This window comes from Curtobacterium sp. MCPF17_047 (assembly GCF_003234045.1).
Classification (GTDB): domain Bacteria; phylum Actinomycetota; class Actinomycetes; order Actinomycetales; family Microbacteriaceae; genus Curtobacterium.
Genome location: NZ_QKSF01000008.1, coordinates 1 through 55,150, shown reverse-complemented (window position 1 = coordinate 55,150; position 55,150 = coordinate 1). Strand labels below are relative to the sequence as shown.

58 protein-coding genes (1 of these 58 cut by a window edge) are annotated in these 55,150 nt (G+C 70.9%); 38 read left to right on the top strand and 20 right to left on the bottom strand.

What is annotated here, in order from left to right; all coding sequences use genetic code 11:
• The 3 genes from DEJ33_RS17685 to DEJ33_RS09680 form a co-directional block, all read left to right on the top strand.
• Positions 1-507, top strand: partial view of a GrpB family protein gene (locus DEJ33_RS17685; protein ID WP_111194842.1) — the end only. It extends 1,203 nt beyond the left edge of the window; 507 of the gene's 1,710 nt are visible here — the last part of the coding sequence; the start codon falls outside the window, past its left edge; its stop codon occupies positions 505-507.
• A gap of 126 nt (positions 508-633) precedes the next feature.
• Positions 634-1,884: a Gfo/Idh/MocA family protein gene (locus DEJ33_RS09685; protein WP_111194841.1), complete on the top strand. Its 1,251-nt coding sequence runs from the start codon at positions 634-636 to the stop codon at positions 1,882-1,884.
• Positions 1,885-1,948: 64 nt separating this feature from the next.
• Entirely contained in the window at positions 1,949-3,004 is a 1,056-nt protein-coding gene (locus DEJ33_RS09680) for a LacI family DNA-binding transcriptional regulator (protein WP_146242585.1), read from the top strand.
• 21 nt (positions 3,005-3,025) lie between these two features.
• Here DEJ33_RS09680 and DEJ33_RS09675 read toward each other — a convergent pair whose 3' ends face one another.
• Positions 3,026-3,232, bottom strand: a complete 207-nt coding sequence (locus tag DEJ33_RS09675; protein WP_111194839.1) for a hypothetical protein — start codon at positions 3,230-3,232, stop codon at positions 3,026-3,028.
• A gap of 155 nt (positions 3,233-3,387) precedes the next feature.
• Here DEJ33_RS09675 and DEJ33_RS09670 point away from each other — a divergent pair, with 155 nt between their 5' ends.
• From DEJ33_RS09670 to DEJ33_RS09660, 3 genes are read left to right on the top strand one after another with little or no spacing between them, the layout of a single operon-like run.
• Positions 3,388-3,945 carry an RNA polymerase sigma factor gene (locus tag DEJ33_RS09670; RefSeq protein ID WP_111194895.1) on the top strand — a complete coding sequence of 186 codons (558 nt, stop codon included), beginning with the start codon at positions 3,388-3,390 and terminating at the stop codon, positions 3,943-3,945.
• On the top strand, positions 3,942-4,535 hold the full coding sequence (locus DEJ33_RS09665) for a hypothetical protein (RefSeq protein WP_146242584.1): 594 nt from the start codon (positions 3,942-3,944) through the stop codon (positions 4,533-4,535). The genes DEJ33_RS09670 and DEJ33_RS09665 overlap by 4 nt, the downstream gene beginning before the upstream one ends.
• A gap of 8 nt (positions 4,536-4,543) precedes the next feature.
• Positions 4,544-4,915: a hypothetical protein gene (locus tag DEJ33_RS09660; protein WP_111194838.1), complete on the top strand. Its 372-nt coding sequence runs from the start codon at positions 4,544-4,546 to the stop codon at positions 4,913-4,915.
• Between the two features lie 195 nt (positions 4,916-5,110).
• Here DEJ33_RS09660 and DEJ33_RS09655 read toward each other — a convergent pair whose 3' ends face one another.
• Complete coding sequence (locus DEJ33_RS09655; RefSeq protein WP_111194837.1) at positions 5,111-6,529, bottom strand: MDR family MFS transporter; 1,419 nt, start codon at positions 6,527-6,529, stop codon at positions 5,111-5,113.
• A gap of 120 nt (positions 6,530-6,649) precedes the next feature.
• Here DEJ33_RS09655 and DEJ33_RS09650 point away from each other — a divergent pair, with 120 nt between their 5' ends.
• From DEJ33_RS09650 to DEJ33_RS09635, 4 genes are all read left to right on the top strand, one after another.
• Positions 6,650-7,234, top strand: coding sequence for a TetR/AcrR family transcriptional regulator (locus tag DEJ33_RS09650; RefSeq protein ID WP_111076778.1), 585 nt, complete (start codon positions 6,650-6,652; stop codon positions 7,232-7,234).
• Between the two features lie 137 nt (positions 7,235-7,371).
• Positions 7,372-8,565 (top strand): Gfo/Idh/MocA family protein, encoded by a 1,194-nt coding sequence (locus tag DEJ33_RS09645; RefSeq protein WP_111194836.1) that lies wholly within the window; start codon positions 7,372-7,374, stop codon positions 8,563-8,565.
• Positions 8,566-8,600: 35 nt separating this feature from the next.
• Complete coding sequence (locus DEJ33_RS09640) at positions 8,601-9,293, top strand: ThuA domain-containing protein (RefSeq protein ID WP_111194835.1); 693 nt, start codon at positions 8,601-8,603, stop codon at positions 9,291-9,293.
• Positions 9,290-10,372: a Gfo/Idh/MocA family protein gene (locus tag DEJ33_RS09635; RefSeq protein WP_111194894.1), complete on the top strand. Its 1,083-nt coding sequence runs from the start codon at positions 9,290-9,292 to the stop codon at positions 10,370-10,372. Before DEJ33_RS09640 ends, DEJ33_RS09635 begins: the two co-directional genes overlap by 4 nt.
• A gap of 73 nt (positions 10,373-10,445) precedes the next feature.
• Here DEJ33_RS09635 and DEJ33_RS09630 read toward each other — a convergent pair whose 3' ends face one another.
• Entirely contained in the window at positions 10,446-10,931 is a 486-nt protein-coding gene (locus DEJ33_RS09630) for a hypothetical protein (protein ID WP_111076775.1), read from the bottom strand.
• A gap of 279 nt (positions 10,932-11,210) precedes the next feature.
• Here DEJ33_RS09630 and DEJ33_RS09625 point away from each other — a divergent pair, with 279 nt between their 5' ends.
• From DEJ33_RS09625 to DEJ33_RS09600, 6 genes are all read left to right on the top strand, one after another.
• Entirely contained in the window at positions 11,211-12,218 is a 1,008-nt protein-coding gene (locus DEJ33_RS09625) for a LacI family DNA-binding transcriptional regulator (RefSeq protein WP_111194834.1), read from the top strand.
• Between the two features lie 91 nt (positions 12,219-12,309).
• Positions 12,310-13,614: an ABC transporter substrate-binding protein gene (locus DEJ33_RS09620; protein WP_111194833.1), complete on the top strand. Its 1,305-nt coding sequence runs from the start codon at positions 12,310-12,312 to the stop codon at positions 13,612-13,614.
• Positions 13,615-13,833: 219 nt separating this feature from the next.
• Positions 13,834-14,736: a carbohydrate ABC transporter permease gene (locus DEJ33_RS09615; RefSeq protein WP_110891462.1), complete on the top strand. Its 903-nt coding sequence runs from the start codon at positions 13,834-13,836 to the stop codon at positions 14,734-14,736.
• On the top strand, positions 14,733-15,656 hold the full coding sequence (locus tag DEJ33_RS09610; RefSeq protein ID WP_111194832.1) for a carbohydrate ABC transporter permease: 924 nt from the start codon (positions 14,733-14,735) through the stop codon (positions 15,654-15,656). The genes DEJ33_RS09615 and DEJ33_RS09610 overlap by 4 nt, the downstream gene beginning before the upstream one ends.
• Positions 15,656-17,926 carry an alpha-xylosidase gene (yicI, locus tag DEJ33_RS09605; RefSeq protein ID WP_111194831.1) on the top strand — a complete coding sequence of 757 codons (2,271 nt, stop codon included), beginning with the start codon at positions 15,656-15,658 and terminating at the stop codon, positions 17,924-17,926. Before DEJ33_RS09610 ends, yicI begins: the two co-directional genes overlap by 1 nt.
• Positions 17,927-18,098: 172 nt before the next feature.
• Positions 18,099-19,286 (top strand): ROK family transcriptional regulator, encoded by a 1,188-nt coding sequence (locus tag DEJ33_RS09600; RefSeq protein WP_111194830.1) that lies wholly within the window; start codon positions 18,099-18,101, stop codon positions 19,284-19,286.
• Between the two features lie 33 nt (positions 19,287-19,319).
• On the opposite strand, the gene DEJ33_RS09595 is transcribed toward DEJ33_RS09600, so the two are convergent.
• The 3 genes from DEJ33_RS09595 to DEJ33_RS09585 all read right to left on the bottom strand — a co-directional run bounded on the left by DEJ33_RS09595 (position 19,320) and on the right by DEJ33_RS09585 (position 20,963).
• Positions 19,320-19,565, bottom strand: a complete 246-nt coding sequence (locus DEJ33_RS09595) for a hypothetical protein (protein ID WP_111194829.1) — start codon at positions 19,563-19,565, stop codon at positions 19,320-19,322.
• Positions 19,562-20,146: a hypothetical protein gene (locus DEJ33_RS16910; RefSeq protein ID WP_146242583.1), complete on the bottom strand. Its 585-nt coding sequence runs from the start codon at positions 20,144-20,146 to the stop codon at positions 19,562-19,564. Before DEJ33_RS16910 ends, DEJ33_RS09595 begins: the two co-directional genes overlap by 4 nt.
• Positions 20,147-20,462: 316 nt before the next feature.
• Positions 20,463-20,963, bottom strand: a complete 501-nt coding sequence (locus DEJ33_RS09585) for a MarR family winged helix-turn-helix transcriptional regulator (protein ID WP_111076769.1) — start codon at positions 20,961-20,963, stop codon at positions 20,463-20,465.
• A gap of 91 nt (positions 20,964-21,054) precedes the next feature.
• Between DEJ33_RS09585 and DEJ33_RS09580 the strand changes: the two genes are divergently transcribed.
• The gene (locus DEJ33_RS09580) at positions 21,055-21,984 is read left to right on the top strand and encodes an NADP-dependent oxidoreductase (RefSeq protein ID WP_111194827.1); all 930 of its coding nucleotides are present in this window, start codon (positions 21,055-21,057) and stop codon (positions 21,982-21,984) included.
• A gap of 51 nt (positions 21,985-22,035) precedes the next feature.
• Here DEJ33_RS09580 and DEJ33_RS09575 read toward each other — a convergent pair whose 3' ends face one another.
• Positions 22,036-22,803 carry a glycosyltransferase family 2 protein gene (locus tag DEJ33_RS09575; protein ID WP_111194826.1) on the bottom strand — a complete coding sequence of 256 codons (768 nt, stop codon included), beginning with the start codon at positions 22,801-22,803 and terminating at the stop codon, positions 22,036-22,038.
• Between the two features lie 190 nt (positions 22,804-22,993).
• Between DEJ33_RS09575 and DEJ33_RS09570 the strand changes: the two genes are divergently transcribed.
• The 7 genes from DEJ33_RS09570 to DEJ33_RS09540 all read left to right on the top strand — a co-directional run bounded on the left by DEJ33_RS09570 (position 22,994) and on the right by DEJ33_RS09540 (position 28,654).
• On the top strand, positions 22,994-23,854 hold the full coding sequence (locus DEJ33_RS09570) for a hypothetical protein (protein WP_111194825.1): 861 nt from the start codon (positions 22,994-22,996) through the stop codon (positions 23,852-23,854).
• A complete protein-coding gene (locus DEJ33_RS09565; protein ID WP_111076765.1) occupies positions 23,851-24,300 on the top strand; it encodes a phage holin family protein in 450 nt (149 codons plus the stop codon). Before DEJ33_RS09570 ends, DEJ33_RS09565 begins: the two co-directional genes overlap by 4 nt.
• Entirely contained in the window at positions 24,300-24,905 is a 606-nt protein-coding gene (locus DEJ33_RS09560; protein ID WP_258374548.1) for a DUF3618 domain-containing protein, read from the top strand. The genes DEJ33_RS09565 and DEJ33_RS09560 overlap by 1 nt, the downstream gene beginning before the upstream one ends.
• A 132-nt stretch (positions 24,906-25,037) precedes the next feature.
• Entirely contained in the window at positions 25,038-25,712 is a 675-nt protein-coding gene (locus DEJ33_RS09555; protein ID WP_111194824.1) for an HAD family hydrolase, read from the top strand.
• 49 nt (positions 25,713-25,761) lie between these two features.
• Positions 25,762-26,244 carry a GNAT family N-acetyltransferase gene (locus DEJ33_RS09550; RefSeq protein WP_258374547.1) on the top strand — a complete coding sequence of 161 codons (483 nt, stop codon included), beginning with the start codon at positions 25,762-25,764 and terminating at the stop codon, positions 26,242-26,244.
• 65 nt (positions 26,245-26,309) lie between these two features.
• Positions 26,310-26,933, top strand: a complete 624-nt coding sequence (locus DEJ33_RS09545; protein WP_181432837.1) for a TetR/AcrR family transcriptional regulator — start codon at positions 26,310-26,312, stop codon at positions 26,931-26,933.
• Positions 26,930-28,654 carry an MDR family MFS transporter gene (locus DEJ33_RS09540; RefSeq protein WP_111194823.1) on the top strand — a complete coding sequence of 575 codons (1,725 nt, stop codon included), beginning with the start codon at positions 26,930-26,932 and terminating at the stop codon, positions 28,652-28,654. The genes DEJ33_RS09545 and DEJ33_RS09540 overlap by 4 nt, the downstream gene beginning before the upstream one ends.
• Before the next feature lie 72 nt (positions 28,655-28,726).
• On the opposite strand, the gene DEJ33_RS09535 is transcribed toward DEJ33_RS09540, so the two are convergent.
• Positions 28,727-29,737, bottom strand: coding sequence for a LacI family DNA-binding transcriptional regulator (locus DEJ33_RS09535; RefSeq protein ID WP_258374546.1), 1,011 nt, complete (start codon positions 29,735-29,737; stop codon positions 28,727-28,729).
• Positions 29,738-29,983: 246 nt separating this feature from the next.
• On the opposite strand from DEJ33_RS09535, the gene DEJ33_RS09530 reads away from it, so the two are divergent.
• Genes DEJ33_RS09530 through DEJ33_RS09515 form a run of 4 tightly spaced genes read left to right on the top strand, consistent with a single transcriptional unit; the run spans position 29,984 to position 34,233 of the window.
• Positions 29,984-30,955, top strand: a complete 972-nt coding sequence (locus DEJ33_RS09530; protein ID WP_375334682.1) for a nucleoside hydrolase — start codon at positions 29,984-29,986, stop codon at positions 30,953-30,955.
• Positions 30,956-30,960: 5 nt separating this feature from the next.
• Positions 30,961-32,406 (top strand): MFS transporter, encoded by a 1,446-nt coding sequence (locus DEJ33_RS09525; RefSeq protein ID WP_111194822.1) that lies wholly within the window; start codon positions 30,961-30,963, stop codon positions 32,404-32,406.
• Complete coding sequence (locus DEJ33_RS09520; RefSeq protein WP_111076760.1) at positions 32,403-33,263, top strand: ribokinase; 861 nt, start codon at positions 32,403-32,405, stop codon at positions 33,261-33,263. Before DEJ33_RS09525 ends, DEJ33_RS09520 begins: the two co-directional genes overlap by 4 nt.
• Positions 33,264-33,297: 34 nt before the next feature.
• Positions 33,298-34,233 carry a Ppx/GppA family phosphatase gene (locus tag DEJ33_RS09515; RefSeq protein WP_111076759.1) on the top strand — a complete coding sequence of 312 codons (936 nt, stop codon included), beginning with the start codon at positions 33,298-33,300 and terminating at the stop codon, positions 34,231-34,233.
• Between the two features lie 116 nt (positions 34,234-34,349).
• On the opposite strand, the gene DEJ33_RS09510 is transcribed toward DEJ33_RS09515, so the two are convergent.
• Positions 34,350-34,511, bottom strand: coding sequence for an aureocin A53 family class IId bacteriocin (locus tag DEJ33_RS09510; protein ID WP_110904833.1), 162 nt, complete (start codon positions 34,509-34,511; stop codon positions 34,350-34,352).
• Between the two features lie 304 nt (positions 34,512-34,815).
• Between DEJ33_RS09510 and DEJ33_RS17240 the strand changes: the two genes are divergently transcribed.
• From DEJ33_RS17240 to DEJ33_RS09490, 5 genes are all read left to right on the top strand, one after another.
• The gene (locus DEJ33_RS17240) at positions 34,816-35,496 is read left to right on the top strand and encodes a hypothetical protein (protein ID WP_181421683.1); all 681 of its coding nucleotides are present in this window, start codon (positions 34,816-34,818) and stop codon (positions 35,494-35,496) included.
• Entirely contained in the window at positions 35,493-36,371 is an 879-nt protein-coding gene (locus DEJ33_RS09505) for an ATP-binding cassette domain-containing protein (protein ID WP_181432835.1), read from the top strand. The genes DEJ33_RS17240 and DEJ33_RS09505 overlap by 4 nt, the downstream gene beginning before the upstream one ends.
• Positions 36,343-36,840: a PH domain-containing protein gene (locus tag DEJ33_RS09500; protein WP_146242582.1), complete on the top strand. Its 498-nt coding sequence runs from the start codon at positions 36,343-36,345 to the stop codon at positions 36,838-36,840. The genes DEJ33_RS09505 and DEJ33_RS09500 overlap by 29 nt, the downstream gene beginning before the upstream one ends.
• A gap of 76 nt (positions 36,841-36,916) precedes the next feature.
• A complete protein-coding gene (locus DEJ33_RS09495) occupies positions 36,917-38,320 on the top strand; it encodes a PH domain-containing protein (RefSeq protein ID WP_220034471.1) in 1,404 nt (467 codons plus the stop codon).
• On the top strand, positions 38,317-38,577 hold the full coding sequence (locus DEJ33_RS09490; protein WP_111076755.1) for a hypothetical protein: 261 nt from the start codon (positions 38,317-38,319) through the stop codon (positions 38,575-38,577). Before DEJ33_RS09495 ends, DEJ33_RS09490 begins: the two co-directional genes overlap by 4 nt.
• A 534-nt stretch (positions 38,578-39,111) precedes the next feature.
• Here DEJ33_RS09490 and DEJ33_RS09480 read toward each other — a convergent pair.
• Positions 39,112-39,654, bottom strand: a complete 543-nt coding sequence (locus DEJ33_RS09480; protein ID WP_258378140.1) for an antibiotic biosynthesis monooxygenase — start codon at positions 39,652-39,654, stop codon at positions 39,112-39,114.
• Between the two features lie 207 nt (positions 39,655-39,861).
• Between DEJ33_RS09480 and DEJ33_RS09475 the strand changes: the two genes are divergently transcribed.
• Complete coding sequence (locus DEJ33_RS09475; RefSeq protein ID WP_111044529.1) at positions 39,862-40,374, top strand: DUF6328 family protein; 513 nt, start codon at positions 39,862-39,864, stop codon at positions 40,372-40,374.
• 31 nt (positions 40,375-40,405) lie between these two features.
• On the opposite strand, the gene DEJ33_RS09470 is transcribed toward DEJ33_RS09475, so the two are convergent.
• Positions 40,406-41,446 carry a Ku protein gene (locus DEJ33_RS09470; RefSeq protein ID WP_111076752.1) on the bottom strand — a complete coding sequence of 347 codons (1,041 nt, stop codon included), beginning with the start codon at positions 41,444-41,446 and terminating at the stop codon, positions 40,406-40,408.
• A 94-nt stretch (positions 41,447-41,540) separates the two neighbouring features.
• Between DEJ33_RS09470 and DEJ33_RS09465 the strand changes: the two genes are divergently transcribed.
• From DEJ33_RS09465 to DEJ33_RS09450, 4 genes are all read left to right on the top strand, one after another.
• The gene (locus DEJ33_RS09465; RefSeq protein WP_146242581.1) at positions 41,541-42,068 is read left to right on the top strand and encodes a hypothetical protein; all 528 of its coding nucleotides are present in this window, start codon (positions 41,541-41,543) and stop codon (positions 42,066-42,068) included.
• Positions 42,069-42,181: 113 nt separating this feature from the next.
• Complete coding sequence (locus tag DEJ33_RS09460) at positions 42,182-43,072, top strand: SDR family oxidoreductase (protein ID WP_111076750.1); 891 nt, start codon at positions 42,182-42,184, stop codon at positions 43,070-43,072.
• Complete coding sequence (locus DEJ33_RS09455; RefSeq protein ID WP_111194821.1) at positions 43,069-45,636, top strand: ATP-dependent DNA ligase; 2,568 nt, start codon at positions 43,069-43,071, stop codon at positions 45,634-45,636. Before DEJ33_RS09460 ends, DEJ33_RS09455 begins: the two co-directional genes overlap by 4 nt.
• Before the next feature lie 171 nt (positions 45,637-45,807).
• The gene (locus tag DEJ33_RS09450; RefSeq protein ID WP_111076748.1) at positions 45,808-46,005 is read left to right on the top strand and encodes a hypothetical protein; all 198 of its coding nucleotides are present in this window, start codon (positions 45,808-45,810) and stop codon (positions 46,003-46,005) included.
• A 33-nt stretch (positions 46,006-46,038) separates the two neighbouring features.
• On the opposite strand, the gene DEJ33_RS09445 is transcribed toward DEJ33_RS09450, so the two are convergent.
• The 9 genes from DEJ33_RS09445 to DEJ33_RS09405 form a co-directional block, all read right to left on the bottom strand.
• Positions 46,039-46,218: a hypothetical protein gene (locus DEJ33_RS09445; RefSeq protein ID WP_111076747.1), complete on the bottom strand. Its 180-nt coding sequence runs from the start codon at positions 46,216-46,218 to the stop codon at positions 46,039-46,041.
• 10 nt (positions 46,219-46,228) lie between these two features.
• On the bottom strand, positions 46,229-47,194 hold the full coding sequence (locus DEJ33_RS09440) for a sugar phosphate isomerase/epimerase (RefSeq protein WP_181432833.1): 966 nt from the start codon (positions 47,192-47,194) through the stop codon (positions 46,229-46,231).
• Between the two features lie 171 nt (positions 47,195-47,365).
• Complete coding sequence (locus tag DEJ33_RS09435) at positions 47,366-48,127, bottom strand: ABC transporter permease (protein ID WP_181432832.1); 762 nt, start codon at positions 48,125-48,127, stop codon at positions 47,366-47,368.
• Between the two features lie 20 nt (positions 48,128-48,147).
• Positions 48,148-48,891, bottom strand: a complete 744-nt coding sequence (locus DEJ33_RS09430; protein ID WP_181432831.1) for an ABC transporter permease — start codon at positions 48,889-48,891, stop codon at positions 48,148-48,150.
• Positions 48,888-49,811: an ABC transporter ATP-binding protein gene (locus DEJ33_RS09425; protein ID WP_258374545.1), complete on the bottom strand. Its 924-nt coding sequence runs from the start codon at positions 49,809-49,811 to the stop codon at positions 48,888-48,890. Before DEJ33_RS09425 ends, DEJ33_RS09430 begins: the two co-directional genes overlap by 4 nt.
• 25 nt (positions 49,812-49,836) lie before the next feature.
• On the bottom strand, positions 49,837-50,916 hold the full coding sequence (locus tag DEJ33_RS09420) for a hypothetical protein (RefSeq protein WP_146242580.1): 1,080 nt from the start codon (positions 50,914-50,916) through the stop codon (positions 49,837-49,839).
• A gap of 361 nt (positions 50,917-51,277) precedes the next feature.
• Positions 51,278-51,961, bottom strand: a complete 684-nt coding sequence (locus tag DEJ33_RS09415) for a fumarylacetoacetate hydrolase family protein (RefSeq protein ID WP_111076742.1) — start codon at positions 51,959-51,961, stop codon at positions 51,278-51,280.
• Complete coding sequence (locus DEJ33_RS09410) at positions 51,958-52,425, bottom strand: GtrA family protein (protein WP_111076741.1); 468 nt, start codon at positions 52,423-52,425, stop codon at positions 51,958-51,960. Before DEJ33_RS09410 ends, DEJ33_RS09415 begins: the two co-directional genes overlap by 4 nt.
• A 79-nt stretch (positions 52,426-52,504) precedes the next feature.
• Entirely contained in the window at positions 52,505-54,979 is a 2,475-nt protein-coding gene (locus DEJ33_RS09405) for a phosphoketolase (RefSeq protein WP_111076740.1), read from the bottom strand.
• Between the last annotated feature and the right edge of the window lie 171 nt (positions 54,980-55,150).

The following is a 55,150-nucleotide window of genomic DNA, read 5'->3' as shown; positions in this document are numbered from 1 at the left end:
GCGCTGCGCGTCGGCCTGCACGACCACGACCCGGGCTGGGCGGTGACGTTCGCGGAGCACCGTGAACGGATCCTCCGCGCGGTCGGACCGCTCGACGTGCGGGTCGAGCACATCGGGTCGACCTCGGTGCCGGGCCTCGCCGCCAAACCGATCGTCGACCTGGTCGTCGTCGTACCGGACGTCACCGACGAGTCCGCGTACCTCGAGCCGCTCCTGGGCGCCGGGTACGAGCTGCGGGTGCGTGAGCCGGGCCACCGCCTGGTACGGACGCCGGCGCGGGACGTGCACGTGCACGTCCACGAGCGAGGCGCGACGGCGGTCGACGACCACCTGCTGCTGCGTGAGCGGCTGCGGAGCGACCCGGACGACCGGGCGCTGTACGAGCAGACGAAGCGGGCCCTGCTCAGCGGGACGTGGGACGACATGAACGACTACGCGGACGCGAAGACCGACGTGATCCGCGCGGTGATGGAACGGGCGCGGGTCGCAGGGGTGTTACCCGGGTAAGGCTCGTCGCCGACCGGCTGGGCAGGGGACCGTGATGACAGTTGACACGAGTAAACCCGTGCCGCCACACTTGCTGGACGCTCCGTCGGACCCGGCGGTGTGCAACGACGCACAGGAGGACAGCACATGACGTTCACCCTCGGCATGGTCGGTGCCGGCCAGTTCTCGTCCCACTTCGCCGCCCTGTTCCAGCTGCACCCCGGCATCTCGGCCGTGTACGCCACCGACGTCATCGAGGGCCGCGCGCAGCGGCTGGTCGACGACCTCGGCCTCGCCGGCACGTACGACGACCTGGACTCGATGCTCGCCGATCCCGCCGTCGACGCCGTCGCCGTGTTCACGCAGCGCTGGACGCACGGGCCGATCGTCGCCCGCGCACTGCAGGCCGGCAAGCACGTGTACTCCGCGGTGCCGATGGCCGTGACGCAGGAGGAGATCGCCGAGGTCATCGACCTGGTCACCGCGACCGGGCTGACCTACATGATGGGCGAGACCAGCCAGTACAACCCGGCGACGGTCTTCGCGCGGCAGAAGGCCGAACAGGGTGCGTTCGGCCGGGTGTTCTACGCCGAGGGCGACTACCTGCACGACATGGACCTCGGGTTCTACGACGCGTACAGGTACAGCGGCGGCGACGACTGGAAGGCCACCGCCAGCTACCCGCCGATGTGGTACCCGACGCACGCGATCGGCGGGGTCCTCGGCGCCATGCCGCGGCACGCGACGAGCGTCAGCTGCATCGGCGTGCGTGACGACCGCGACGACGGGGTGTTCGACAAGCAGGTCAGCATGTTCGACAACGACTTCTCGAACATGACCGCCCTGTTCGAGCTCGACGGCGGGGGCTCGATGCGCATCAACGAGTTCCGTCGAGTCGGCTACCCGTCCCCGATCCGCGAGAGCCGGTTCCGCTGGTTCGGCACCGAGGGCAGCTTCGAGCAGCTCGCGGCGACCTCGGTCTGGCAGGACAAGGACGGCGTGCAGGACGTCTCGGACCTGCTCGCCTCGGAGCCCGCGATCGCCCTGGACGACCCGCTGCTGGCGGACATCGCGCCGTCCCTCCGTGAAGCCTTCAGCTCCGGGCACGCGAAGGTCCATGCGGCCGAGGCCGAGCGTCTCCCGTCCGAGTTCGACGTCGCCCCGGACGGTCACGAGGGCAGCCACCGCTTCCTGGTCGACGACTTCGTCCGCGCCGTCGACGGCGGCGCGCTGCCCACCGTCAACGCCTGGGTCGCGGCCCGGTACACGCTCCCCGGCCTCGTCGCGTTCCAGTCCGCGCTGCAGGACGGCGAGCGGCTGCCGATCCCGGACTTCGGCGACGCCCCGGTGCCCGTCGGGTCGCCGCTGCCGGTCCGGAGCGAGCTGTCCGGAGCATGACCGGTCGGGCGGCGTGGCCGCGTGTGCGCCGCCCTGGGCCGGCCTCGGTGCGGAGCCGCAGGGCATGACGAACGGGACGCCGGCCCCGCGGAAGGCGACACGACGTGACGTCGCCCGGCTCGCCGGGGTGAGCGACGCCGTCGTCAGCTACACGTTGAACGGCACGGCACCGGTGGCCGCCGCGACGGCGGAACGGGTGCGGGCCGCCGTCGAACAGCTCGGGTACCGACCGAACCAGGCGGCACGCGCCCTCCGCTCCGGCTCCGCGGACACCCTCGCCTTCCTCGTGCCCAGCAGCAGCGACCCCGTCTTCACGAACCCGTTCTTCGGCGAGTACGCGAGCACCCTGGAGGCCGCGGCCCGCGACCGCGGGTACGCCCTGTACACGACGGCCACGTCGTTCCGACCGGACGAGGTGCTCGCCCGGTTCCGCGAGTTCGCCGCGCGCCAGATCGACGGGGTGCTGGTGCTCGCGGGGGACACCCCGCTCGACAGCGCGGCGCTCGACGGCGTGGGGCTGCCGTGGATCGCCCTCAACGTGGCCAGCCGTGAGCGCGGGGTCGCGAGTCTCGGCACCGACCTCCGCGCGGGAGCGGTCGCGGCGACGACGCACCTGCTCGAGCACGGCTACGCATCGGTCGGGTTCGTGGGACAGGACGACCCGACCGAACCCCGGTACATCGGGTGGCTGCAGGCCTGTGCGGCGGCCGGAGTGCCGGCCGGGCCGTTCGTGGCGGCCGAGGTCACCCGTCCGGGCGGTCGGGCCGCCGGACACCGGATCGCCGACGACCGGGCCCGCGTCGGCTCCGGTGCGCACCACGGGGGCCACCGACCACGTGCCCTCTTCGTCGCGTCCGACCGGACCGCGGTCGGGGTGCTGCGGGCCTTCCACGAGCGCGGTGTCCGGGTGCCGCAGGACGTCGCGATCGCGTCCTTCGACGGCTCCTCGGAAGCCGAGTACGCCTGGCCGGGTCTGACGACCTTCCGGCAGCCGGTCGACGAGATGGCGCGGAGCGCGGTCACGCGACTGCTGGCGGCCGACCGCGACCACGCGCACGAACTGTTCCCCGGCGAACTCGTCCTCCGACGCTCGTGCGGATGTCCGGACGACACGGTCTGAGGCCGGGCCGAGAAGCGGGCGTCAGAGGAAGCCGAGGTCGCGGCCGTCCAGGGCGTCGTTCCAGGTGGTCCGACCCTGGGGCTCTTCGGCGACGTGCAGTCCGCCGTGCCCCTGCGGGAGCCCGCAGTGCCAGCTGTCGAAACGACCCGGGCAGCCCTCGTCGCGGTCCGGTCCCGCACGTCCGACAGGTGTCACGGCGCGGGGATCGGTGGTCGGTCGGTCGTGCATCGTCTGCTTCCTGTCGGGACGCCCCCTCCTTGGACGGACCGACCGGGCATTCCGTCACGAATCCGTTCCGTGCGGGCGAGTCCGGGGGCGACGGTGCATGCTCGGATGCGGCCGTCGACCGGACGGACGAACCCCTGGACCGTCGGAAGGTGAGGATGCGCGACGATGACCCGCTCGGCCGCGCCGAGGACTCGACGCTCGTCGTCCGCGCCGTGGACGGCGACGTACCGGCCTTCGCCGTCCTCGCCCGTCGTCACGGTCCGCTGATGCGCGTCTACGCCGAACAGATGCTCGGATCGAACGTCGAGTCCGACGACGTCGTGCAGGAGTCGTTCCTCACCGGGTGGCGCCGTCTGTCGGACCTCGACACCCCCGCCCGCTTCCGGCCGTGGATGATGCAGATCGTCACCCGGAAGGCGATCGACCGGCTCCGCCGACGCCGGCACCACGACGACGTCGACGAGATCGAACCTCCCGCGGACCCGTCTCAGAGCCCGGAGCGTATCGTCGAGGCGCGGCTGCAGCTCGACGCGATGTGGGCTGCGTTGGACCGGCTCCCTGCCGACCAGCGTCGCTGCTGGCTGTTGCGGGAGACGGCCGGGTACAGCTACCAGGAGATCAGCGAGGCGCTCGAGCTGCCGGTCTCGACGGTCCGAGGGCTCCTCGCTCGGGCACGGCAGTTCCTGCTCCGGGAGATGGAGGCGTGGCGATGAGCGACGACGACCAGACCCTGCCTGCCGACGTCCTGCCCGACGCCGACCTCGACGGCCACACCTTCGACGAGCTCGCGGAGTACCTGGACCGCGGGCGGACCCCCCGGGACCCGGACATCGAGTCGTCCGCCGCCTGCCGCCTCGCCCTGTCGAACATGCAGCGCCTCCGCGAGCTCTCGGTCGACGCCATGCAGCGTCGTGCCGACGCCGACCCCGACCGCGAGAACGCCTGGATCGACGGCCTGCTCACCACGATCCGGGCGGAGATCACGTCCGGACGTGACGTCCCCGTCAGTCATCCGGACCCGCGGCTGCGACTCGTGCTGACCGAGGCCGCGGTCCGCAACCTCATCCGCCGCGCCGGTGACAGCACCGGCGGGATCGTGATGGGACGGTGCACCCTGACCGGTGACGTCTCGACCCCGGGCACGCCGATCACCGTCGACCTGACCGCGGCCATCGCCTACGGCCAGGTCGCCGAGCAGACCGCCGACCGCCTCCGACGTCGTGTGGTGGACGTGCTCACCCGTCACACCGAACTCGTCATCGAGCAGATCGACGTCCGTTTCGACGACGTCTACGTCCCCTAGGAGCACCCGTGGCCGACGACCAGGAGCTGTCCCGCCGCTTGACCGACGTCGCGCGCGGGACCGACGGCGTGAGCCACGTGTTCCCGGCGCAGTCGATCGTGCGGGTCGCGGCGGACGAAGTGGCGGCGCAACTCGAACTCCGTCAGCCGGGGACCATGGTGGACGTCCACCGCGGCGGTGGGGCCGTCCGGATCGCCGCGGAGGTCGCGGTCGACGGTGCTCGACCCGCGACGGAGACCGTGCGCGAGGTCGGTGAACGCATCCGCTCCGTCGTGGACGCCGAGCCCGGCCCTCGCCCCGACACCATCACGGTGGTGGTCCGGCTGGTCGACGACACCGTCGGGCTCACCGCGGACGACGTCGCGGCCGGTACGGTCTGACCCGACCGCATCCCGACGACGTCCGCCATCGCCACCCGCGACTGAGCCGGCAGGCCCTGCACTGCCGGGCCGTCAGCCCCGCACCTGCCGGTCGGGCACCGATCCGGCCGGCGTCGACGGCGTTCGCACGATGTGACGGACCCGGATGTGTCGCCGCGTGCCGCCCGCCGCCGCGGACGGCACGCCGCGACGCCGTCAGGAGCGGGTGCGGGGCATGAACCAGGCGAGCACGAGCGGGATCGCGCTCAGCCCGAAGACCCACCAGAACGTGCCGGTGAACGCGCCGGCCACCGCCGTCGGGGTGGCGGCCCCGGCGAGGAAGTGCTCCAGGATCACCGCGACCACCGTCACACCGAACGGGGCGCCGACGCGCTGGACGATGCTGAACGCCGCGCTCCCTCTCGGGGTCTCGGCCTGACTGAGGCTCGCGAACGCCAGGGTCATCACCGGGAGCGACGCCGCACCCATCCCGAAGCCCTGGACGAACTGCGCGGCCAGCAGCAGGACCGACTCCCCGCTGGCACCGGCCGTGGCGAACGGGACGATGCCGAGCATGAGCAGCACGACGCCGCCCGCCACGACGACCCGCTGGTCGATCCGGGCGGACATCTTGCGGCTGAGCACGATGAAGGCCATCGTGCCGAGTCCCTGCGGGATGAGCAGCAGCCCCGTCTGGAGCACGCTGACGCCGCGGACCTGCTGGTACCAGAGCGGCAGGAGGAACATCAGCGCGTACATCGAGAACCCGCCGACGAACGTGATGACGCTCGACAGGCCGAAACTGCGCCGGGCGAACACACGGACGTCGACCAGGGCCTGCGTCCCGCGACGGAGCGCGGTGAGGACGAACGCCACGAGGAGCGCCACGCCGACCGTGAGGGGGAGCCACGCCTGCACCGCACGGAAGCCCTCGGTACCGGTGAGTTGGCTCACGCCGAAGGCGACCAGAGCGACGCCGGGCGTCAGCAACACGAAGCCGAGCAGGTCGAACCGGTGGCCGCGCTGGCCGGTCGTCGCCGGCAGGTACCGCGGTGCGAGCACGAGTGCGGCGACGCAGATCGGGACGTTCACGAAGAACAGCCAGTGCCAGCTGATCGACTGGACGATCGAGCCGCCGATGATCGGGCCGAGGATCGGCGCGAGCTGCCCGATCAGGCCGATCGTCGCGATCGCCCGGCCGATCCGCTCGCGACCGGCGGCGCGGGTCAGGATCGTGATCGTCACCGGGAGCACCAGTCCGGCGCCGAGGCCCTGGAGCACCCGGAACACGACGAGTGAGGGCAGTGACCAGGCGAGACCGCACAGGAGCGAGCCGACCGTGAACAGGCCGACCGCGACCATCCACGTGGAGCGGGCACCGATCCGTTCCGAGAGCCAACCGGACACCGGGATCACCGAGACGTAGGCGAGCAGGTAGCCGGTCGCGATCCACTGCGTGTCGGCCACGGGTGCATGGAACACGCGGTGGAGGTGGTCGAGCGCGATGTTCACGATGGTCGTGTCGAGGAGTGTGGTGAGGGCTCCGAGCACCAGCACGAGGCTGATGGCGTTGAGCCGCCGGGCGCTCACCGGCGCGGTGTCGGTGGAGGGAGGGAGTGGGTTGGTTGTCGTCATGCTGCGCACACTACACCGTGCAGTGTAGTTCTCAGCAAGACCGGTAAGGTCAGCTATGTGGGAGCTGCCGTACCGTCGAGACCGCTCCGCCAGGGCCAGGCGGAGAAACGATCAGCGATCATGGCCGCTGCACGGGAACTCTTCGTGCGGGACGGCGTCGACCGCACGAGCATGGACGCGGTCGCCGCGCGGGCCGGAGTCTCCAAGCGCACCGTGTACGACTACTACGGCGACAAGCGCGGGCTGCTCCTCGGGGTCGTGGTCGACGCCGGCGAGTCCCTGGTCGCGTCGCTCCGGACGGCCCTGGACACGCACCTCTCCGACGAGGCGGACATCCCCGACACCGCCGCTCTGGAAGGCGCACTCACGGAGTTCGCCGTCGAGATCGGGTCGTCGATGCTCGGCTCCTCGGACTACGCCACCACCGTCAAGCTCATCTCGGAGAACCGCACGCTGCTGCCGGAGTTGGAGCAGCACCCACTGAACTCCGCCCCGGAAGAAGCTCTCGCCGAGCGGATCGCACACTTCGCGGGCACCGGCCTGCTCGACGCCGATGACCCGCGCCTGGCGTCGGACCACTTCAACGCGCTCACCACCCTGCTCGCCTGGAACAACTGGATCCCGGGTGAACCCGCGCGTGCCGAGGTCCGCGACATCATGACGAGCGGCGTGCACGCGTTCATGCGGGCGTACGGCGCACGCTGACGCGTCCGCATCGGGCGGAACGCGGTCGACGGCGCGAGACGGCGCACGAAAGTTTTCCGGTCCTCCCGTCCGGCTTGTCCCGGCCGCCCGCCCGTCCGTAGCGTCGACCGCAGACGCACGATGCGAGGGAGCATGCGATGACGGAGGACCGGTTGCGGGTCGCGATGATCGGGCACGGCTTCATGGGAGCCGCCCACTCGCAGGCCTGGCGGGTGGCGCCACGCTTCTTCCCGCTCGAGCGGGAGCCCGAGATGACCGTCGTGGTCGGCCGCGACCTCGAGCGCACCGAGGCGGCCCGCGACCGCTTCGGCTGGCAACGCGCCGAGACCGACTGGCGTCGCGTCGTCGAGGACCCCGACGTCGACGTCGTCGACGTCTGCTCGCCGGGGTCGTCGCACGTCGAGGTCGCGATCGCTGCCCTGGAGGCCGGCAAGCACGTCCTCTGCGAGAAGCCGCTCGCCAACACCGTCGCCGAGGCGGAGGCCATGGTCGCCGCCGCTTCGTCGGCCGCGACGCGCGGGGTGCGCTCGATGGTGGGCTTCAGCTACCGGCGCGTCCCCGCCCTCGCGTTCGCCCGGCAGCTCGTGCAGGCCGGCCGGATCGGCGAGGTCCGCCACGCTCGTGCGCTGTACCTGCAGGACTGGCTCACCGACGCGGACGGTCCGATGACGTGGCGGCTGGACGCGTCCCTCGCCGGGTCCGGCTCGCTCGGCGACATCGGCGCGCACGCCGTGGACCTCGTCGAGCACATCACGGGCGCGACGCTCGGCACCGTGAGCGGCACGCTCGAGACGTTCGTGCACGAGCGCCCGTTGCTCGCCGGGGGTGTCGGCCTGTCCGGTACAGCCTCGGAGGAGCGCGGCCGGGTCACGGTCGACGACGCGGCCTGGTTCCTGGGGCGACTGACGGGAGGCGCGGCCCGGCCCGGTGGGTCCGTCGCCTCGTTCGAGGCCACCCGGTACGCGACCGGGCGGAGGAACGGTCTGACCATCGAGATCAGCGGGTCCACCGGAGCGATCGCCTTCGACCTGGAGGCCATGAACGAACTCCGCGTGTACGACCAGGCCGCTCCGGCGGGCGAGCAGGGGTTCCGCCGGGTGCTCGTCACCGAACCGGAGCACCCGTACATGGCGCACTGGTGGCCGACCGGGCACACGATCGGCTACGAGCACACGTTCGTCCACGAGGTCGCCGACTTCGTCACCGCGATCACCACCGGACAGCAGCCCGAGCCGTCCTTCGCCGTGGGGTTGCACGTGCAGGACGTCCTGGACGCCGTGCAGCGGAGCGCCGCCGACGGCAGCGCCTGGACGACCATCCCCACGCGATGACCCCTCCCTCCCCCGAATCCTCAGGAGCAGCACCCATGCAACGCCAGGCACTCGTCGTCCGCGGCGGTTGGGACGGGCACATGCCCGTCGAGACCACCGAGCTGTTCAGCCCCTTCCTGCGCGACAACGGCTTCGACGTCCGTGTCGAGGAGGGCACCGCCGTCTACGCCGACCAGGCCGTGATGGACACGGTCGACCTCGTGGTGCAGGTCAACACGATGTCGACCATCGCGAAGGAGGAGTTCGCCGGCCTGCAGCGCGCCGTCCTCGCCGGCACCGGCATGGCCGGGTGGCACGGCGGCATCGCGGACTCGTACCGGGACAACGCCGACTACCTGCACATGATCGGTGGCCAGTTCGCCCACCACGCGGGCAAGCACCCGTCCGAGCGCGTCGGCGAGCAGTCCGACAACTACATCCCCTACACGGTGCACGTGACGGACCTCGGCCGCGAGCACCCGATCACGCAGGGCATCGACGACTTCGACCTGGTCAGCGAGCAGTACTGGGTGCTCAGCGACGAGTACGACGACGTGCTCGCCACCACCACCCAGGAGGCCCGGAGCTGGGACGCCTGGAACCGGCCGGTGACCTCGCCGGCGATCTGGACCCGGCAGTGGGGCAAGGGGCGGATCTTCGTCTCGGCGCCCGGGCACCGCATCGAGATCGTCGAGTCGCAACCCGTCCGCACGATCATCGAGCGCGGCCTGCTGTGGGCCGCCCGATGAGCGCCGCACCCCTCCGCGTCGGCATGGTCGGCGTCGGCAACATCAGCCGGCAGTACCTCGAGCAGTTCCCGTCGCTGCCCGACCTCCGGCTCACCGCGGTCGCCGACCTCGACACCGCCCGGGCTGCGACGGTCGCCGACGAGCAGGGCGTGCACGCCCTCGGGGTCGACGAGCTCCTGCAGTCGGACGAGGTCGACGTCGTGTTGAACCTGACGGTCCCGGCGGCGCACGCCGAGGTGGCACTCCGGGCACTCGCTGCGGGCAAGCACGTCTACGGCGAGAAGCCGCTCGCGCTGAGCACCGCCGAGGCATCTCCGGTGCTCGCCGCCGCCCGGACCGCGGGCCGGCGGGTCGGCAGCGCGCCGGACACCGTGCTCGGCACCGGTGTGCAGACCGCCCGCGCCGCACTCGACGAGGGTCGGATCGGCACGCCCGTCGCGGCCGCGGTGTCGTGGAGCGCGCCCGGCCACGAGCTCTGGCACCCGGCGCCCGGCTTCTACTACCAGCCCGGCGGCGGTCCACTGCTGGACATGGGCCCGTACTACCTGACCAGCCTCGTCACGTTCTTCGGGTCCGTCGTGCGCGTCAGCGGGAGCACCACCCGGTCGACCCGGGAACGCACGGTCGCGACCGGGCCGAACGCCGGGCAGGTCCTGGCCGTCGACGTCGACACCCACGTCGTCGCGATCCTGGAGCACGAGGGCGGGGTCGTCTCCACGCTCACGGTGTCGTTCGAGGTGTGGGCGACCGAGGCGCCGCTGTTCGAGGTGCACGGCACCGCCGGGTCGCTGTCGGTCGCCGATCCGAACCGGTTTTCCGACCCGACCCGGATCGCGGCGCCTGCGGACCGGACGTTCCGGGAACTGCCCGTCCTCGCCGGGTTCCCCGACGCCGGACGGGGCGTCGGTCTCGCCGACATGGCGCGGGCGATCGCGTCGGGGGAGCCGCACCGGGCCTCCGGTGACCTCGCGTTCCACGTGCTCGACGTCATGGAGTCCATCGTGACCGCGGGGCGGACGCACGGCGTCGTCGAGGTGGTGAGCCGGGCCTCCCGGCCGGCGGCGGTCCCGCTCGCGTAGCCCGGCGGACGGGCATCGCAGCGGCAGGTCCGGTGCGGTGATCGGTCGGTCGGCGCGAGGGACCGCGCTCCCGTCAGCCGCCGGACGCCGCCGAGATGGCGACCGGCGACCCGGCCGCGCCGCAGGCCGCCCCGACCGACGCGACGGCGTCCTGCAGCCCGACGTCGTCCGGGTCGAGCGCGAGCGCCGAATCGGTGGCCGGGTGGTCTGTCAGCCACGTCTGCAGTGCGCCGACCGACGTGCCGACGTCGCCGACGGACGGGAGCCGTTCGTAGACGAAGCGCGCGGCGTCGAGTCGGGACCGGTACGCCTCGTCCCCGAGCTCACCGCGCTGGTGTGCGTCGGCGGCGTTGAACGTGATGGTCTCGACGGCGCTCACCTGCCCGCACACCGCTGCGGCGCTGACGTCGGTGTCGCCCGGGGGCAGCGCCCGGGGCGTCGCGCTGACGGTCACGGTCTTCGTCGGTGCTGGTTCGTCGGCCGTGCACCCGCTGAGCGTCACCACCCCGACGGTGCCGATGACGAGTGCGGTGATGACGTGCGCGCTGCGTGCCCCCATGCGGTCGATCCTGGCAGGGGAACCCGCCTCCACACCCTCGTCGTCGTCCGGATGATGCCGATCCGTGATGTCCGGCCCCGCTCTTCCAGCGGCGGGCGCGTCCGATGCCGACGGGAGGTGGGCACATGGCGCGCTCCATTTGTCGGCATCGCCGACAAATGGGTTGCGCGAAGCGCTTCGACGCTGTTAACGTCGCCGTCGCAAGCTCGTCGAAGCGCTTCACAAGCCCTCCACGAGCCGCCCGACAGCAGCGACGAACGAGCACGAGGAGGTGCGCGCATGGTGACGATCCACGAGGTGGCGAAGGCCGCGGGCGTGTCGATCTCGACCGTCTCGTACGCCCTCTCCGGCAAGCGCAGCATCTCCGCCACCACCCGCGAGCGCATCGACCGGGCGGTCGCGGACCTGGACTACCGCCCGAACGCCGGCGCCCGGATGCTCGCCGGCGCCCGGACGAACATCCTCGCGCTGTCCGCCCCGATCCGGGAGGACGCGCACCTGCCGACGCACATGCGCTTCGTCACAGCGGTCGTCGAGGCTGCTCGGGCGCACGACGACGACGTCCTCCTGCTCGCCCGCGACGACGAGGTCACCGGCATCCGTCGCGTGGTCGACAGCTCGCTGGTCGACGGGGTCGTCGTGCTCGGCGTCTCCACGGACGACGAGCGGGCCGAGGTCGTGCGCCGTTCCGGTGCCGCGGCCGCGTTCGTCGGCGTCCCGGGTGACACCACGGGCCTGACCTGCATCGACCTGGACTTCGCCGAGGCCGGACGCGAATCCGTCCGGGCGCTCGCCGCCGCCGGGCACCGCAGCATCGGGGTCATCGGGCACCCCGCCACCTACGTCGAGCGGCACACCGGCTTCATCCGCCGGTTCGCCGACGCGTTCGAGGACGAGTGCCGGTCCGCCGGCATCGCGACCCTCGCCCGGTACCCGTCCCTCGACCGCGTCGACCAGCGTGCGGCCGCCGACGAGCTGCTCGCCGGCCTGCCCGACATGACGGCGCTCGTGTTCCACTGCAACGAGCCCGTCGTCGAGGCCGTCCTGGCCCACCTCGTGTCCCGGGGCATCCGTGTCCCCGAGGACGTCTCGGTCGTCGCCGCCTGCGCGAGCTACGACACCGACGCGCTCGAGGTCCCCCTGTCCACCATCCCCCTCCCGCTCGAGGAGATGTGTCGCGGCGCCGTGGAGGGCGCCGTCCGTCAGGTCGACGGTGCCCGTGAACCGGGCGTCACACTCCTCCGACCGCGGTTCATCGACCGCGGGTCCATCCGACCGGTGCACTGACCGGACACGGCTCCACCGGCGTCTTCGGCCGTGCACTGTCGAAGCGCTTCGATACTGCGACACCCATCACCAACTACGAGGAAGTAGCGACATGAAGAAGTCACGCCTGCTCGGCGCACTCGCCGGGCTCGCCGCGACCGCCGTCGTCCTGACCGGCTGTTCCGCCGGTGGGAGCGCCGACGACCGCAGCAACGAGGACGGCAAGACCCTGAAGCTCTGGCACTTCGAGTCCGAGGACTCCGCCATGGGCAAGGCCTGGAAGGAGTCCATCAAGGTCTTCGAGAAGGAGACCGGCGCGAAGGTCGAGTTCCAGGAGAAGAGCTTCGAGCAGATCCGGAAGACGGCCAGCCAGTCGCTGAACTCCGACCAGGCGCCGGACCTCATCGAGTACAACAAGGGCAACGCCACCGCCGGCCTGCTCGCCAGCCAGGGTCTGCTCAGCCCGCTCGACGACGCGGTGGAGAAGTACGGCTGGGACGACAAGCTGGCGAAGTCCCTGCAGACCACCGCGCGCTACGACGACAAGGGCGTGATGGGCTCCGGCTCCTGGTACGGCGTGCCCGACTACGGCGAGTACGTGGAGTTCTACTACAACAAGGAGCTCTTCGAGAAGTACGGCGTCGAGGTCCCGAAGACCCAGGCCGACCTCGAGAAGGCCATGGCGACGTTCGAGTCGAAGGGCGTCACGCCGCTCGCCGAGTCGGCCGCCGAGTACCCGCTGGGCCAGCTCTGGTACCAGCTCGCGCTGTCCAAGGCGGACCGCAGCTGGGTGAACGACTACCAGCTGTACAAGAACCCGGTCGACTTCTCCGACAAGGAGATCTCGTACGCCACCAAGACGATCAAGGACTGGACCGACAAGGGCTACATCTCCGGCGACTCCACCGGCATGAAGGCCGAGGACGCCGGCACCGCCTTCATCAGCGGCAAGTACCCGATGTTCTTCTCCGGCTCCTGGTGGTACGGCCGCTTCGGCACCGAGATGCAGCAGGACTGGGGCACCTTCCTGTACCCGGGCGCCGAGATGTCGCCCGGTTCGTCCGGCAACCTCTGGGTCGTCCCGACCAAGGCGAAGAACAAGACGCTCGCCGAGAAGTTCATCGACATCACGCTCCGTCCCGAGATGCAGGCGATCATCGGCAACAACGGTGGTGTTCCGGTCGCGGCGACCGAGTCCGACATCACCGACGCGAAGAGCAAGGAACTCATCGCCAACTTCAACACGCTCACCGAGCGTGACGGTCTGGCGTACTACCCCGACTGGCCCACGTCGACGTTCTACGACCAGCTGAACGCCGGTCTGCAGAGCGTCCTCAACGGCAGCAGCTCGCCGAAGCAGGTCAACGAGGAGCTCGGCCAGCAGTACGCCGACGGCGTGAAGGCCGTCACGGGTTGACCTGACGGTCTCGACCCTCCGGTCGCCCGCACCACCCCGGTCGCTGACGCGGCCACCCGGGAGGCGCGTGACGAGTCCGACTCGTCACGTGCCTCCCGGGCCCCTCACCCGCACCACCCCACTCCCCGGAAGGGAAGCCCGACGATGGCGTCCAGTCCTCCCATCGCGCCGCTCCGCGGCCGCGTGCCCCGCCCCCGCCGCCGCGACGACGGCGCGATCATGCCCGCCTCCGGCCGCGGCAGCTACTGGTTCTACCTGCTCCCCGGCTTCGTGCTGCTGGCGGCGATCATCCTCGTGCCGCTCGGGTGGAACGTGTACCTGTCGTTCACGAACTACCGCGGGATCCTGCCGCCGCAGTTCACCGGGCTCGACAACTGGCGCCGGCTGATGGCCGACGGGCAGTTCTGGATCTCGTTCCGGAACAGCATCGTGATGATCCTGGCGATGGTGATCGTCCCCACCAGCCTGGGGCTCGTCCTCGCCGCCGCGCTGTTCGACGTGATCGGCAAGAAGTTCGGCGGCAAGCTCGCCAGCTTCCTCCGCGCCACCTACTACCTGCCGCAGATCCTGCCGGCCGTCATCGCGGCGATCGTCATCGGGTGGATCCTCCGCCCGGAGAACGGCGCCCTCAACGCGGTCCTCGGCGCGGTCGGCCTCGACGGCCTGCAGCACAACTGGCTCGGCAGCCCGGACACGGCGCTGCTGTCGGTCGCGGTCGTGCTCGTCTGGGTGCAGATCGGCTACCCGGTCGTCGTCTTCATGGCGGCCCTGCAGCGCGTCGACCCGGAGCTCTACGAAGCCGCCGAACTCGACGGCGCGAACTGGTTCCAGCGGTTCCGCTCCATCACCGTGCACATCATCCGGCCCGAGATCTTCGTCGTCGTGCTCACCTGCACGATCGCGGCACTCAAGGTGTTCGGGCCCGTCTACGCCCTGACCGGCGGCGGCCCCGGCAACGCCACGATCGTGCCGAGCTACTACTCGTACAGCCAGTTCTTCCAGGCGCAGCAGGTCGGGTACGGCGCGACCATCGCCACCGCGCTGACGGTCGTCATCGTGATCGTGGCCATCGGGTTCATCGCCGCCCAGAACCGGGCCGAACGCAAGGAGGAGGCACGATGACCGTGTCCGCACCCAGCACCAGGGCGACCGTCACGGCGGACGCGGGACGGGCCTCCCGGCCGACGACGAAGCCGCGCAAGCGACCGGGCGAAGGCGGGGTCAAGCGGCCCGCCGACTGGGTCGTGCTTGCCGGTGGGATCGTCATCGCGGTGCTCATCGCCGCGCCGTTCCTGCTCATCCTGCTCAACTCGTTCAAGACGCCCGCGGACTACGCGGCCGGCGGGCCGCTCGCCTGGCCGACGCAGCTGTCCTTCGACGGCATCACGACGTTCTGGAACCGGGTCGACTTCCCGCTGAAGCTCTGGAACAGCGTGTTCATCAGCGGCATGGTGGCGCTGCTCGCAGTGCTCATCTCGATCCTCAACGCCTTCGCGATCGGCATCGGTCGGGTCCGGTACCGCACCTGGATCGTGGTGCTGTTCATGCTCGCGAACATGCTGCCGCAGGAGGTCCTGCTCTACCCGCTCTACATGATGTTCAAGGGCATCGGACTGTACGACAACGTGTGGAGCGTCATCATCGTCTTCACGGTGATCCAGTCCGCGTTCGGCACGTACCTGCTGTCGAGCGTCTACGGGACCTTCCCGAAGGAGATCCTCGAGGCGGCCGCGCTCGACGGCGCCGGCCGCTGGCGTGTGCTCTGGCGGGTCATCGTCCCGATCAGCCGCCCGACCCTGTCGGTCCTGCTCATCTTCTTCTTCATCTGGACGTGGAACGAGTTCCTCATCCCGCTGACCTTCCTGGTCAGCAACGACAACCAGACGGTCCCCGTCGCGATCTCCCTGCTGCAGGGCGACCGGCTCATGGACGTCACGACCACGAGCGCCTCGGCCCTGCTCGGGCTCATCCCCACGCTCGTGTTCTTCCTCATCTTCCAGCGCACGCTCGCGCGCGGCATCACGGCAGGAGCGGTCAAGTAATGAAGTTCACCGACGGGTTCTGGCAGCTCAGGCCCGGAGTCCACCCCGTGTACGCCGCCGAGGCGTACGACATCGACGCACGACAGACGCCGGAGGGTGACCGCCTGGTCGTCACCGCGCCGACGAAGGTCATCGCGTCGCGGGGTGACACCCTCAACCGTCCGACCCTGACCGTCTCGCTGTCGAGCCCGATGGCGGGCGTCGTCACCGTCCGCGTCGAGCACTTCCGGGCACCGCGTCCGGAGCTCTCCTTCGACCTGGTCGGCCAGGAGGCGGGGCACGGCTCCGCCACGGTCACCGACGGTGTCGGGACCCTCACCTCCGGCGACCTGTCGGCCGTCGTCACGCCCGGGGCGCCGTGGGACCTGCGGTTCGTCGCCACCGATGCGGACGGTGCGGGCCGGGTGCTCACCGGCTCGGGGCACAAGTCGCTCGGGTACGTCACCCTCGACCCCGGCGCCGAGGTCTCCCGCGGGGTGGTCGGCAACGCCCGGGTCCAGGGCGCGGACGCACCGGCGTCGGACCGGTTCGTGCACGCGCAGCTCGACCTGGGCGTGGGTGAGCTCGTCTACGGGCTCGGCGAGCGCTTCGGTCCGCTCGTCAAGAACGGGCAGACCGTCGACATCTGGAACGCCGACGGCGGCACGTCGAGCGAGCAGTCGTACAAGAACGTGCCGTTCTACCTGACCAACCGCGGGTACGGCGTCCTCGTCGACCACCCCGGGCACGTCTCCTTCGAGGTCGGTTCCGAGACCGTCGAGCGCGTGCAGTTCTCGGTGCCGGGGGAGTCCCTGGTGTTCCACGTCATCGGCGGCGGCAGCCCGTCAGCCGTCCTGGAGCGGTACACCCAGCTCACCGGTCGTCCGGCGCACGTGCCGGCGTGGTCCTACGGCCTGTGGTTGTCCACGTCGTTCACCACGGACTACGACGAGGCGACCGTCACCTCGTTCGTCGACGAGATGACCGCCCGCCAGCTGCCGGTCTCGGTGTTCCACTTCGACTGCTTCTGGATGCGCGAGTTCACCTGGTGCGACTTCGAGTGGGACCCCCGGGTGTTCCCGGACCCCACCGGCATGCTCGGACGGTTGCACGACAAGGACCTGCGGGTCTGCGTCTGGATCAACCCGTACATCGGGCAGGCCTCGAAGCTGTTCGACGAGGCCGCCGACGCCGGGTACCTGGTGCAGAACCCGGACGGCACCGTCTGGCAGTGGGACCTCTGGCAGGCCGGCATGGGGCTCGTCGACTTCACGAACCCGGACGCCACCGCCTGGTACCAGTCGAAACTCCGGGCCCTCGTCGAGCAGGGCGTCGACTGCTTCAAGACGGACTTCGGCGAGCGCATCCCCCTCGACGTGGTCTACGCCGACGGCAGCGACCCCGAGCGGATGCACAACTGGTACACCCAGCTGTACAACCAGGCCGTGTTCGAGGTGCTGCAGGAGACCAAGGGCCAGGGCGACGCGGTCGTGTTCGCCCGCTCCGCCACCGCCGGCGGCCAGCAGATGCCGGTGCACTGGGGCGGGGACAACACCTCGTCGTTCCCGTCGATGGCGGAGACCCTGCGCGGCGGCCTGTCCCTGGCGCTGTCCGGCTTCGGTTTCTGGTCGCACGACATCGGCGGCTTCGAGGGCACCCCGGACCCGGCCGTCTTCAAGCGCTGGGTGCAGTTCGGGCTGCTCTCGTCGCACAGCCGGTTCCACGGCAGCAGTTCCTACCGGGTGCCGTGGGCGTTCGACGAGGAAGCGGTCGACGTCACGCGGGCCTTCACCGAGTTGAAGCTCCGGCTGATGCCGTACCTGTACGCGGCCGGGCTCGAGGCGTCGGCACGGGGCATCCCGGTGATGCGTCCGATGCCGCTGGCGTTCCCGGACGACCCGACCGCCGCGTACTGCGACCGGCAGTACCTGCTCGGACCGGACCTGCTCGTCGCGCCGGTGTTCAGCGAGTCCGGCGACGTCGAGTACTGGCTGCCGGCGGGCTCGTGGACGAACTGGTTCACGGGCGAGGTCGTTCCCGGCGGGGTCTGGCGGCGCGAGCGGCACGGCTTCGACACCCTCCCGCTCTGGGTCCGCGAGGGCGCGGTCCTGCCGCTGTCCACCCGCACCGACCGGCCGGATCACGACTACCACGAGGCGCTCGAACTCCGCGCGTTCCCGGGCGCCGGTGGTGCCGGCACCCGTGACGTGGTGGTGACGTCCCCCGACGGCCGGGCCGTGACCTACGCGGTCGCGTTCGCCGACGACGGCACGGTCACGGCCGCCGGCTGACACGCGATCATCCGTTCGCGCTGGGCGACAGTCCTCGCGGCCGCCACCACGAGGACTGTCGCTCAGCGCGAACCGAGCGAACAGGCGGACCGAGCGAACCGAGCGGACAGCGCGGCACGCGGCCGACCTCGCCGGCCGCACTACGCTGGCGGGACGGACGATCGGAGCGGACATGTCGGAGGCGAGCACAGCCTCCCGTCCTGCGCGCACCACGGACGTCGTCCGGCGCCGCAACCTCGCCCGGGTCCTGCGACTCGTGCACGAGCGTGGACCGATGCCCCGCTCCGCCCTCACCCGTGAGACCGGACTGAACCGCTCCACGGTCGCCGCCCTCGTCGGCGAACTCGTCGACCTCGGCCTGGTCGTCGAGGGGGACGCGCCGCCCGCCACCGGCGTCGGACGTCCGAGTGCGACCGTCTCCGCTTCGGCCGAGGTCGTCGCCCTCGGGATCGTCCCCGAGATCGATGCCGTGACCCTGGCCGTCATCGGCCTCGACGGCACCGAACACGAGCGGCGGACGGTCCGGACCCCCTCGGTCCCGACACCGGACGAAGCGCTCGCCATCGCCACCGACCTGGTCGCGGCTGCGGCCGAGCGGCAACGGACCGCGGGCCGACGGGTCGTCGGCGTCGCGGTGTCGGTCCCCGGGATCGTCCGGGTCGGTGACGGTGTCGTCCGGTACGCCCCGCACCTCGCCTGGCGTGACGAGGCGTTCGCCGCTCCGCTCGCCGAGCGCACCGGGCTGCCGGTCCGGGCCGCGAACGACGCGAACCTCGGTGTCACCGCGGAGTTCCTCTACGGCGCCGGGCGCGGGGCGACCGACGTCGTGTACGTCAACGGCGGTGCGAGTGGCATCGGTGGCGGGATCATCACCGGCGGCCGCCCCCTCGCCGGTGCCGCCGGGTACGCGGGGGAGCTCGGCCACACCTTCGTCGCGGCGAACGGGATCCGCTGCCACTGCGGGGCCGTCGGGTGCCTGGAGACGGAGGCCTCGCAGGCAGCGCTGCTCGATGCCGCCAGACTCGGGATCGACCAGGCCGACCGGCTCGGCGACGTCCTCGCCGACGGTCCCCGTCCGGAGTTGGCGGCCGTCGTCGACCGGCAGGTCACCGCGCTCGCCGTCGCCATCCGCAACGTGGTGCACACGGTGAACCCGGACGTCGTCGTGCTCGGCGGGTTCCTCGGCACACTGCTCCGCCATGTCGGCAGCCGACTCGAGGACGCCGTGCGGGCCCAGACGATGACCGCGATGGGCGAGGACCTGCGGATCGTCCCGGCGGAGCTCGTCGGCAGTGTGCTCTTCCGCGGTGCGGCCGAGCTCGCGTTCACGTCACTGCTGGCCGACCCGGCGGCGGGCTGAGCGGCGGCCGTCCCGACAGGCCGCGAGGCCTCCTCATTCGCCGGAGTGCGTCCGCTGTGCTCGCCGCTGCCGACGCCGGACCGCCCAACCGAGGTTGCCGCCGCCGAAAGCCATCCCGGTGCCACTCGCGACCGCGCTCAGCACGGGATGTCCGTCCTCCCGGAGGTCCACTGACAGTGCAGCGCCCGCGAGGAGCGTGCACATCGCCAGGAACGCTGCGAACCCGATGCTCGAGACGACCCTCACCGTCGCGGTGACTGCGCGGTTCAGCCCGGTCACGCGCAGAACGGGGCTGGCTTGCCTGAAGCGTGGACTCGCAGGACTTTCTTCCCGCACTTGACGCCACCGTTGTTGCTGATGGCGGTGAAGGCAAGCAGGACGACGACGTTGGCGATGACACACACCGCCGGACCGAGCGCACACAGCCCTTCGGCGGCGACGACTCCGCCTCCGCCGATGATCACCTGCTGGTCGAACGAGTTGAAGTCGACGAAGACGCCGTTCTTGTCCTTTCCTGCTCCGAGTCGGTGGTCCCGACCGGGCACGGTCAGATCGAGGTCCAGGTGCCCCGCGGAGATCGTCACGAGGCGAGTGCCGTCGGCGCTGGTCACATCACTCGTCAGCGCACCGGCAGCGTCTGCTTCCCGGATGGCTTCAGCGACGACACCAGGGTCGGACGCTCGCGCTGCGGCGGCCGTGTCCAGCTCGGCCGGCCGAGTGGTGGCAGAAGCCACTGCCGGCGTCCAGAGAAGGCTGCTCAGCGTCAGTGCAACGGTGGTCGCGATGCAGGTGATCGTGGTCGGGCCGGAATTCATCGTTCCTCCTGAGCGAGTGGTTGCGCGCCGCAACAACTCGACCATAGAAGACTTCCCGACGCATTTCAATGAAGAACAGCAATGTGGAATACCGGCAGAGGCACGGTGGCGGCCGCTGACGCGCCTCCCGGCCGGCACCTGGCCGAGTGGACTCGCGGACGCCCGCCGCCGTTCGGGTCAGGGGCGGGCGTCCACGGCCTGCGCGTGCCTCCGGGAGTGGCAGGCGCGAGTCGTCGCTCCGCGAGGTCAGGGTCCCTCGCGTGCCTTCCGGCTGGGCGACTGGAGCGACGCTACGCCGTCCGGCTGGACGGTGTTCGATGCGGGCCGCGAGGTTCCTCGCGCCACGTCGTCGACCGTCGCGTCAGTCGGCCCGTCGACGGCGCGGAGCGGCGGAGCGGGGCGGGGCCTCGCGGAGACGCGTCCCGACCCGTCCCAGGATCCGTGCGAGCGACTCGACGTCCGCTTCCGACAGTGAGGCGAAGAGGAGTTCCCGCACGAGCGCGATGTGTCCCGGGAACACGGCGGCCAGGACCTCGCGGCCGGCGTCGGTGATCGTGACGACGACGCGGCGCTCGTCTTCGGGCGACGGCGCCCGGGAGACGAGTCCGCGCTGGTCGAGCAGCTGCGCCTGGTAGGTCAGCCCACTCCGGCTGTAGACGACGCCGTCCGCCAGGTCGGTCATGCTCCGGCTGCCGCTCGGATCGTCGCCGAGTCGGGCGAGCAACTGGAACTGCACGTAGCTGAGCGCTCCGACGTCCTTGAGCTGCTTCTCGACCGCCGGGCGGAGCAGGGCGCTGACCTCGGTGAACGAGAGGTAGGCGGTCAGTTGCGCGCCGGTGAGCGGGAGCGGTGTCTCGGTCATGCATCGATCCTACCCATTGCTTCGAGTTCGAAGCAGTGGTACGTTCCTGACAAGTGCTTCGAAGTCGAAGCAACAACGAGAGGAAACGACCATGAAGGCAGTCCAGTTCCAGGAGATCGGCGGCCCCGAGGTGCTCCAGTACGTCGACGTCGCACAGCCCGTCCCGGCCGAGGGCGAGGTCCGGGTCCGGGTCGCCGCCTCGGCGTTCAGCGCCGCCGACGCCGGGATGCGCGCCGGGGCCCTCCCCATCCCGATCGTGCTGCCGCACGTCCCCGGCTACGACGTCTCCGGCACGGTGGACGCCGTGGGGGCCGGAGTCGAGGGGCTCAGCGTCGGTGACACGGTCGTCGGGTTCCTGCCCATGGAGCGGGACGGCGGCGCGGCCGAGTACGTCGTCGCTCCTGCCGACGTCCTCGTCCCCGCCCCGACGAGCATCCCGCTCGCCGACGCCGCCGCACTGCCCTCCGTCGCCCTGACGGCCTGGCAGGCGCTCGTCGACGACGGACGGCTGCAGGCCGGGCAGCGCCTGCTGGTCGTCGGCGCGGGCGGTGTGGTCGGCAAGTACGCGGTCCGGCTGGCGAAGCAACTCGGCGCACACGTCGTCGCGACCGCCAGTCCCCGCAGCGCCGACGCCGTCCGGGCTGCGGGAGCGGACGAGGTCGTCGACCACACCACGACGGACCTGCTGGACGCCGTCACCGAACCGGTCGACGTGCTCCTCAACCTGGCCCCGCTCGACCCGGCGGAGTTCACCCGGCTGGTCGCCCTGGTCGGTGACGGCGGCGTGGTCGTCAGCACCACCGCCTGGATGCCCGCCCCGGACGACGCATCACGCGGCGTGCGCTCCGCGGTCGTCTTCGTGCTGCCGAACCGCGACCGCCTGACACGCCTGGTGTCCCTGGTCGACGAGGGCTCGCTGCACGTGGAGGTCACGCGGCGCATCCCACTCACCGAGCTGCCGGCCCTGCACGCCGAGGCCGCCGACGGGGCCATCGCCGGCAAGGTGGTCGTCCTGCCCTGAGGCGGGACGGACGTGACGCGCCGCGTCAGCCGTCGGCCGTGGCGTCGACGGTCAGCGGGCCCGCCACCACGCCCGTGCGTGGTCACGAGCCCGCCAGGCCACCCGGAGCCGTCGCGCCCACCGGCGTGAGGGTGCGGCGCGCCGACCGTTCACGCGGAAGGTGTGGAAGGCGCGTCGTGCCCGCAACAGTGCGGACGGGAGGCTCGAGAACGGTCGCGCGGACACCCCCACCGCGAGCACGGGGTCGGCCAGCACCCGCCACGACGGGTCCAGCTGCATGCTGAGGTCGACGTCGTCGTGGACCTCCGGGTCGTCCCGGTGCACCCGGTCGCGGACGGCGAGCCAGGCGGACCTGCGGATCGCCGTCGCGGACCCGAACAGCGGCGGTCGAGCGAGGGCGCCGTGCATGAGGACGAAGTACGGCTGCATGTAGAGGACCGGCCAGGCGAGCCGGACGAGGGGCCCGGCGTCCACGGGGCGGCCCGGACCGGTGACCGCGACCACGGCGGGGTCCTCGAGCAGGTCGAGCGCGCTCGCGATCCAGTGCGGCGGCGGCACGGAGTCCGCATCGAGCCGGACGATCACGTCCCCTCGGGCCCTGTCGTAGCCGAGCGACGACGCACGGGCGATGCCGCGGACCGGTTCGACGCAGAGGACGGCGCCGGCGGCACGGGCCACGGCCGCGCTGTCGTCGGAGCTGCCGTTGTCGACGACGACGACCTCGTCCGGGAGCCGGGTCTGCGCCGCCAGAGCCGTCAGGCAGCGTCGGAGGTGCTCAGCGTCGTCGCGCACCGGGACGACGACCGAGACGGAAGGCATGGCCCGAGCCAACCGGACGGTCGCTGTGAGGGAGGGGCACGTCGCTCCTCGACTGGCGTTCTGGGGAGGGTCGAGCGGGAATCCGCGCAGATCGGAGTTCCTGGAACCCGTCCCAGACTCTTCCGCGCAGGTTCGGGTCCAACGCAGCGGGTGCACCGCCCGCCGCGACGAGAAGACCGGAAGGCCGACCATGACCACGAACCCACCCGGGAACGACTCCGGGACGCCCATCCACGACGCCACGGCTGCCGCCGAGGGTCACGAGATCCACCCCGGCGTCACGGTCCCGTCCTACGCGAGCGGTACCCCCGCCGCACGCCCCACCGGATTCGACGACCTCGAACCGCTGGACGCCATCCCCGCCGACGAGCAGCTGCCCGCGGGCACCGTCCCCGCCGGCAGCCTGACCGCGACCGGTACCGGCAGCGGCGTCAGCAGCACCGGCTCCGACGACAGCTCGAGCGGTGGCAAGGCCGACGCCGCCAAGGGTGCCGCCTCCGACGTCGCCGGCGACGCCAAGGAGAAGGCCGCGAACGTCGCGGGCACCGCCAAGGAGCAGGCCGCGAACGTCGCCTCCGAGGTGTCGGACCACGCACGCCAGCTCTACGGGCAGGCGTCCAGCACCCTCAAGGACCAGGCTGCCGACCAGCAGCAGCGCGCCGCCGGCGGACTCCGCACGATCGGTGACCAGCTCGGCAAGATGGCCGAGAACGACGACGAGCAGGGCCTGGCCTCGAAGGTCGTCCGCGACCTGTCGAACCGCGCCGGCTCGTTCGCCGGGTACCTCGAAGGCCGCGACCCGGGTTCGCTCGTCGACGACGTGAAGTCGTTCGCGGCTCGCCGTCCGGGGACCTTCATCGCGATCGCCGCCGGTGCGGGCATCCTCGCCGGCCGTCTCGCCAAGGCGCTGACGACCGAGATCAAGCACGAGAAGGAAGCCGAGGCCTCTGGCACCACCGGGACGACCGGGACCTCCGACCTCGGCTCGACGGGTGTCACCGGCACGAGCACCACGGGGACCGGCACCGCCGGGACGGGGCCGCTCGTATGACCGATCCGTTCCCCGGCGCGACCGGTCGGACGGTGCCCGGGCAGCCGAGCGCCGAGGAGCGTGCTGCATCGACGCCCCTCGGCGAACTCCTCTCCGAGGTGTCCCGTGACCTCTCGACCCTCTTCCGGCAGGAGGTCGCGCTCGCCAAGGCAGAGCTGACCGACTCCGCGAAGAAGGCGGGCAAGGGTGCCGGCATGTTCGGCGGCGCCGGGGTCACCGGGCTGTTCGCCCTGCTGTTCCTGTCGATCGCCGCATGGTGGGGCCTCGGCTACCTCATCGGCAACGCCTGGTCCGCCGTGATCATCGCCGTCATCTACGCGATCGCCGCAGCGATCCTCGCCTCCCGCGGGCGCAAGGAGATCAAGCAGATCAACGGTGCGCCGCAGACGGTCGCGACCGTCAAGGAAGTCCCCGAGACACTCAAGCCCAACAACGGGAGGAACTGATGAGTACCCCAGACGAGATCCGCGCCGACATCGAGCGCACCCGCGGCGAACTCGGTTCGGACGTCGACGCCCTGGCCGACAAGGTCAACCCGTCGTCGATCGCCCACCGCCAGACCGAGAAGGTCAAGGGCCGGTTCCAGGACGCCCGCGACTCCGTGATGGGCGCCGCAGGCAGCGCACGCGACTCCGTCATGGGCGCGGCCGGCTCGGCTCGCTCCAGCGTCTCCGGCTCCACGTCGAACGCGACCGGTTCCGCAAAGGACGCCGCCTCGCGCGGTGTCGAGAAGGCGAAGGGCAACCCGCTCGCCGTGGGCCTCATCGCCTTCGGTGTCGGCTGGCTCGCGTCGTCGCTCCTGCCCTCCTCCACCAAGGAAGAGGAACTCGCGGGCGACCTCAAGGACAAGGCCGCACCGCTCCTGGACAAGGCGAAGGAGCAGGCCAAGGACGCCAGCGGCCCGCTCGTCGACGCCGCAAAGGAGCACGCGCAGGACCTCAAGGGCACCGCGCAGGACGCCGCCCAGACGGTCAAGGACGAGGCGCAGGGCGCCGCGTCCGACGTGAAGGACAACGCGCAGTCGTCAGCGGACGACGTCCGCAACGCCTGACACGTCACCACCTGACGGACGGGAGGCCCGGGACCAGACGGTCCCGGGCCTCCCGTCCGTCGTGTGGCGCGTCCACCGCACCCGGTGGCCCACCTGAGGCGACGGTCGCCGCCGACGGAGCAGGGTGGAGGCATGTCCGACACCCCCACCACCGCCGTCCTCTTCGACATCGACGGCACCCTGGCCGACTCGAACTACGCCCACATCGACGCCTGGTGGCGGGCCTTCCGCGCGGCGGGGGAGTCCGTGGACGCCTGGCGGATCCACCGGGCGATCGGGATGGACTCGTCGAAGCTCCTGGAGTCACTGCTGCCGGACGCCTCGGACGAGGTCCGTGACACCGCGAAGCAGTTCCACACCGCCTACTACTCGGAGCACATGCCGCAGCTGCGGTTGCTGCCCGGCGCGCGCGACCTGCTCGAGGCGGTCGCCGGCCGCGGGCACGCCGTGGTGCTCGCGACGAGCGCCCCGCAGAACGAGCTCGACCGGTTGCTGGAACTCCTGGACGCCGACCGCTGGATCACCGCGGTGACGAGCGGTGAGGACGTCGAGCAGGCGAAGCCGGACCCCGGGATCATCGAGGTCGCCCTGCAGAAGGTGGGCGTGGACCCCGAGCGTGCCGTCATGATCGGCGACGCGATGTGGGACGTCGAGTCCGCGAAGCGCGTCGGGGTCAGGTGCATCGGCGTGATGACCGGCGGGATCGGCGGCGACGAGCTGCGTGGTGCCGGCGCTGCCGCCGTGTACGACGACGCGGCGGCTCTGCTCGAGGACCTCGACGGCAGCCCGATCGGCTCGCTCTCCTGACGCGACCCGTGTGTACGGGCCCGCCCGTCGCGTGTCAGGATGGACGATCGTGATCACCATCGAACGCGTGCCCTGGGAAGACCCGCGCGGAGTCGCACTCCGCGCGACCATGGACGAGGAGATGCACGAGCGCTACGGCGACTCCAACCCCGGTGAGGCTCCCGAGGTCACCGCGGAGCGCAACCGCGTACTGTCGGTCGACCCGTCCACCGTCGTGACGTCCCTGCTCGCCGTCGACGAGGACGGGACGGTCCTCGGGCACATCGCCGTCCGCCGACTCGGGGACGAGATCGAGCTGAAGCGCCTCATCGTCCTGGCGGCCGCCCGCGGCAAGGGTGCCGCGACCGCGCTCCTCGACGAGTGCGCCCGTGTGGGCCGGGAGCAGGGGGCCACGCGTCTGGTCCTGCAGACCGGCGACAAGCAGCCCGAGGCCGTGGCGCTGTACGAGAAGACCGGGTGGGACCGCATCGACGTGTACGAGCCCTACGCCGAGACGATGCCCTGGTCGTACTGCTTCGCGAAGGCGATCTGACCCGCTCGCTGGGAGTTCCCCCGCGATGAATTGCACTCTCCGCGAAGGAGTGCAAGTATCTCCCGGTGACCACCGCTGAACGTACCCGCACCCTGCGGCGCAGCATGGTGTCCGAAGCGCGTCGGGCGGTCGTCGACGGCGGACTGCAGGGCTTCACGATCGAACAGCTCTGCGAGCGGGTCGGCGTCTCCCGGCGGACCTTCTTCAACCACTTCGCGTCGAAGGAGGACGTGGTCCTCGGCATCGAGCTGAACGCCGACACCGCGCTCCTCGCCGCCTACGCCGACGGCGCCGTCGTCCCCACGGCCCTGGCCCCGCTGCCGTCCGTCATCGCGCTCATCATCGAGCAGCTGCACGTCGCCGGCATCGACCGCGCCGACGAGGCCCTGGTCCGGCACGTGTTCGAGCGGGAGCCCGCCCTGACCGCGCGGTTCCTGTCGGCCACGGACGCCCAGATCCAGAACGTGGCCGACGCCGTCCGGCAGCGCTTCGCCTGGCACGACCCCGCCGACCCCCGGGCCCGGCTGGTGACCGAGGCCGCCGTCGGTGTCGTCCGGGTCAGCGCCGGCACCTACTTCGCCGACGACTTCGACGAGGCGTCCGGACCCCGGTTCGACGAACTCCTCGACACCAACCTCCGTCTCATGACGGAAGCCATCACCATCCCTGCCCAGGAAGGCACCTCATGAGCGCATCAGCGCCGAGCACCACCCGTCGGGGGCGCCAGCAGTCCGACGGGCCGCTGCTCCTCACCCAGCGTCGCATCTGGATCATCTTCGCCGCGCTCATCGCCGGGATGCTGCTCTCGAGCCTCGACCAGACCATCGTCTCGACCGCCATGCCGACCATCGTCGGCGAGCTCGGCGGCGTCGCGCACCAGGCGTGGATCACGACCGGGTACCTGCTCGCCTCGACGATCGTGATGCCGATCTACGGCAAGTTCGGTGACGTCATCGGTCGCCGCAACCTGTTCCTCGTCGCCATCGCACTGTTCACACTGGCGTCGCTCGGCTGCGCCCTGTCGACCGACTTCTGGCAGTTCGTGGTCTTCCGCGCCCTGCAGGGTCTCGGTGGTGGCGGGCTCATGATCCTGTCGCAGGCGATCATCGCCGACATCGTCCCCGCCTCGCAGCGCGGCAAGTACCTCGGCCCGCTCGGTGCGATCTTCGGCCTCTCGGCGGTCGGCGGCCCGCTGCTCGGCGGCTTCTTCGTCGACCACATGACCTGGAACTGGGCCTTCTGGATCAACATCCCGGTCGGCATCGCGGCCTTCGCCGTCGCGTGGTTCGCCCTGACGCTGCCGAGCAAGAAGGCGACGAAGCGGATCGACGTCCTCGGCGTCGCCCTCCTGTCCGCCACCACCGCCTGCCTGGTCTTCTTCACCGAGTTCGGCGGCAACCGCCAGCACGGCTGGGGTGCTCCCGAGACCTGGGCGTGGGGTGCCGGCTTCCTGGTCGCCGCCGCGTCCTTCGTGCTCGTCGAGTCGCGGGCGCAGGACCCGATCATCCCGCTGTCGTTCTTCCGCAACCGCACGTTCGTCATCGCGACCGCGATCGGCTTCGTGCTCGGCCTGGGCATGTTCGCCGCGATCGGTTTCGTCCCGACGTTCCTGCAGATGGCCTCGGGCACGTCCGCCGCGGTGTCCGGCCTGCTGATGCTGCCGATGATGGTCGGCCTGATCGGCACCTCGATCCTCTCCGGCACGCTCATCACCAAGACCGGCCGGTACCGCGCGTTCCCGATCATCGGCACGATCGTGGTCGGGATCGCGATGCTCGGCATGACGACCCTCGCGGCCAGCACCCCGATCTGGCTGATCTGCGTGTACCTGTTCGTGTTCGGTGCCGGGCTCGGCCTGATCATGCAGGTCGTGGTGCTCGTGGCGCAGAACGCCGTCCCGCCGGAGCAGGTCGGCACGGCGACCTCGACGAACAACTACTTCCGCGAGGTCGGCGCCTCCCTCGGTGTCGCCGTCTTCGGTGCGCTGTTCACCTCGCGGCTGACCGACGCGTTGACGGACGTGTTCCGCGGTGCCGGTGGCAGCGCGACCGACGCTGCCAGCGCGAGCTCGAGCATCGACCCGACGTCGCTGTCGAAGCTGCCGCAGGCCGTGCAGGACGGCATCGTCAACGCGTACGCCGACTCGCTGTCGCCGGTGTTCTGGTACCTGCTGCCGTTCATCGCCGCGGCGCTCGTGCTCGCGCTCTTCATCCCGCAGATACGGCTGGCGGACGTGGCCGGCATGGTCGCCCGCGGCGAGGCCGTCGGTGGCGACGAGGCGGACGCGCTCGAGCGAGCGCGTCGCGACGGTGCGGTGCGGGGTGACGTGCCGGCCGGGTCCGAGCCCGAGTCGCCCGAGCGGGTCGGCTCGCAGACCGGATCGGTCTCGACGACCCGGCACGTCGAGTAGACGCGACAGGTGATCGGACGGGAGGCTCCCCACCAGCTGGTGGGGAGCCTCCCGTCCGACGTCTGCTCGGTCTCAGGCCCCGGTGCTCGCGCGGGGGACCAGGCGGGTGGGCAGCGCCGGGTCCGGGGTGTCGACGCCGTCGAGTGCAGCGAGGAGCCGGAGCGCCGCCGCTCGCCCGAGTTCCGCACCGGGGAGGGCGACGCTCGTCAGGCTGGGCGCGGTGACCGAGGACGAGGGCAGGTCGTCGAACCCGGCGACCGCCAGCGTCGCCGGGACGGCGATGCCGCGCTCGGCGGCGACCCGGAGGACCCCGTACGCCAGTGTGTCGGCGGCTGCGACGACGGCCGTGACCCCGTCAGCGAGCCACGCGTCGACGACCTGCCCGACGACGGTCGCGGCGGCGTCGATCGTCAGGTCCGCATGTGCTGCCATGGGCGACGTCGTGATGCCGGCGGTGGCGGTCGCCCGCTCGAACAGCGTGCGGCGGACCGCGAACGTCGTCGCGCGTGAGGTCCCGTCGAGGTAGGCGACCCGGCGGTGTCCGGCTGCGGCGAGGTGGGCGACCAGCGCCTCCACCCCGGCGGTGAGGTCGTAGTTGACCGCACCGGGGCCGCCCGGTGCGTCGAGCAGGACGACGGGGACGCTCGCGGACATCGATGCGCTCTCGGCCGGGGCGTCGACCAGGATCCCGGCGGGGCGGAGCCGCTCGAAGCGGCGCACGTCGGCGTCCACCGGCTGCGCGCCGCGCTCGGTGACGGACAGCACGAGCTGGAAGCGGTCACCGACGGTGTCCCGGACGCCGCGGATGACCTCGGCGAAGAACGGGTTCGACAGGTCGGGCGCGATGAGCACCACGAGGTCGCCGCTGCCGCGCGCCAGGGAGCTCGCCGCGTGGTCCACGACGTAGCCGAGCTGCTCGACGGCGTCCCGCACCCGGTCGGCGATCGGTGTCGAGACCCGCCCACGGTCCTTGCCGTTGACGACGAGGGAGACCGTGGCGATGCTCGTGCCGGCGCGTTCGGCCACCATCGCGGCGGTCACCCGGCCGGACGGAGCGGGGCGACTGCGCGGGGACGAGGGCACACGTCGATGCTAGCGACGCTGGCGGACGCACCATCCGTACGACTTGACGTCAAGCGCTTGATGCGCTGAGATGTCAAACGCTTGACGCGGCGTGCATGGCGCGTCAGGCCCCGACCTCCTGCCGGCCGGCCCGACCCCTGGGCCGCCGGCTCCCCGACGAAGTGGAGCAGCCTCGTGACCGACGCCCCCCGCACCCCCGCGAAGATCATCCTCGACTGCGACCCCGGCCACGACGACGCCGTCGCGATGCTGCTCGCCCACGGCAACCCGGACGTCGAGCTGCTCGCCGTGACCACCGTCGTCGGGAACCAGACCCTGCCGAAGGTCACCCGGAACGCGCTCGCCGTGGCCCGGATCGCGGGGATCACCGGCGTGCCCTTCGCCGCCGGCGCCGCTCGGCCACTGCTCCGCCAGGTCGAGGTCGCCCCCGAGATCCACGGCGAGAGCGGCCTCGACGGACCCGTCCTGCCAGAGCCGTCCTTCGAGCTCGACGAGCGGCACGCGGTCGACCTGATCATCGACACCGTGATGGCACACGAGCCGGGGACCGTCACGATCGTGCCGACCGCCGGCCTGACGAACATCGCGCTCGCCGTCCGCAAGGAGCCCCGCATCGTCGAGCGCGTCAAGCAGGTCGTGCTGATGGGCGGCGGTGTCCACGTCGGCAACTGGAGCCCGGTCGCCGAGTTCAACATCGTCATCGACCCCGAGGCCGCGTCGATCGTCTTCGACGCCGGCTGGGACGTCGTCATGGTCGGACTCGACCTCACCCACCAGGCGCTCGCCACCCCCGAGGTCGCCGCCCGCATCGCCGCCGTCGGCACCGGACCCGCCGCGTTCGTGGGGGAGCTCCTCGACTTCTTCGGCAAGGCGTACCAGGACGTCCAGGGCTTCGATGCCCCGCCGGTGCACGACCCGTGCGCCGTCGCGTACGTCATCGACCCGACGATCGTGCGCGCCGTGAAGGTCCCGATCCGCGTCGAGACCCAGGGCACGCTGACCCTCGGCATGACCGTCGCCGACTTCCGTTCCCCGGCGCCGGAGGACTGCCGCACCAGCGCCGCGATGGAGCTCGACCACGGCCGGTTCTGGGACCTGGTGATCGACGCCCTCGAGCGCATCGGCGAGACGCCCGACACCGGTTGGACGCCCCGTGCGGCGGCGGACGGGCTCGACGCGGGCCTGACCACGCAGCCGAGCGCCACGTCGGAGGTCTGAGCGCGATGAGCACCCCCTCGACGACGAAGTCGATGCCGGCGAAGCCGATCGGCGCGCTCACCGCCGCGCTCCTCGCCGCGTGCATCGCGTTCCAGCTCAACGCCAGCATGCTCAGCCCCGCGCTGGTCACGATGGCACGCGAGCTCCGGACCGACGACGCGACGATCGGTCTCTCGCAGACGCTGTACTTCACGCTCGCCGCGCTGTTCTCCCTGTTCCTGCCCCGGCTGTCCGACATCGTCGGGCGCAAGCGCGTGCTGGTCGGGATGCTCGCGGTGATGGTCGTCGGCAGTGTCGTCGCCGCCCTCGCGGTGAACGTGCCGATGCTCTTCACCGGCCGGATCATCCAGGGCGTGACGGGCCCGGTCGTCCCGATCAGCCTGCTCGTGCTGCGCAACGAGATCCGGGACCCGAAGCGTTACGGCGCCGCCCTCGGGGTGCTCACCGCGGTGAACGGCGGCATCGCCGGCATCGACGCCCTCGCCGGCGGCTGGATCGCGACCCACTTCGGCTTCCGCGGCATCTTCTGGGTCATCGCCGTCGTCACCGTCATCGCCCTGGCACTCGTCACCATCTGGGGCGTCGAGTCGAAGCCGTCCGAGGGCACCCGGATGGACTGGGTGGGCGTCGTCCCGCTCGTGGTCTCGGTCGGCGCGCTGCTGACCGCGTTCAACGAGGCCGGCAAGCTCAGCGACGCGGACCCGGTGGTCGTCATCGGCGGCATCGTCCTGGCCCTGGTCACCTTCGCCGTGTTCTGGGCGGTCGAGTCGCGGGTGCGGGAACCGCTCGTCGAGACCCGGTTCCTCCGACGCCGGGCCACGTGGGCGCTCCTCGCCACCACGTTCCTCACCATGACCGGCGTGTTCGCCGTGGTGAACGGGCTCGTCACCTCGCTCGCCCAGAACGGGGACGCGGGCTTCGGGATGGAGGCCGACCTCGCCTCCCTCGTGTTCCTCACGCCGTACGCGCTGGTCGGCTGGATCGTCGGGCCGTTCGCCGGTCGGCTCGCCCCGACGCTGGGCTACCGGGCCGTCCTGCGCGTCGGGCTGGTCGGCAGCATCGTCGCGACCGTCCTGATGGCGATCGTCGGCGTGCACTCGTTGCCCGTACTCGTCGTCGCGACCGTGCTCATCGGCATCACGTACGCCGGCATCGCGAACATCATCCTCAACGGCCTGGGCATCGTGCTCTCGCCGGACTCGAACCCGGGGTTCCTGCCCGGACTCAACGCCGGCGCGTTCAACCTCGGCGCCGGCGTCAGCTTCGCCGTGCTGCCCGCGCTGCAGATCGCGCTCGGGGTCGGCGGTTCCTCGGGCACCGCCGGGTACTCCGGTGGGATGCTGCTCGGAGCCGTGATCACGACCGCTGCCCTGGCGACCTCGTTCCTCATCCCCCGTCCCGAGCGTGCCGAGACCACGGCCGCCACCCGGCAGAAGGAGACCGTCCGATGACCGACACGATCGTGATCGTCGGGTCGCTGAACGCGGACCTCGTCGTCCGCACCGAGCGCTTCCCGCAGCCGGGGGAGACCCTGCACGGGTCCGACCTGGCGATCCTGCCCGGGGGCAAGTCCGCCAACCAGGCCGTCGCGGCCGGGAGGCTCGGGGGAACCGTCCGCATGGTCGGCGCAGTCGGCGACGACGGCAACGGCGCACTGCTCCGCGACTCCGTCGCGGCCTCGGGTGCGGACACCACGGACGTCGTCGTCCGGCCGGGGACGGCCACCGGCACCGCCGTCATCACGGTCGACGGCCGCGGCGAGAACACCATCGTCATCTCCGGCGGCGCCAACGCCACGTTCTCGGCCGAGGACCTGCCCGCCGACCTCTTCCGGGACGCCGCCGTCCTCGGACTCTGCCTCGAAGTCCCGATGGAGGCCGTGCTCGCCGCCGCCCGTGCCGCACACGCCGCCGGGGTGACCGTGCTGACGAACCTGTCCCCGTTCGGTGACGTCCCACCGGAGCTCCTCGACCTGACCGACGTCCTGCTCGTCAACGAGCACGAAGCCGCCGCCCTCGGGGACCACGGCGTCGCCCGGTCGATCGTCACCCGGGGTGGCGACGGCTCGGTCGTGCACGACGGGGACGCCGCGCCGGTCGAGGTCCCCGCCGTCCCCGTCGACGCGGTCGACACCACGGGGTGCGGGGACGCCTTCATGGGGGCGGTCGCACTCCGGCTCGCCGCGGGGGACGCGCTCGTCGAGGCCGCGCGCTTCGCAGCCGGTGTCGGTGCGTACGCGGCGACCGGTGCCGGCGCACAGGCGTCCTACCCGACCACCGCGCAGCTGGAGGCGTTCCTCGGGACGTGATCCGGGCCTCCCGCCCGACCACTAGCGTGGGCGCATGCGCGTCGGAGTCCTCGACATCGGTTCCAACACCGGTCACCTGCTCGTCGTCGACGCCCACGGCGGCGCAGCCCCGCTGCCCGCGTCGTCGTTCAAGCGACCACTGCGACTCGCGGAGCACCTGGACGACCGGGGTGCGGTGACGCCGGTGGGCATCGACGCGTTGACGGACTTCGTGGCCGAGTCCGTCCGTGTCGCAGAGGACCGCGGCTGCGAGGACATGCTCGGGTTCGCGACCTCCGCGGTACGTGACGCCGTGAACTCCGAAGCGGTCCTGGCACACGTGCAGGAGCAGACCGGCGTCGAACTCGCCGTGCTCTCCGGGTCGGACGAGGCCCGCCTGACGTTCCTGGCCGTGCGCCGCTGGTTCGGCTGGTCCGCCGGCCGTCTCGCGGTCTTCGACATCGGCGGCGGCTCACTCGAGATCGCCGGCGGCGCGGACGAGGCGCCCGACGTCGCCTGGTCGATGCCGATCGGTGCCGCGCGGCTGGCCCGCACGTACTTCGCGGCCGGCACCCCCAGCCAGGACGAGCTGCGTCGCATCCGGCACGAGGTCCGCGTCGAGATCGCCCGCGAAGCCGGGCGGCTCCTGCGGTCCGGAGCTCCGGACCGGGCGGTCGCGACCTCGAAGACGTTCCGGTCCATCGCCCGGATCTGCGGCGCAGCGCCGTCGGCCGCAGGGCCGCTCGTGCCCCGGCTGCTCGACGGTGCAGTGCTCCGCGACCGGCTGCCGTCGCTCCTGACCATGTCGGTCGACGAGCTCGGGACGCTGCCCGGGGTCTCTCCGAGCCGGGCGCACCAGGTCGTGCCGGGGGCGCTCGTCGCCGAGGCCTGCCTGGACATCTTCGACCTGCCCGCGCTGGAGATCTGCCCGTGGGCGTTGCGCGAGGGCGTGATCCTCGAGCGGCTGGACCAGCTGTCGGTCCTCGGCTGACCCCTCCGGGTGGCAGCTGACGTCTGTCTCCCCTCACGAACGAGGCCAGCGCCTGCGCTCGGTTCCCCGAACGCAGGCGCTGGCCGGCTCCGCAACAGGCGGGCCTCGCCGTCCTGCTAGCGGATGCCGAGGATCTGCTTGATCTTCGACACGATCCAGTCGATCGCCTGTCCGATGTTGATCCAGTTCAGGACCTGCTGGACGTGGGCCTTCGCCCATGCGACGGCCCGCGCTCCGTACCTCGCCAGCAGCTGGAGGATCCGTGCGAACACAGCCATGGCTGTGCCCCCCTTCGATTCGTTTTTCGCTTCATCCGGGTCCCCGCGTGCACGCGTCTCCCCGACCGCAGTCGGTGCGGTGAGCATGACCGTGGCAGGTCGGCGCGCTCGAAGTCAAATACAGGATTCTGATAGGTGGCGTGAGCAATACACGTCGCGGGAAATCGGCTACGTTGAGTCCATCCCGGATCTCCCGGGCGGCGGAGACCGGAATTCGAGGGTGGGTACGATGACACGGCGGGCGACCGACGCGGCGACCAGATCCAAATGGTCGCGATCGTGGCGAGGCGAGGGGTACCGGCTCGTGAGCCTGCGTTCCCAGATGGCTCTGCTGGCGATCGCCGTCCTGGGAGCGCTCGCACTCGGCGCGGGGCAGGTCCTCGTCCTCGCACCGGCCGCGGCATCGGCGACGGTCGTGCGAGCAGCTGTGTCGGGCGCAGAGGTCAGCCCGTTCTTCCTGGGACTCGCGGCAGCGCTCTTCACCGCGGCTGATCTGTCATCCCGTCAGTTCGCGCTGACACTCCTGCAGATGAACGATCGCACGCTCGTCTTCGTCGCGAAGACCGCGGTGCTGGCCACCGCAGGAGTGCTCACAGGGCTCGCCGTGGTGATGTTGCTCGTGCCGCTCGCGGCCTCTCGCACAGACGACGTCCTGCGTGCATCGCCGCTTGCGTGGCTGGCGCTCCCGGCCCTGCATCTCCTGTTCGTCTTGCTCGGCGCCGGGATCGGCATGCTCATGCGATCGCCCGTCCCCGCAGTGTTCGTCTACTTGGCCGTCGTCTGGGCGCTGCCGCTCCTCGTGGCGATCGCTGGGATATGGGCACCGAGTATCAGCGTCTCGGTCCTGCAGTTCGCGCCGGTGACGCTCACTGCTGCGCTGTTGGAGCCCTCGACGCAAGGGACCGCCGTCCTCCGATTCGTGGGACTGGACACCGCTCTCCTCATCGCCGGTCTGGTCAGTATCCGACGGTGGGGCATCCGATGAACCCCATCGTCCGACTCATCGGCGTCCGTCAAGGGTTCGGGGGGCACCAGGTGCTCACGGACCTCGACCTCGAAGTCCGCCCTGGCGAGGTACTTGGACTGCTCGGCGCGAATGGCTCCGGGAAGAGCACCCTCCTCCGGATCGTCGCTGGTATCGACACGGCGCAAGCTGGCGTCGTCGAATTCGGAGATGCCACGGACGGTCCTCTGCGGATCGGCGCGCTCCTCGACCCGGCGTGGCTTGACGACAGGCTCACGTGTCGTCAACACCTGGTGATCGCACACCTGTACTCCCGCGGTCGAGTACGTCGCGGTTCTGTGCAGGCGGCGCTGGCAACCGTCGGGCTCAGCGATGCGGAGCGCCGATGCGTGAAGCACCTCTCGCTCGGGATGCGTCAGCGGCTCGCGCTCGCCCTGGCGCTGGTCGATGAGCCGGACGTCCTGGTGCTGGACGAGCCGCTCAACGGTCTCGATCCCGACGGGGTGCTCTGGATACGCGAACTCCTCCGGGGCTTCGCCAGTTCCGGACGAGCCGTGCTGCTCTCCTCGCACCTCATGGCTGAGATGGAGCGGATCGCCACCCGCGTGGTGCTCCTGACGAACGGTTCTCTGTCCCCACTCGACGGCCGGAGTCCGGCGCGGAACTCGGTCCGGCTCCGCGCGGAGTCGCGGGCTGGGGAACTCGTCCGCGCCTTGACGGCAGCCGGAGCCGACGTGGTCGTCACCGCCGACAGTTCGATCCTGGTGCGAGGGATGGAGCCAGCGCGGGTGTTCCGGACGGCGTTGTCCTCCGGGGCGGTGCTGTCGCACCTCGTCTCCGAAGCCCAGACCCTCGAAGAGCAGTACCGTGACGCGACATCGAACCGCCGGCGGTGAACGGCGCGGAGGTTTCGAGGCCCGTGAGTCGCTGCGAGCGGCGGAGATCGCAGCCAGGATGGTCGGTCGGATCGAAGCCTGGGCGGGAGGCATCATCGTCGCCGGAGGAGCGATCCTCTGCACGGTCTGGGCATCCGGGGCGTGGCGAACGTGTTGCTGGGTGGTGGCTGCACTTGCTCTGCTCAGCGCGGTCATCGAGTCTGTGCTCGTCATCCCGGTCGCAGTCCGTAACTTCCGTGTCGAGATCGTTCCGGGGGGCGTGCTCGTGTACCGGGGAGCAGTGTTCCGCTCAGTGGATCACATCCCCGGATCCAAGATCACGCTGGTCCGCCGTCAAGCGGGTCCGCTCCTGCAGCGCCTCTGCGTCGCGAAGTGCGTGCTGTTCACCCCAGCGCGGGAAGTCTCGCTCCTGCCCATGTCGGACATGGACGTCGAGCGCCTGATGCAACTCGGGGCTGACGATGTCTGATCGTGTTCCACTTCGTCGTCCCCACCCGCGTTCCCTGCTCGTCCGGGCCGCGATCGTGATGCGATCCGCTTGGCTGGTGGTCGGGTTCGGCGTGACGCTGACGGCGGCGCTCCCATCTGCCTGGGACACGGTGCTCATGGTCGTCTTGGTCTACTACGGCTACACGCGGCTGGTGCAGGTCTTCTCCGGCTGGTGCACCGTGCGGTACGCGGCGAACAGGCGCGGCATCACGGTCCTCCGAGGACTCGTCGGCCGCGAGGAGAAGCGCCTCTCGTGGCGGTCCGTCGTCAGCGTGACCGTCGGTCAGACACTGGTGCAGCGCACCTTCGGTGTCGCGGATCTCCGGATCACACTGCGGGCATCGGAGATGGCGTCCGTCACGATCCAGGACCTCCTGACCGGCGAGGCTGCTCGCCTCGTGCGGCTCCACGGTCAGAGCCGGGCGGAGCGGGCCACCCCAGGTCTGCTCGACCCCGGACAGGTACTCGACGTCGCGCCGATCATGGAGTCCGAGCCAGGACGGGTCGTGACTCCACCTCTCCGACCGTCCGATTTCGTGCTCATCGGGGTCTGCACGGGCGCATTCGTCTTCTTCCTGCCGAGCGTCTACTCCGCGGCATCCGAGATCCTGCCCTGGTTCGGTCTCTCCAGAACGGTGTTGCCATCCGTGCGTGAGATCGCTCGGCTCGATCCTGTGGTGTCGGGCCTTGCCGTCGGGATCGTTGCCGTCGGGAGCCTGGTCTACGGGTCCACCGTCGCGTGGGTCCGGTACCGAGGCTTCTCAGTGACGTGCAGTCCGAGCGGTGAGTTGGTCTTCGCCGCGGGGCTGGCGCAGAGGGAGCAGCGTGTCGTCGTGTCGGAGGACGTTGCAGCGTACGAGTTCCGAAGACCCGTGTTGATGCTTCTCGGGAACCGCGTCGTCCTCCGTGCCGTCGTTCGAGGAGGCAGCGGGCTCGTGACCCGGAACCTCTTGCTGCCATTGACCCGCATGCCGCAAGCCGTCGAGATGCTCGGCTTCCTCACCGGTCTGCCTTCCGCTGATCTGGTCGACGGGTCTCGTCGAACTCGAGCCCTGCCCGTCGTGCTGGTCGCCGTCGCGGGGAGTTTGCTCCTCGCCACCGTCGCGTCTGTGACCCTGGCTCCGCTCGCGCTGGTTGCTGTGGCCGCGGCGTTCCTCCTGCTCCGAGCGGCAGACAGCCACATCGGTCACATCCGGGTAGCAACCAGTGCGTCCGGCGGCCGGTGGGTCATCGCACAGCGGGGGACGCTGTTCCGATCCGTGTGGGTGGTCAGGGCGGACTCGGTCGACGTGTGCCGGTGGGTCGGGTTCTCCAGGCAGCGCGGCACGCAGACCGTGACACTCCGCGGGCGGCACACCGTTCGACTCACCGTGTGGCCCGCATCCGCTCGTCTCGCAGCTCTGCTGCGTCGGGAGTTGGACTCGTCGACGCCGCTCACTCTGGAAAGGAATCCTCGATGACCGACCTCCTCATCGCACTGTGTGTCGCCGCGTTCTTCGGAGCAGCCTGGTCGGCCGGCCGGTTCCTGCCGAAGGTCGTTGCCGCCTGCTTCCCGGTTGCGGTCCTGACGGCCGTGATCATCGTCGCGGCCACCGGTGGTCTGGGCACAGTCCGCGACTGGTTGACGGCAGGGGTGGTGATCTGCATCACCGCGATCATCACCTCGGCTGGCCGTGGCTCGCGGCGGCGACGGAACCGCCCGACGGCAGGCTCCTGAGGAAGTGGTCGTTGCGCGAGCCGCGTGCCGCTGCTGTCCGACAAGAGCAGACAGTACTTGTGCGCCTGAGCAAGTCCTCGTGCCACATCGACCACCGTCCCAGAACGGTGCACCACGGTTGCTGGGCGGCGGCGACCACGATCAGCGCGGGCACCCCGCCGCGCCACGTCGCCTTCATGTCGCTGCGGTCCCCGGACCGGGCGAGCAATGCCGCCGCGCACACCCGGACCTCGACCGCGGACACCGGCGCGTTCCCGCCGGAGCTGCGGCTGCCCGGAGACGCCGTGCCCTGGGCGCAGCACGTGCTCGCCGCACCGATCGAAGACCCGGAGTCGATCGACGTGACCGCGGGCTGGGCCGCACTCCGGCAGACCCACGACGCCACCTCCGCCCCGCTCGCCACCCGCGCTGCCGCTTCCGGCGCGGCCCGCTGGCCCGGTGCCCCCGCGAGACGCCACCCCCGCGGAACGCAATGTCGGCGCCTCCTCACAGCGGTACTCAGTTGTGGGCAGCCGCCGACGTTGTGTTCCGCGATCAGGAGCGGCGGGGCGGGGCCAGCAGCCAGGGGCGGATGAGCTTCGTCACGAAGGGCAGCACCCAGAACGTCATGACCGGTGTGAGCACCAGCGTCGTGACGAGCACCCTGGGCAGCGCCGCCAGGCCCGCGAACGACGGCAGCAGCCACCCGACCAGGACCGTGAACACCAGGTTGACCGGGAAGAACCCGAGCCAGATGCTGACGGCCTGCTTCCACCGCGGCGGCGCGCTCGACGCCGGGGCGTCCTGCGGCACGTCGAACCACCCCTCGATGCCGGTGCGCTTCTCGACGCGGGACTCGACGACCAGGTCCCGACCGAGGTCCAGCCAGCGCAGGCGGTCGTCCGAGACCTCCCACGTGGACAGGGAGTCGTGGTCCGCGAACCGGTAGAGCATGTGCCACTCCCGCGACCGTGCGCTGGAACGGACCCACCCCGAGCCGAGGAACCCCGGGTACCGGTTGGCCAGGTTCACGCCCGACTGCACCCACAGCGTGACCTCGGGGATGCGCTCCGGTTCGACGAGGCGGGTGATGGACACGGTGACGGGTGGGCCGGTGACCTCGGGTGGAGACTGGGCCCCCGTCACCGGTTCCTGACCGACGCGCCAGCGGCGGGCAGGCCGTGCCGATGGGGACAGGCTGCCAGGCTCTTGTGGAGTCATCCGTCCAGTCTCCCGCTGCTCGTGTTACACGCGCATGACGGCCCGGCTGCGGGCGGCGACGACGGCTCTGCGTACATTCGTCGCATGAGCACGACCGACAGCGAGCCCCGCGGCACGGAGCGCGGGCGCAACGAGACCTCGGCGGAACGCTGGGACCGCAACTGGGCCGACATCCAGCAGGAGCTCCGCATCGTCCAGACCGGCACGCAGATCCTCGGTGGGTTCCTCCTGACCCTGCCGTTCCAGCAGCGCTTCCGTTCCCTGACCGAGTTGCAGGAGACGACCTACCTCGTGCTGGTGGTCCTGGCCGTCGTCGTCACCGTGGTCGCGCTGTCCGCGGTCGCGACCCACCGCCTGGTGTTCCGGCAGCGTCAGAAGCACGAGCTGGTCCGGGCCGGCAACGTGATCCTGCTCGTCGCCCTGTTCGCCAGTGCGCTGCTGTTCGCCGGGACGGTGCTGTTCGTCTTCGACGTGGTGCTCGGCGACCGCGGCGGACTGGTCGGTGGTGCCGCGGTCTTCATCGGGACGGCTGCACTGTGGACGACGCTGCCGTTCGTCCTGCGACGGCGGACGGGTGGGTCGGGTCAGGGCAGCTGAGCAGCCGTCAGCGTCTCCGGCCGGGAGGCCCTCAACTCGCCTTCTTCTTCGCCGACGCCCGCTTCGCGGTCGACTTCTCCGCAGCCGGCTCGTCCTCCGCGGGAGCCTTCTTCGCGGTCGACCGCTTCGCCGGAGCGGCCTTCGCCGGGGCCTTCGCGGCCGAGGCCCGCTTCGGCGCCGGCTTCCGGTCGGACGAGTCGTCCGCGTCGTCGTCGGAACCGGCCGCGCGCGATCGCGAGCCGGACGTGGAACGCGACCCCGAGCCTCCCGACCGGGCTCCGCCCCCGCGGTTCTTGTCGACGGACGCGCGCAGTGCGGCCATCAGGTCGATGACGTCCCCACCGGTGTCGTCGTCGTCCGACTCGTCCTTGCCGAACGTCTCCGCGGTGTCGACGTCGTCGCCCGCCTCGAGCTTCGCGTCGATGAGCTGCTGCAGCTCCTCCTGGTACTCGTCCGTGTAGCGGTCCGGGTCGAAGTCGGTCGACATGCTCTCGACGAGCGACGACGACATCTTCAGCTCGTTCGCGCTGACCTTGACCGACGTGTCGAGGGCCTTGAAGTCGGCAGCACGGACCTCGTCGCCCCACAGGAGCCCCTGCAGCAGCAGGACGTCGTCGTGCACGCGGAGCACCCCGAGCCGCGTCTTCTGCCGGAGCGTGAACTGCACGATCGCCAGGCGGTCGGTCTGCTCGAGCGTCTTCCGGAGCAGGACGTACGCCTTCGGGGAGCGGGAGTCCGGCTCCAGGTAGTACGTCTTCTCGAACATCATCGGGTCGACCTGGTCGACGGGCACGAACTCCAGGACCTCGACCTCGTGCGACTGCTCCTGCGGCAGCTGCTTGAAGTCGTCGGGGGTGAGGACCACCGTCTTCTCACCGTCGTCGTAGGCGCGTTGGATGTCGCCGTACTCGACCTCGTGCCCGAGCTCGCACACCCGCTTGTACCGGATGCGAGCCTTGTCCTCGTCATGGATCTGGTGCAGGGAGACGTCGTGCGTCTCGGTCGCCGCGTAGACCTTGATGGGCACGTTGACGAGCCCGAACGCGATGGAGCCCTTCCAGATCGACCTCATGCGCTCATGATGCTCGTGCGGACGGGTCACCGCTCCCGGTTCCGAGCGGATCGCCAGGTGCGGTGGGGTCGGGACCGGCGTATCGTCGCCGCCCATGGCGGGGGAAGCGGCAGCGGAAGTGGACGATCGGCTGGACCTCGGCGGATGGGTGCAGCTCGGACTGATGGTGGTCCTCGGAGCGGGGATCGCGGTCGTGGTCGGGGTGCTCATCGACGGTCCCTTCCCCTGGTTCACCGTCGTGACCATCGGAGTGGCGCTCGCCGTCGTGTTGCCGGTGGCGCAGCTGCGCCGGTGGTGGTCCCGGGGCGGGCGCTCCGCCGTCGTCGAGACCGGCTCCTGGTTGCGGTCCGGCCGGGTGCCGGAGGAGGTCCCGGACGCGGTGTGGCGACCGCGGGTCCGTCAGCTCGAGGACGAGACCACGGGGCGCCTGGTCAGCGCGTGGGGTGCCGCGGTGGTCACCCTCCTCTGGGCCGGCTCCGCGCTGGACGGCGACGGCGCCGACTGGGCGTTGGTCGTCGTGTGGGCGGTCGTCGCGACGGTCGGCCTGGTGGGGTCGTACCGCCGGCGTGGCGCGGCGCGGCGGCTCCTCAGCGCTCGGGACCGGGTCGTCTCGACCGACTGACGCTCGGCCCCGGCGCACGTCTCCCCCTCCACGGCCGGGAGGCACGTCTCGCGTTCTCCACGGACGTCGCCACTCCTGTGTCGCCGGTCCGGTTCCGCGAGCACGATGGGCCCATGAGCCAGCTCGACAAGCAGGACCCACGAGACCAGTACGCACGGCCGCCGTTCCCCGCGCAGACGCAGCAGGGGTCCGGGCGAGCGGCGGAGCTCGACCCGCCCGCCGACCACGGTGAGACGAGCTACCAGGGCACCGGACGCATGCGTGGGTACCGCGTCCTCGTCACCGGCGCCGACTCGGGCATCGGCCGAGCCGCCGCGATCGCGATGGCGAAGGAAGGGGCCGACGTCGCCCTGAACGCCCTGCCGGAGGAGATCGACGACCTCACCGAGGTCCGCGACCTCGTCGCCGACCTCGGGCGTACGGCGGTGATGCTGCCCGGCGACCTGACGGACGAGGCGTTCTGCACCGAACTCGTCCGCACCGCCGTCGACCTGCTCGGCGGACTCGACGCGCTGGTCCTGGTCGCCGGACACCAGAAGGTGCACGCGGACATCACCGAACAGAGCACCGAGGACTTCGACCGCACCATGAAGGTCAACCTCTACTCGTTGTTCTGGCTGACCCGCGCCGTGGTGCCACACCTGGCCCCGGGCAGCGCGATCGTCACGACGAGTTCGGTCTCGGCGTACGAGCCGCAGGACCGGATGATCGACTACGCCGCCACGAAGGCCGCCATCATCACGTACACGAACGGGCTCGCGCGGCAGCTCGCGGCGAAGGGCATCCGGGCCAACACCGTGGTCCCCGGCCCGGTGTGGACCCCGCTGCAGCCGATCAGCTACCCCGGTGACGAGATCGCGGCCTACGGGCAGGACACCCCGTTCGGCCGTCCGGCGCAGCCCGTCGAGCTCGGCAGCGCCTACGTCTACCTGGCTGGTCCCGAGTCGTCCTACACGTCGGGCACCACGCTGACGGTCGGCGGTGCCACGGGGGTCGCGCTGTGAGTCCGGTCGCCAAGAAGACGACGGTGCAGGTGGGGGACCGGCGGCTCGCGCTGACGAACCTCGACAAGGTGCTGTACCCGGAGACCGGCACGACGAAGGGGCAGGTGGTCGCCTACTACGAGCGGATCGCCCCGTGGATGATCCCGCACGTCACCGGCCGCCCGATGACCCGGAAGCGCTGGGCGAACGGCGTCGACGGCAAGGTGTTCTTCGAGAAGAACCTGCCCGACTCGGCGCCCGACTGGATCCGGCACCACACCATCCACCACGAGCACCACGACGTCGAGTACCCCGTCGTCGACGACCTGCCGACGCTGGTGTGGATGGCGCAGCAGGCCTCGCTGGAGCTGCACGTGCCGCAGTGGCGGTTCGGCCCGCGCGGTGGGCACCAGGCCCCCGACCGGCTCGTGCTCGACCTGGACCCGGGGGACGGCGTCGGCCTGGCCGAGTGCGTCGAGGTGGCGGTCGCGGCCCGCGCCGTGCTGCAGGGCATGGGTCTCGAGCCGTACCCGGTGACCTCCGGGTCGAAGGGCATCCACCTGTACGCGGCCCTCGACGGCACGGCGAGCGCCCAGCAGGTGTCCGACGTCGCCCACGAGCTGGCGAAGGCGCTGGAGCAGGACATGCCCGACCTGGTGCTGTCGTCCATGAGCCGGGCTGAGCGTGCCGGCAAGGTGTTCGTCGACTGGTCGCAGAACAACGGCAACAAGACCACGATCGCGCCGTACTCGCTGCGCGGCCGCTCGCACCCGACGGTCGCCGCCCCCCGGACGTGGAAGGAGCTGACCGAACCCGGGCTGGCGCACCTGACCCTCGACCAGGTCCTCGAGCGGATGCCGGACCTCGGTGACCTGCTGCACCCGGTCGCCGCCGCCGCGCTCGGGGTCGGGCGTGCGGACTCCGGGCACTGGGACGGTGCCCGGACCGAGGAGGTGAACGAGCGCGAGCGCCGCGAACGCCAGGCGATGCAGGAACGTCAGGATCCCCAGGACCGCGTGGATCCGCAGGACCGCCTGACGACCTACCGCGCCAAGCGCGACGCGGCGAAGACCCCGGAGCCCGTTCCGCAGGCGTCCCCGACCGTCCGGACCGACGGCACCCCCACCTTCGTCATCCAGGAGCACCACGCCACCCGCAACCACTACGACTTCCGCCTGGAGCACGACGGTGTCCTGGTGAGCTGGGCGCTGCCGAAGGGCGAACCGACCGACCCCGGCGCCAACCACCTCGCCGTCCACACCGAGGACCACCCGCTGGAGTACGGCGGCTTCGAGGGGATCATCCCGGCGGGTGAGTACGGCGGTGGCACGGTGACGATCTGGGACGACGGCACCTACGAGCTCGACAAGTGGCGCGAAGACGAAGAGGTGATCGTCACCCTGCACGGCCGGACCAACGGCGTCCGCCGACTCGCGCTCCTGCACACCCGCGGTCGTGGGCGCGGTCGGTCCGGGGACGAGAAGAGCTGGCTCATCCACCGGACGAAGGACCAGCCGACCGCCGACGGCGACCAGCCCGTCAGCACCAGTACCAGTACCAGTACCAGCTCCGGTTCCGGACGACCGCCCGCCGGGTCACGGATCGAGCGGGCTGCCGAGTCGGACACGGCACCGGATCAACGCCGCACCATGCAGGCGTCGTTGCAGAAGGGCGAACCCGCTCTGGACCCCGAGCAGTGGGCGTTCGAGATGAAGTGGGACGGCGTGCGCGCCCTGGCCACGGTGCACGACGGCACGGTGCGGCTCCGCAGCCGGAACGGCAACGACCTGACCGACCAGTACCCGGAGCTGCAGGAACTCGCCCAACACGCCGGCGTGGACGGGGTCTTCGACGGGGAGATCGTGGCGCTCGACGAGCACGGGCGCCCGTCGTTCCAGCTGTTGCAGAACCGCATGGGACTGACGAGACCGCGAGAGGTCAGCGCTGCCCGGGCGGCGACCCCGGTGCACCTGCTGCTGTTCGACGTGCTCGAAGCCGACGGGCACGAACTCACCCGGCTCGGGTACACCGCGCGGCGCGAAGCCCTGCGCACGGTCGTCGAACCCGGCGGCGCGATCGACGTCCCGTCCGAGTTCGACGGCGACCTCGCCGCGGCGATGACCGAGTCGCGGAAGCGAGGGCTCGAGGGTGTCGTGGCGAAGAAACGGTCATCGCGGTACGTCGAGGGTCGCCGCTCCGAGTCCTGGGTGAAGCTGAAGCACCACGCGACGCAAGAGGTCGTCGTCGGTGGGTGGAAGCCCGGGGCCGGTCGCCGCGAAGGGGGCATCGGGTCCCTGCTGCTCGGGATCCCGGGCGACGACGGCCTGGTCTACGTGGGCAAGGTCGGGACCGGGTTCCGCGACCGTGACCTCGACGAGATCGGGGCGGTGCTCGCCGACCTCGAGCAGGACGCTCCACCGTTCGTCGACGTCCCGCGACCGGACGCCAGGGACGCGCACTGGGTCCGGCCGGAGCGCGTGGGAGAAGTCGAGTTCGCGGAGTGGACGGGCGACGGACGACTCCGGCAGCCGTCGTGGCGTGGCTGGCGGAGCGACAAGGAGCCGGGCGACGTCGTGCGGGAGTGACGGGGCTGCATCACGCGCCATGCGGACTCCGGAATCCGCATGCACTGGCATGAGGTCCGCCGGAGGCGAACTTCCGTCCCCCGTTGTCGTCGCACGCGGGGGACGATCACGCCGAGGACCGACGCCAGGCCGAGGGTGGCTGTTACGGTCCTCGGGACGGAAGGACGCGACATGGACGCGAGCAAGTACCTCCCGCCGTTCACCCAGGGGCAGCGTGGAGACACGAACGCAGACCAGCGGGACGACCAGGACGGCACGACGGCATCAGGGCCCGACGGCTGGACGGGCGAACGCCAGATGGTGGACGCGGGCGGCACCGAACACGAAGCCACCTACGCCGACTTCCTCGGCGACCAGGTCGACGACTGACGCTCCGGCCGAGCCTGACCAGTTGAGCGGAGGTCAGGCTGCGGGGGCGGGGCCGTCCGCGGGTGCCCCACCGGACCCCAGCGGCAGGTCCTCCTCGGCTGCAGCCCGCTCATCCGCATGGCCGGCGTCGACCGCAGCCGCCTTCGCCTCGTCGATGGCCTCCTGCGAAGCCTGCAGCGCGTCGTCGTTGCCGGGGTGTCCCTGATCAGTCATGGGAGCCACGCTACGCGGAGGTCGCTGGATCGGCTCGACGGGGCAGCCCGACGCCGGGGAAGCCCGGGACACCGCGACTCCCCGGTGCGTCGTAGTCCACCGCCGAGGTCGGCGCGAGCGAGGTCGGCATCGCCGGTGCGGGCGTGCCGCCGTGCGCATCGGCAGCGTCGAGCACGGCGCGGGTCGCGGCAGCAGCCACCCGGAGCGCCTCCGCGAGCGGCATCGCCCGGAGCGCGGGCGTGCGGACCTCCACGCCCCACGGCTCGTCGAAGCCCAGGCCGCGGGCGGTGCGGACGAACCCGGGCAGGTCCCATGCCCCGGTGCCGGGCAGGTAGCGACCGTTCCGCGACTCGTCGGCCAGCGTCATGCCGTTCGGGATGTGCAGGAGTCCGTCGCTGAGTTCGACGGCGGCGAGCGTGGACGGGACGACCCCCTGACCGATCGACGCCAGGGTCGAGCCGCCGCGGAGCGCGTGCATCGCGTCGAGGAGCAGTCCGCCGTTCGGATGCCCGGCGGCGACGAAGCGAGAGGCCCGCTCCGCAGTGGCCAGGTTCGACCACGGCTCCGGTTCCAGGACCAGTCGTGCCCCGACGCCCTCACTCTGGACGGCGAGCCGGTCCCATGCCTCGGCCATGCGGGGGAGCGGCACGGCCGGCACGGCGTGATCGGCGCGGACCACGACCTGCCAGGCGCGGAGGGTCGCAGCAGCCTCGAGGAGCACCCCGCGGTCGGCGTCGTGCTCGGAACCGCGGCGCCACCAGTCCCCGAGCGTGCCGACCTGGACCCAGACCACGCCGGCGTCGTCGAGCATCCGCCGGAGTGCGGCGAACCCGGTGGTGGCACGGACCTCGTGCAGGTCGTCGAGTGCGAGTGCGAGCCCGGAGAACCCGGCTCGGCCGACGGCGCTGACACGCTCGTCGACGGATTCGCGGCCGGCCCACGTCCAGGACGTGGCGAGCAGGTCGTGTTCCTCCACCGGATCACCTCCATGATCCGGACGTGCTCCACTGCGTCGTTGCAGCTGCTGCACACCCTGTCTGCGGATCGCTGCCTCGACCCGTCCCCCGGGCTCCGACGCAGCGTCAGCCACGGTTCTACCCCCGGTGTCTCCGAACGCTCCCAGCCCGCCGGGTCGACGAGCCACCCGTCATCCGATCGACATGGACTCGATCGCACCCGTTCGGCGTGCATGACGTTCGAGGACCAGCCAGATCGCGACCCCGACCACGCCCCACGCGATCCCGGCGATGACCGAGAAGGAGGACTCCAACAGGAGCGGTGGACCGCCCGTCGCCGTTGCCCTCCCTGCTGCCACCACGTGTGTGACGGGCAGGACCTGGGCGATCGACTGCAGGGGTGACCAGAGCGTCGCCACGGGCGCGACCGCGCCGCACAGCACGGTCAGCCCCTGCTCAGCGATGTTCGGGACCAGCATGCTGTCGCGGAGCACGAGCCCCAGCGCGGCGATCGACAGGCCGAGGCCGACCGAGACGACGGCGGCGAGGACGATGAGCCCGAAGACCGGGAGGGCCTGGGCGATCGAGGGGGCGTTCCTCGTGACGGCGAAGCTCGCGACCACGCTCACGATTCCCTGGACCACCCCGATGCTGGTGACGACGAACACGCGGGCAGTCCACACCAGCGCGCGGCTCGCTGGCGCGATCACGATGAAGGGGAGGGTCGCGTGCACTTGATCCGCGCTCAGCAGCGAGGACGACGACATCGTCGACATGACGCCAGCCACCGCCAGGCCCGCAGCGACCGCGTCCGGCGGCTCGATGCTCGATGTGCCGCTCGCGGACGCTACCGCGAGGTAGAGCGCAGCGAGCAGCGTCGGGGACCCGATGAGGACGACGAAGACCGTCGGACCGTTCAGGAACTCCGGCCGGGCCCGCAATGCGATCACCATGGCGTTCACGAACCCTCGCATCAGCTCAGACCCAGGGTCCCGGAGATGGTCGCCCTCCGGACGGCCGCGCGCATGGCGATCCCGGCCGCGACGAACCACACGGCAGAAGTCGCGGCCGTGAGGAAGGAGAACGCGACGGTGGTCGTCAGGTCGGGCTGATCGGCGGCGGACACGGCGGAGGTGATCGGGAAGAGGTGGGCGACCGGAACGATCCAGTCCGGGAGAGCACCGAGCGGGATCACCACACCGGAGACCAACCAGACGGGTGTCACGATCAACGACTCGTAGACCGTTGCCCCGCGGAGGACCACGAACACCGCTGCGAGGACGGACGCCGACGCGCTGCACGCGATGACGCAGGCGGCGATCACGACGACGCTTCCGCCCGTCACGGTCGGATGACCGCCGGTGACGAACTGCGCTGCGAGGGTCAACGGGAATCCCACCAGACCGATGAGCGCCGCTGCGGAAGCGAGGCTCCCGAACACGATCCCGGGCGGGAGCGTGCTGATCGCCATGTGCTCGAGCGTGCCCTGGAACCGTTGGAAGCCGATGATCCCGACGGCCAGGGTCGTCGTCGACCACACGCCAGCGATGCCAGCGACCAACCACAGGTCGTGGGGGACTGCGCGGCCGGCCCCGGACAGCCCCAGTGTCCGCAGCACTTCGAACACGAGGGCGGACGAGACGCACTGGTGTGCGAAGAACGGGATGCGGAGCAGCTGCCGCCCGTGGAACCACGTGAGCAGGGCCAGCGTCCTCACGCCGCTCCGACCTTCGTGATGAACGCCAGGTAGGCCTCTTCGAGCGTGACGTCCCGTTGGACGGACCAGTCAGGTGTGATCTCCAGCGACCGGAAGAAGTCGGCAGTCGGTGCGAGGCCGTGTCCGATGAGATCGACGCGGTAGCCACGCCCGTCTTCCCGCGGGACGACCGCGGCGATCTGCGGATGCGCGAGCATGCGTTCCTCGCCGATCCCGAGATCGGCGGTCCACAGGCTGATGGCGCTGTCGACACCGCCGAGGGAGGCGATGTCCCGCGCCGACCCTCGCGCGACCGTCTTCCCGGCGGTGATCACCACGAGCTCGTCGGCCAGCTCATCGGCCTCCTGGAGGTGGTGGGTCGTCAGGAGGATCCCGCACCCCTTCGCGCGAAGGCGTCGGACGAGGTCACGGAGATCTCTCGCGCCTTCCGGGTCGAGACCGATGGAGGGCTCGTCGAGGAGCAGGGCGACCGGGCCGTTCAGAACGGCGCGTGCGATGTGGAGCCGCTGCTTCATCCCGCGCGAGTACGTCTCCACCCGATCACGTTCGCGTCCGACGAGGCCGACGAGGCCGAGCGCATCCCGGACCTTCGCTTCGACACTCCGCCGGGGGAGCCCGGCGAGGGTTGCGAAGAAGCGGAGGTTCTCCAGAGCGCTTGCTCGCATGTAGAAACCGCGGTCGCCGCCCAGGACGAGCCCGAGGTGCTTCCGCGCCTGTTTCGGCGTCCGGACGGCATCGACACCGTTGACGGAGACCGAGCCGGAAGACGGTTGCAGCAGGGTGGAGGCCATCTTGATGGTGGTCGTCTTCCCAGCACCGTTCGGGCCGAGTACCGCCACGACCGCACCTCGCGCGATCGGGAGGTCCACTTCGTGGACGGCGACGAGCGCGCCGGCGCCGTGCCCGAACCTCCGGGTCACGGAGTCCAGTTGGAGTGCGAGAGCTTCAGCCAAGTTCAGCGCCCGATCTGTGTGCAGATGCACCGAGCGGGTCCTCGCCGTGCCGTTCGATCACCCGCTGCGCCGCGGCCGTTCGACCAGCAGCGTCGAGAGCCGCGGCGAGGATCTTCCTCGCACTCGACAGGCGCAGTGGAGCCCCTTCGCCCCCGAGCATGACGACGGCCCGTTCGGCGCAGGACGCAGCCCGCGGGAAGTCGGACGCTCGGTAGGCCACGTAGGCGGCGTACGACAATGCCTCCGGCAGTGATCCTCGATGCGCTTGCGACACGTTCTGGACGTGGGTCAGTGCGCCCTCCAGAGCGGCCGACCATCCGTCCGACATCGCGGCGACCTGCACTGCGTTGAGGTCGATCTGAGCAGCGTAGCGGGCACGTTGGTCCGGCTCGACCGAGACCAGATCCCCGGTGCGGGCTTCCCTGGCGGCGACCCCCAGGAGTCCTCTGGCCCGCTCGAGTTCACCGTTCAGGGAACAGGCGAGCGCGTGGAGGTTGCGTGCTGTCGCTCGCATCGCGTTCCCGTCACCGTCGGACATGAGGTTCTCTCCAACCCATCGCTCGAGCAAGACGTCGAGTTCTGCGAGTGCCGCCACCCCACCTCCGGTGTCCCGGTCGCGTTTGATGCGCATCGCAGCGATCCGGATGTGGGCTGCGGCGATCACGTCCGGTGTGGTGTCGAACGCCGACCCGACGGACCGGAACGACGCTTCAGCGAGGGCGGTTCGTCGGCTCGCCAGTGCCGACCCCAGCCAGCCGCGCAGCCGGGCCATGGCCGGACGACGTCGACTGCTGAGCAGTTCCTCGGCCATCTCTGCCGCCGTCGACCAGAAGCCTGCGATCGAGACGACTGCGTCGAGTTCTGCGATGGCACCTTGCTCGCTGAGTTCGCCGGAGTCCCACCGGGCTGCGAACGGAGCAGCGTCTCCGAGCGGGTCTTCGACGATGGGATCTGCGCCGAGTTGGAGCTGCGCGAGGGAGAAGAACTGTGCGGGTTCAGGGCTCGTTCTGACACCGAGGTCCGTCAGGTAGTTCGGGACCTGTTCCGGTCGGTGCTTCATCGGGGTGGTCACGGAAGCCAACGCGAGCCGCCGAGGAAGGGCGGGACTCACGGCTTCCAACGCCCCACGGCTGTTGGCCGCGGTCAGTTCCCTTGCGCGCTCGAGGACGCGCCGTTGTCTCGCTTGTTGCACGGTGTTCCCTCATCCGGGGCTGGTCCCCGACACCGGGGCTGCTCTCGCTCGCCCCGATGCCGGACGTCGATCAGGCGTGTGCCCAGGGCTGGAGGACCGTGGAGACGAAGCGGTCGTCCGCGAGTTCTGCCGTGATGGTGTCGATGCTCAATGTGCTCACCTCCTCAATGCGGTGCACCGACCGTACCACTGATGTTCTGGATTGCAGTTCCGTGTACCGGAACGGCACCCCGTCTCCCGCTCAGACGATCCGCGTCTCGACCGTGCCGACGCCGGCGACCGCCCCGCGCAGCACCGACCCGCGGGACACCGGGCCGACGCCGTCCGGGGTGCCGGTGAAGAGCAGGTCGCCCGGTTCGAGGCGGACCGCCCGCGACAGCACGGCGATGGTCTCGGCGACGGACCAGATCTGGTCGGCCAGGTCGCCGGACTGCCGCAGCTCCCCGTCGACGTGCAGGGTGATGCTGCCCGAGCTCGGGTCGACGCCGGCGGTGGGGACGATCGTGCCGATCGGTGCGGAGGCGTCGAACCCCTTCGCCAGGTCCCACGGCCGCCCGAGCCGCTTCGCCTCGGCCTGCAGGTCACGCCGTGTCAGGTCGATGCCCACCGCGTAGCCCCAGACCAGGTCCAGGGCATCGGAGACCGGGACGTCCCGGCCGCCGGCTCCGAGTGCGACGACGAGCTCGACCTCGTACTCCAGCTGTGCGGTGAGGGTCGGGTACGGGGTGTCACCGCCGTCGGTGACCACGGCGTCCGCCGGCTTGTCGAAGAAGAAGGGCGGCTCGCGGTCCGGGTCGTGTCCCATCTCGCGCGCATGCGCCGCGTAGTTGCGCCCGACGCAGTGGATGCGCCGCACCGGGAACCGGCCGCCGGTCGCTGTGGGGACGGACGGGAGGCCCGGGGCCGGGACGACGAGGTCGGTCACGCGTCCAGCGGGGCCGACCGGGCGGGGAAGACGAAGCGGTTCATCGCCCAGTACCGGAAACCCATGGCGATGAGCGTGCCGATGACGGGTCCGCTGATGAAGTCGGCCAGCTCCTGCCCGGCGAGGGACACGTTCGGCACCTCGAGTCCGAAGACGTACCGGGAGATCCAGAGCGGCGCCGAGTTCAACCCGATCCCGATCAGGCTGACGACGAGGAACAACAGCAGCTCGTGTCCGGTGCGCAGTTCACCGCGGTCACCGAAGGACCACTTCTTGTTGAGGAAGTAGGAGACGACGGTCGCGACGGTGATGCCGATCGCCAGGGCGGTCACCGGGTGCTGCGGCATGACGAAGAACTTCAACCCGTAGTTGATGCCCATCGTGATGACGAAACCGAGGCCGCCGACGACCAGGAACCGGAGGGCCGGATGCTCGACGAGCGACCGGACGGAGAACGACTGCACCGGCCAACCCTAGACCGGCGTCGCCGGGCGCCCGCTGACCGGCTCGCCTTCCGGACCGACAGTCCGTTCAGCTGCTCGTTCAGTTGCCGGGCGCCGCACCTTCGGTCTCACCACGTCCCGGATCGCCGCCGGTGCCGCCGTCGGACGGCTCGTCCTGCGGCCAGCCGGTGAACTCCCACCCGGAGACCGCCTCGTGGTCCTCGCCCTTCGTGTAGGCGAACTCACGGGCGGCGGCCCGCGCGTCGGTGAGTGCGGTGAGCAGGTCGGCGAACCGGTCGCTGCCGTCCGCGACGCGGGTGAGGGCGTCGTGCGCCAGGGCGTAGCGGTCCATCTCGTTGCGGATGAGCATGTCGAACGGAGACGTGGTGGTGCCCTGCTCGAGGAACCCGTGCACGTGCAGGTCGTCGTGCCCGTGCCGTCGGTACGTCAGGTTGTGGACCAGCGAGGGGTAACCGTGGAAGGCGAAGACCGCCGGCGTACCCGGCAGGAAGACCTCGTCGTACCGCTCGTCCGATGCCGGGTGCTCGTGCTTCCGTGGGTCGCCGATCGAGAGCAGGTCCACGACGTTGACCACGCGGACACCGACGTCCGGGGCGTGCTTCCGGATGATGTCCGCGGCGGCGACGGTCTCGACGGTGGGGACGTCCCCGGCGCTGACGAGCACGACGTCGGTGCGGCCCACGGTCTGCTCCGTCCCGGCCCAGTCCCAGACGCCGAAGCCGGCGTCGGCGTGCGCGATCGCGTCCTCGAGCGACAGGAACACCGGTTCGGGGTGCTTGCCGGCGACGATCACCTCGATGCGGTCCGTGGTCTCCATCGCGTGCGCGGCGACGGCGAGCAGCGTGTTGGCGTCGGCGGGCAGCTTGATCCGGATGAGGTCCTGCTGCTTCGAAGCGACGACGTCGAGGAACCCGGGGTCCTGGTGCGAGAAGCCGTTGTGGTCCTGGCGCCAGACGTGGGAGGACAACAGGATCGTCAGGTTCGAGACGGGTGCGCGCCAGTCGATGTCGGTCGCGGCCTCGAGCCACTTCGCGTACTGGCCGACCATCGAGTCGATGATGTGGGCGAACGCCTCGTAGGTGTTGAAGACGCCGTGGCGACCGCTGAGGACGTATCCCTCGAGCATGCCCTCGAGCAGGTGTTCCGAGAGCACCTCTATGACACGACCGCGCGCGGCCATGTGTTCGTCGCCCTCGGCACGGCGAGCGCGCCAGACCCGGGTGGTGACGTCGAACACGGCGTCGAGCTTGTTCGAGATCGTCTCGTCGGGGCCGAACAGCCGGAAGTCCGACGGGTTGCGCTGGATGAGTTCGGCGACCCACGGCCCGAGCGTCCCGGTGGCGGAAGCGGTCTCTCCGACGGGAACGGCGAAACGCTCGAGCCCCGGTCTGTCGAGCGCGGTGCGGATCCGGCCACCGTTGGCGTGCGGGGTCGCGCTCATCCGGGTGTCACCGGTCGGCCGGATCGTCTCGAGCAGACCGATCGGCCGGGCGTCCGCGTCGAAGAGCTCCTCGGGCCGGTAGGAGCGCATCCACTCCTCGAGCTGCTCGCGGTGCTCGTCGTTCTCGCGGACGTTCGGCAGCGGCACCTGGTGGGCGCGGAAGGTGCCCTCGACCTGCTGCCCGTCGACCACCTTCGGGCCGGTCCAGCCCTTCGGGGTGCGCAGGACGATCATCGGCCAGCGCGGGCGGAGGTCCGCGGCGCCGGCCATCTCGCCGGCGGCGGCACGGGCGGCCTGTGCGCGGGCGGCGGCCTGGATGTCGTCGATGGTCGCGAACGCACGGCGGAGCGCGCCGTCGAACAGGGCGTGCACCGCGAACGGGTCGTTGTCCACCCGGCCGGAGTCGACGACGATCGGCTCGTACCCCAGTCCGCGGAAGTAGGCCTGGAGGTCCTCGTCCGGGATCCGCGCGAGGACCGTCGGGTTCGCGATCTTGTACCCGTTGAGGTTGAGGATCGGCAGGACCGCCCCGTCGGACACGGGGTCGAGGAACGTGTGTGCCTGCCACGACGCGGAGAGCGGTCCGGTCTCGGCCTCGCCGTCGCCCACGACGCACGCGACGACGAGGTCCGGGTTGTCGAGGGCTGCCCCGTACGCGTGCGCGAGGGAGTAGCCGAGCTCACCGCCCTCGTTGATCGACCCGGGGGTGTTCGGGGCCGCGTGCGAGGGGATGCCGCCGGGGAACGAGAACTGCTTGAAGAACTTCCGCAGACCCTCGGGGTCGGGAGTGATCTCCGGGTAGAGCTCGTTCCAGGTGCCCTCGAGCCAGGCGTTCGCGTTCATCGCGGGACCACCGTGCCCGGGGCCGCAGATGTACAGGACGTCGCGTTCGGTCTCGCTGATCACGGCGTTGAGGTGTGCGTACACGAGGTTGAGCGCGGGCGAGGTGCCCCAGTGGCCGAGCAGCCTCGGCTTGATGTCGGACGGCTCGAGCGGCCGTTCCAGCAGCGGGTCGTCGAGCAGGTAGATCTGCCCGACGGTGAGGTAGTTCGCGGCGCGCCACCAGGCGTCGATCGCGCGGATGCGGTCGGTGGACGAGTGCAGCGTCGACATGCTGCCCAGGCTACGAGGACGCCGATCCGGGGAATCCAGAAATCTCTCCAATCCGATCCGCGGGTGGCCCCGAACCACTGTCACAAGCCGGGAAACACCCGCAGCGCTCACCAGCAGCTCACCGCTGGTTCTCCACCCCTTCGCGGGGTGTGTTCGGCGCGCTGTCACCCA

Coding starts and splice junctions, on each gene's coding strand:
- DEJ33_RS09510 (WP_110904833.1), bottom strand. CDS start 34,511: ATGGCTGTGTTCGCACGGATCCTCCAGCTGCTGGCGAGGTACGGAGCG.
- DEJ33_RS09490 (WP_111076755.1), top strand. CDS start 38,317: ATGACCGACCTCCTCATCGCACTGTGTGTCGCCGCGTTCTTCGGAGCA.
- DEJ33_RS09470 (WP_111076752.1), bottom strand. CDS start 41,446: ATGAGGTCGATCTGGAAGGGCTCCATCGCGTTCGGGCTCGTCAACGTG.
- DEJ33_RS09610 (WP_111194832.1), top strand. CDS start 14,733: ATGACCGTGTCCGCACCCAGCACCAGGGCGACCGTCACGGCGGACGCG.
- DEJ33_RS09670 (WP_111194895.1), top strand. CDS start 3,388: ATGCGCGACGATGACCCGCTCGGCCGCGCCGAGGACTCGACGCTCGTC.
- DEJ33_RS09465 (WP_146242581.1), top strand. CDS start 41,541: ATGGCGGGGGAAGCGGCAGCGGAAGTGGACGATCGGCTGGACCTCGGC.
- DEJ33_RS09475 (WP_111044529.1), top strand. CDS start 39,862: ATGAGCACGACCGACAGCGAGCCCCGCGGCACGGAGCGCGGGCGCAAC.
- DEJ33_RS09635 (WP_111194894.1), top strand. CDS start 9,290: ATGAGCGCCGCACCCCTCCGCGTCGGCATGGTCGGCGTCGGCAACATC.
- DEJ33_RS09630 (WP_111076775.1), bottom strand. CDS start 10,931: ATGGGGGCACGCAGCGCGCACGTCATCACCGCACTCGTCATCGGCACC.
- DEJ33_RS09600 (WP_111194830.1), top strand. CDS start 18,099: ATGTCGGAGGCGAGCACAGCCTCCCGTCCTGCGCGCACCACGGACGTC.
- DEJ33_RS09515 (WP_111076759.1), top strand. CDS start 33,298: ATGCGCGTCGGAGTCCTCGACATCGGTTCCAACACCGGTCACCTGCTC.
- DEJ33_RS09555 (WP_111194824.1), top strand. CDS start 25,038: ATGTCCGACACCCCCACCACCGCCGTCCTCTTCGACATCGACGGCACC.
- DEJ33_RS16910 (WP_146242583.1), bottom strand. CDS start 20,146: ATGGTCGAGTTGTTGCGGCGCGCAACCACTCGCTCAGGAGGAACGATG.
- DEJ33_RS09570 (WP_111194825.1), top strand. CDS start 22,994: ATGACCACGAACCCACCCGGGAACGACTCCGGGACGCCCATCCACGAC.
- DEJ33_RS09650 (WP_111076778.1), top strand. CDS start 6,650: ATGGCCGCTGCACGGGAACTCTTCGTGCGGGACGGCGTCGACCGCACG.
- DEJ33_RS09665 (WP_146242584.1), top strand. CDS start 3,942: ATGAGCGACGACGACCAGACCCTGCCTGCCGACGTCCTGCCCGACGCC.
- DEJ33_RS09565 (WP_111076765.1), top strand. CDS start 23,851: ATGACCGATCCGTTCCCCGGCGCGACCGGTCGGACGGTGCCCGGGCAG.
- DEJ33_RS09685 (WP_111194841.1), top strand. CDS start 634: ATGACGTTCACCCTCGGCATGGTCGGTGCCGGCCAGTTCTCGTCCCAC.
- DEJ33_RS09580 (WP_111194827.1), top strand. CDS start 21,055: ATGAAGGCAGTCCAGTTCCAGGAGATCGGCGGCCCCGAGGTGCTCCAG.
- DEJ33_RS09525 (WP_111194822.1), top strand. CDS start 30,961: ATGAGCACCCCCTCGACGACGAAGTCGATGCCGGCGAAGCCGATCGGC.
- DEJ33_RS09640 (WP_111194835.1), top strand. CDS start 8,601: ATGCAACGCCAGGCACTCGTCGTCCGCGGCGGTTGGGACGGGCACATG.
- DEJ33_RS09445 (WP_111076747.1), bottom strand. CDS start 46,218: ATGACTGATCAGGGACACCCCGGCAACGACGACGCGCTGCAGGCTTCG.
- DEJ33_RS09620 (WP_111194833.1), top strand. CDS start 12,310: ATGAAGAAGTCACGCCTGCTCGGCGCACTCGCCGGGCTCGCCGCGACC.
- DEJ33_RS09520 (WP_111076760.1), top strand. CDS start 32,403: ATGACCGACACGATCGTGATCGTCGGGTCGCTGAACGCGGACCTCGTC.
- DEJ33_RS09450 (WP_111076748.1), top strand. CDS start 45,808: ATGGACGCGAGCAAGTACCTCCCGCCGTTCACCCAGGGGCAGCGTGGA.
- DEJ33_RS09680 (WP_146242585.1), top strand. CDS start 1,949: ATGACGAACGGGACGCCGGCCCCGCGGAAGGCGACACGACGTGACGTC.
- DEJ33_RS09645 (WP_111194836.1), top strand. CDS start 7,372: ATGACGGAGGACCGGTTGCGGGTCGCGATGATCGGGCACGGCTTCATG.
- DEJ33_RS09625 (WP_111194834.1), top strand. CDS start 11,211: ATGGTGACGATCCACGAGGTGGCGAAGGCCGCGGGCGTGTCGATCTCG.
- DEJ33_RS09560 (WP_258374548.1), top strand. CDS start 24,300: ATGAGTACCCCAGACGAGATCCGCGCCGACATCGAGCGCACCCGCGGC.
- yicI (WP_111194831.1), top strand. CDS start 15,656: ATGAAGTTCACCGACGGGTTCTGGCAGCTCAGGCCCGGAGTCCACCCC.
- DEJ33_RS09435 (WP_181432832.1), bottom strand. CDS start 48,127: ATGGTGATCGCATTGCGGGCCCGGCCGGAGTTCCTGAACGGTCCGACG.
- DEJ33_RS09405 (WP_111076740.1), bottom strand. CDS start 54,979: ATGTCGACGCTGCACTCGTCCACCGACCGCATCCGCGCGATCGACGCC.
- DEJ33_RS09540 (WP_111194823.1), top strand. CDS start 26,930: ATGAGCGCATCAGCGCCGAGCACCACCCGTCGGGGGCGCCAGCAGTCC.
- DEJ33_RS09585 (WP_111076769.1), bottom strand. CDS start 20,963: ATGACCGAGACACCGCTCCCGCTCACCGGCGCGCAACTGACCGCCTAC.
- DEJ33_RS09575 (WP_111194826.1), bottom strand. CDS start 22,803: ATGCCTTCCGTCTCGGTCGTCGTCCCGGTGCGCGACGACGCTGAGCAC.
- DEJ33_RS09655 (WP_111194837.1), bottom strand. CDS start 6,529: ATGACGACAACCAACCCACTCCCTCCCTCCACCGACACCGCGCCGGTG.
- DEJ33_RS09460 (WP_111076750.1), top strand. CDS start 42,182: ATGAGCCAGCTCGACAAGCAGGACCCACGAGACCAGTACGCACGGCCG.
- DEJ33_RS09530 (WP_375334682.1), top strand. CDS start 29,984: ATGCTGCTCGCCCACGGCAACCCGGACGTCGAGCTGCTCGCCGTGACC.
- DEJ33_RS09615 (WP_110891462.1), top strand. CDS start 13,834: ATGCCCGCCTCCGGCCGCGGCAGCTACTGGTTCTACCTGCTCCCCGGC.
- DEJ33_RS09505 (WP_181432835.1), top strand. CDS start 35,493: ATGAACCCCATCGTCCGACTCATCGGCGTCCGTCAAGGGTTCGGGGGG.
- DEJ33_RS09675 (WP_111194839.1), bottom strand. CDS start 3,232: ATGCACGACCGACCGACCACCGATCCCCGCGCCGTGACACCTGTCGGA.